Here is a 56856-nt window from a genome sequence, read left to right on the forward strand (position 1 = left end):
GTCCGGCCGCACCAAAATCGTCTCGAAGTGAAACCGGAGAACCCATGGCAAACCTCCATCCGTTTGCCATCTTGAATCAGAAAAACACCGTTCCGGAAAGCCCCTATATGAGTCCCACTCACAGAGACTTGGTATTAGTGAGTAACTCGGTGCAAGTGGTTTTATTTTTGGCACTTTGATACTCGTCGCAAATACTAATATCTTGCTCCTCAGTTTGCCGTGTCACATCGGCAGCAACCGCCATCGCAGACAAGCAGCACAAGCATGCGACGCTTGCAAAGACAATTCCCAGATGACGGACAATGCTTTTAGCTGATATTCCCCAGATGGGGGGGCGATAGCGGTATGGGTTTTTATTTCTTGGCGACAATGCAACCTTCGGCTGGTCGAAATTCCGTCCCATCTTCACTCCCTCACGGTGCTTTGCTAGGGCGCGCTTGCTCTGCCTCGCGCCTATGGAAGAGGGCAAGGACGAATACTTGTGAGATGGGGAAATCCTAATCGGTCTGTCCATGTCCTTCTTGTCCTAGTGTCACACCCTCAGGGTGGGGCAAAGAGCCAGTTTCTTATGGTCTCTTTTTGTCCTTCTTTATATTCTTGTCCCTCTTAGGGGTGAGTAAGCACGACAAGAATGTCAGGATGCCACCCTGCAACGCTGATTGGCGGTCGTCTCGGGGCGCTCAGATAACCGACAATATCAAATTGAAGCGCGTTCACAAGCATGTACTCGCCGGGATCTCGAAACAAAAGCACCCGGACCTCCCGACGGGGAAGCTGTGCCTTGCGAGTGTCGAAGTGCGCTCCCCCAGCGTAAGACTTAGGGCGCACCGGCTGTTCAATGGCCAAATCGGTCCGAAAAACCAGCAGATCACCGTGCAATGTCCCGACTAAATCTGGAATCGTCGCCGACCGCCTCTCGTGCTACCGTTTCCGGTTAGTGAGAGGCGGTATTCGGGAAATCCCGCCTAATCGGAGAGATTGAGCGGGTATATTCAAATGCATGGGAAAAGATCCTTTCTTCGAATATGCGTCTTCTTCTCGATTGCTGTAGTCATCTGCATCCAGACTGGATCATCTGATGCCGCGGTGCTCTGCCCTTCAAATGCAAAGGGCCTTGCCGGGAACGGTGAACCGTTCACCTGTCAATGTAGCGATGGCCTGAAGCCGAGTACGGTTTGGGGAACTGATCTTTATACCGATGACTCGGACATTTGCGGAGCGGCAATCCATGCTGGCCTCATAGACCGTAGCGGCGGCGTCGTAACGTTTGAAGTCGCCACGGGAGCAGACGAATATTCGGGGTCGGAAAGAAACGGACTCTCGTCCGACGATTGGGGGAACTGGAATAGAAGCTTTCGGTTCGTGGCATCTTCCGACTCGCAGGCTCCCGAAACCGGATCAAATGAAGCGCCGACAACCGCCTCAACACAAAGCGTGGTATCGACGGCATCCCTCGAACAATCGCCTGTCGATCGAGGCGTTCAGGGTATTTGGAAGGGAACATATGTCTGCGGGCAAGGCCTGACCGGCCTCACCTTAACGATCGAAGGCGTGGACCTTTCCCAACTGACGGCCAGTTTCAAGTTCTATCCCGTGCCTGAGAACCCCGGTGTTCCGAATGGCGAACTGGGAATGATCGGCGAATTCGATCCAAATATGGGTCAGCTCGAGATGCGTCCGGGCGAATGGGTCCGCCGCCCATCCGGCTACGCCACAGTTGGAGTGACCGCCGCTCTCGATACAACAGCGCAGACGCTGACCGGCCGTCTGTTGGTCGGTGGCTGCAAGCCCTTTGAGTTGACCCGCGCCTCACCACCCAGCGCCTCCTCCTCAGATTACGCATCCGAAGAAGAGGAGAAGCCTGCGATTGACGCGGCTACTGGCAATCAGGATTCTCCGGTAGTGGCAAAGCCAACGGGCTCACAAATGCATTCCTCGGCTGGAACGTTGGGCGATGACAAGGCACCCGAGCAAGACGCAGACTCGGAGGACAAAAACACAGATCCGCTTCAGCAGCTCGCCGATGATATTATGAACTATGATCCCTTGGCCGAAGACGATGAGGCAACGCTAGAAAACGAACTAGCGGTGATTGAAGACGAACTAGACACATTATCGGTTCTAGTTAGAGCGGGCACGGATATGACAGCAGAATGCCACGCGCTGGCGGGCCACCCCTCCGAGTCGGGAAATAGCGATGTCGGAAAACCTTTTGACCAGATTGATACTCTATTGGCGATCCCTGCATGTCAACGTGCTGTTGCCGAAGACGCTAGCGATGAGAATTTTTATCGACTGGGCCGTGCGCTGGACAAGGCTGAAGAGTATGGCAAGGCTATCGGCTGGTATCGAAAGGCTGCTGGCCAGGGGTACGCCGACGCTCAACGTAATCTTGGTGTGTTGTACTACCTCGGCCAGGGAGTTGATCAAGACTATGCTGAAGCCGCGCGGTGGTTTCGCCTGGCTGCCGACCAAGGGGACGTCGACAGCCAATTCAATCTCGGGTTGATGTATCGCAACGAATTGGGAGTAGCTCAAGACTATGCTGAAGCCGCTCGGTTGTATCGGCTGGCTGCTGACCAAGGGGACGCCGACAGCCAATTCAATCTTGGTACGCTGTACGAAACTGGACAGGGTACCAACCAAGACATTGTGGAGGCCGCTCGGTTGTATCGGTTGGCCGCTGACCAGGGGAACGTCGACGCTCAATACAATCTTGGCGTTCTATACGAAGAGGGCCGCGGGGTTGATCAAGACTACGCCGAAGCCGCTCGGTGGTACCGCAAGGCAGCCGACCAAGGATACGCCGAAGCTCAAGACAATCTCGGCCTGATGTATTATGAGGGAAGAGGTGTTGACCAAGATGTCAGCGCGGCCTTTATGTGGATTAGTAAAGCAGCTGAACAGGGCCTTTCCAACGCGCAACGGAATCTTGTCGCGTTGGGGTTAGAGGCAATTCTGGGCGTCGATAGCGGAGCTTCGACATCTTCCGGCGGCGGTCCTGACGGAGAATGGCAGGCTGAGTACTGGTGCGAGGTAGGTTACAACTACTCGTTTACAGACGGCGGGGCCGGTCCGGAGCAGTGGACTGTCTGCGAAAACAGTAATGGTCAAAGTTGGTCCCAGCATTGGTCTGATCCCTGCTACGGAGTGGAAGGCTGGTGCAATCCTTAGAAGGCGGCAAGTGCCCGTTGCACGTCGCCTCATTGGCATTGATAGAAATAGGAAGAATGACCTGAGCCCCTGAACTCCCTCCAAATTTGAGCAGATTCTTTCGAGCACGAGGAGAGAGACGATGAGCATATAATTGAGCTTCTGAAGGAACATGAGCTTGAGCGTCGTGCCTTGGCGTACCCGCGACGTGGTCTCAGGAATAGGCGATGACCGAACCTGTCTCGATCGGCGCGGTCGGTCGGTCACGCAGGCATCAAAGCCCAGGAAAATTCGCGGACAATGCATTCCGGCATCATTCCGGCTTCCGGCACCAGACGTGGTACATGCCGGCGAAGGCCTTCGGGTTGCGTTCCTCGAAGACGTCCCAGCCGGCGAGATCGGTCTGCGTCGCGTCGTCGGGAAAGTTGGCGCGATAGCGCGACGCGACCGTCGGGTCGGCATGCTGCAGGCCGATGAAGTCGAGGCCCAGCCGGTCGAGCATGGCGCCGATCTCGGGCAGCGAGAAGCTGTGTTCCTGGACATGGAAGACGAGGTCGCGGCAGCCGCTGAGGCTGTAAAAATCCGTCGAATCGAGAAGCCCGCGATAGGCGGCGTAATCGGGATCGAAGATCACCTTTTGGCGGAAGTCGCGCAGGGCGGTCGCGTCGGCGGGCGCGGTTCCGGTATCGTGGGCGTCGCGGGCGGCGGCGATGTGGTGCCGCGAGCGCCGGCTGTAGAGCGCCACCATCATCACGCCGCCGGGCCGTACCAGACCGGCGAGCACGCGCCAGCCGGCTTCGGGATCCTCGAGATGATGCAGCACGCCGGCCGCCTCGACGATGTCGAAGCGGCGCTCGAGCGCGCCCAGTTCGAGGATATCGGCGACTGCGAACTCGACATTGTCGACGCCGAGATCCTGGGCCCGGCGCGCGGCATAGCCGAGGCTCGCGCGGCTGAGGTCGACCGCCAGCACGCGGCTGTCGCGATAGACCAACGCCGCCTCGGCGATCGGATGCTGGCCGGTACCGGCGCCGGCGACCAGCACCTCGACCGGGCCGCGCAGCAAGGCCGGCGGGTCGAAATGGGGGAACAGGTCGCGGAGGATGGCGGCCGGGCTCTCGGGCGATTGGCGGGTCAGCGACGACCAGCGCGGGTAGGGGTTGGCCTCGTATTGCGCCGCCACCGCCTGCGACGTCGCGTCGTCGATCGGCGTCAGGGCGGGAAGCGCGGCCGCCAGCGCCCCGTCGCGGGCGCGATCGTGGAACTCCTCGCGGAGCCAGGGCCGGAGCGGCGCCAGCCAGGATTCGTTCGGCACCGCGGCCAGCGCCTCGCGATTGGCGAGCGATGACGGCGGCGCATAGAGCCCATACTTGACCAACGCCACCTGGGTCGCGGGCGCCCCCCAATCCGCGGCCGCTTCCAGTTTGCGGCGCCAGGCGCCGACCCGCTCCGCCTCGCCGTCGTCGAAAGCGAAGGCATATTCATTGGCCGCGCATTGCCGCGCGATGGCCGCGGCGAGTCGCAAATCCGGCCCGTCGGCGGCGAAATCCCATGCCGCGAGACGCCGCCGAAGAGCGGTCAGGAACACTTCCAACGCCGGGTCGGCATTGACTGCCGCCGCCAGGTACGCGGCGAGCAAACGGTCGCCCATCAGGCGCTCCAACAGGGCGTCGTCAATGTCGATGTCGCGCATCTCCGCCGGGGTCGCCGGCAGGCCGTATTTGAGCCGCAGGTGGCGGGCGGTCAACGGGCCGACGGCGGCCAACCCGATATCGGGCCAGCCGTAGGCGGTGGTCAGCAGCCGGTCGATGGCCGGTTGGTAGCGCTGGAGGTCACCCCGGGACAGGGTCGTGACCAAGCCGAGACGCGCCGCCGAATCGTCGGGGACGAGCGCCAGCGCCCGGGAGAACAGGTCTTGGGCGGTCTGCAGCTCGCCGATCTCGGCCAGCGCCTCGCCGAGGTTGATCAGCAACGGGGCGTCGTCCGGCGCCAAATCGACGGCGCGATGAAAGACCTCGAGCGCGGCCGAGAACTTGCCCTGGCGGCTCAGCAGATTGCCCAGGTTGTTGAGCGCATCGACCGATTCCGGCATCAGCTCGAGGGCGCGGCGGTAGTGGCGCTCGGCGTCCGCGGCGAGACCCTGTCGGGCCAGCGCGATACCCAGATTGTTGTGGATATTCGGGTCCTCGGGGGCGAAGTCGAGCGCCTTGCGGAAGGCGTTCGCCGCCTCGGCCAGCCGGCTGCGGGCCTCGAACACGTTGCCGAGCGTGGTCCAGGCGGGAGCGAAATCGGGACGGTGCTCGAGCGCCAGCCGGGCCTGAGCCTCCGCGCCGTCATAGTCTTTCTGCTGACCCCTGACGGTCGCCAGCCGGTTGATGATACCGACATTGGCGGGCTCGACCTGCAAGGCTTGGGTGTAGATATCCGCCGCCCCGTCGAGGTCGCCGCGATGTTCGTGCAGCAGGCCCATATATTGCAGCGCCCGCGCGTGCCGTGGCGCGGCCTCCAGTACCTGCCGATAGAGATCCTCCGCCCGGGCGAGGTCGCCCTCCTGGTGCGCCCGCAGGGCGGACGCCAGCACGGCGTCGGCGGGCGCGGCGTCGGACAGGCTCATGTGTCGTCGCTGTCGAGATCGAGCGCGACCGAGTTCATGCAATAGCGCAAGCCCGTCGGCTGCGGGCCGTCCGGAAAGACATGGCCGAGATGGGCGTCGCAATGGGAGCACAAAACCTCGGTCCGGCGCATGAACAAGGCTCGATCCTCTTCCTCGCGCACTGCCTGGTCATGAATCGCTTCGTAGAAGCTCGGCCACCCGGTGCCGGAGTCGAACTTGGTGTCGGCATGGAACAATGGGTTGCCGCAGCAAACGCAGACATAAATGCCGGGTTCCTTGGAATCATGGTGCTTGCCGGTGAACGGACGCTCGGTGCCCCTGCGCCGGCAGACATGGTACTGCTCGGGCGACAGCTGCGCCCGCCATTCGGAATCGGACTTTTCGGTTTTATCGGACTTTTCCATCTTGTCGGACATTGGGACTTTCCTTCCTTTTCCCGCCATCTCCGCGGTTGGCGGGGAGGCGCGATATCGCGCGCTATATGTAGGGAATCCAGGGGCGAAAAACCATCCCCCGAGCGCGGTCGGCCCGGGCCTGCCGTTCATCGCCGGTTCAGTGAGACCCGCCTATCGTCCGGCCATGTCGAAGGTTCACCATGAACCAGGAGAACGCGGATGACCCGATTGAAAGCCTTGATGTGCGCCACCGCTTTGGCCGGCGGCATGGCCTGCGCCGCGGCCCCACCGGCGACCGCCCAGGACCTCCAGATCGGCCTGGAGGAGCTGGCGATCACCGGACTCGCCATTGCCGGCGGGCTGTTGATCTATCAGGCGGTGGAAGACGCCGACGACGACCAGTACCAATACAACGGCCGCTATGACGACCGCTACGATTTCTACCGGGACAACGGCTATTGGCCGCGGCCGCCGCGTTGCGGCGACGGCTTCGCGCCGCCCGGCCTGCGCAAACACGGCTGCCGCCCGCCGGGCCACGCCCACGGCCATTACAAGCGGAGGAACTGGAACTAAGTAAGCATCGTCGCGGGCCACGGAACTCCACGTTCTCATGCGCCGCCCGGCGCTGTCGGGCGGCGCCGATGGATCGAGGACGCAGGACAGCGATCGACCGGCGCACGGGACCTGTCTCCGCGTTCCTGCTATCCTGGTGAGCCAACCGACAGGGGACCGCCATGGCTCTGGAAATGCGCGCTCAATGCGAGAAATGCGAAACCGCCCTGCCGCAAGACGGCGCCGCCACCATCTGCAGCTACGAGTGCACCTTTTGCCCCGGCTGCGCGGCGGCGATGGATCAGACCTGCCCCAATTGCGGCGGCGAGCTGGTGGCAAGGCCGAAACGCAAATAAGTCCACGACCGGTCGGCAACCGGTTGGTTCGATGATCGAAGGTTTCGCCCCCCGGCCGGCGCGAGGTCTCTGGTAGTTCCCCGATTTAATCGATACTGTAAATACACTTTTTGGCGAATCGCTCCGGTATCCCGGCTTTGTTGTCGGGGCCGCCGGATCGAGCGCGACAGTGAGGAGAGGGACATGACGAAATTGGCGACCATGATGGTGATTGCCGTTGGCCTGGCATTCCTGTTGGTCGGTCCACGTGGGGCGAACGCCGAGGACCGCGTCCTAACCGCGGTGGAAATTGAGGCTGTTCTCGACGGTGCCACCGCCCATGGCACGGGTAGCCGGGGGGCGCCCTATCAGGTCCGGTACGGAGACGGCGGGGCCATGTCACTAACCACGAACAGCGGTTTCACCGACAGCGGCGAATGGAGCCTCGATGGCGATCTCTATTGCGCGCAGTGGCAGAAGGTCCGTGACGGTGACAAGGGCTGCTGGAAGGTCGTCCAGAAAGACGACCGTAATTTTAGGTTCGAGGGCGTCGACGGCATGGACGATCACGAATTGCTGATCGAATAGGAACGCGACCTTGAAGCGGTCCTAAGCGATGATGCCGTGGGGGCCGTAGCTGACGTCGATCAGGAACGCGTAGCGGCCGGCACAGTTGAATTTGATCTCGCCCGTGCCTTCGGCGTCGGCGCTCGCCATTTCCGCCTCGTGGAATTCGAAGCCGTCGTTCAGCGTGATCTTGGCGTAGTGGGGCTTGCCGGTGACCGGATTGCGGATCGGCTCGAAGTTCCCCTTGGCCACACCCGGAATGTCGATATGGCCAGACCGCGCCGCCATGTCCCACGCCATGTCGATCGGCAGATAAAGGGTATCTTCCTCGGCTGCAATCGTCCCGCCGATAATGTTGAACATGGTCGTCGGCTCCTGTTCTTCCCCGGACAGGATCTTGATGATCGCCTCGCGCTGCGCCTGGTCGGCGCGTTCGTCGATGATTCCCTGCGCCGTGCCGCCGCCTTCATGAAGCGGGCCGGGCCAGCGGAAGGTCGCCCCGAAACGGAGCCTGTCCAGGCGCATGTCGCCGAAATGACCTTCGATGATCTCCGAAGCCTCGAAGCCCTCGCAGGGCCTCCGTGTCGGCGGCGCGTTGAACTCGCACGGGCAGCCGTAATCGCAGCTGCAGGTCGCCAGTTTGACGGTACGAATCTTCCAATCCAGATGGACCATTATCCTGTCCCCCGGTAAATCCGTTTCGCCTCGCCCGATGATTGCGAAATGTCGCGCGCTCGGCAACCGATTGCCGTCGGCGCCGGCTCGCCGGCCGGCACTCTTTTCGGTCAGGCCGTCGTTTCCGGGTCGGTATCGTAGGCGCGCAGTGCGAGCCACACCCGGCGGCCGCCTTCCAGGATCGACAGCGCGCTCGCGGCGTAGAGCGCGAGATAGATGATCGTGCCGAGCCGCGCCTCGTCCATGAACGGACCCCATAGCAGGCGATTGTCGAGCAACAGCAGGATGGCGGTGACGAAAACCAGCACCGGGACGGCCAGGATGGCGGCCCGGTAGACCCGGTGGCGGGCGGGTCGCAACGGGTCGATCCATACCGGCGCGATCAGGGCGAGGCGGTCGTTGTCGAAGAGTTCGCCGTCGGGGTCGCGGGCGCGGCACAGCCGGTGGTAGACCCGGCGCAGCTGCAGGGTTTCGCCGAGCAGCGAGGCGGTCAGCAGGAAGCCGGCGGCGACAAGCACCGGGAACAGCAGCACGAGTTCGTTGAGCCCGACCGGCAGTTGGCCGAAAGGCGTCTGTATTTCGCGCAGATTCTTCATCTCCTCGAGCCGGGCCACGACTTTCTTCAGCTCGCGGTCGACCGCCTTGCGCTGTCGCTGCGCATCGCTGAGCGCGTTGTTCGTGTCCCAGCCCTGTTCATGGATGACGCGCTCGTGGCCTTCGATGAGCCCAACGTAGGTGTTCTCGAAATCGCTGTATTCATCACGCAAGCGGCCATCGGCGCTGGCGCCGTCAGGCGCCCAGCCCGGCGATTCGCCAAACAGCCAGGCGCTGAAGCGGCCCTGCAGCGTCGACAATTCCTCTTGCAGCGGCACATACAGGTCGTTGCGCAGGTGGGAAATGCGCTTGTAGCCGAACAAGTCTTGTATCTGGCGGTCCAGCCGCGTCAGTTGCGTCGCCAGCGCACAGCGCGTCCACGGTTCGCCGGTCAGCAAAAAGCAGGGATCGTCCTTGGCCGGCGCCAGCACCGGGTAGCGGCGGCGCAGTCCGTCCGGCAGCTCCGCCGCGGCGCCGTCGCCACTCAGCCAGGGCCGCAGATCGGGGTCGTCACCAATATCCGTCCTGATGCCGGCCAGCCGCCGCCGTTGTTGCGTTTGGCCGGCTTCCAGCTTGCGCAGCTGAATTTCGCCGAGCGCGCCGAAAACCGTCTCGAGGTGAGTCCGGAAAGTCTCTTCGAGCTGCCGGTGTTCGGTCAAACGGGCATCCAGGTCGCGCACCTCCCGTTCGATCGACGCCAGCTCCGCTTCGTGGACATAGCGCAGGCCGCGGAACGTGACATAAGGATAGAAGACCAACACGAAGACGATGGTGACCAACCCGGTGACACTGATCAGCGCGGTGCGAAAGTTCTTCGCCTTGCGTTCGTAGAGACCATAGAAGCGCTGGCTCTGCTCCTCGATGATCTTCGGATCGGGTCCAGGCATGGGGGCGCCCACGGTTCGTTCAGGCGAATTTGCTCCGCCGCGCTCGGCGCGGGACCCCACGATCAAAAGGCCGATTCATTTCCCCAAGTCTACCATGCCCGACCGCCCCGCCAATGGCCGATCGGGACCGTTGGCCGACGCGATGCGACCCGGCTGGGCCGTTAGGGAAGCCCGCGCCGCAGGTCTTCCGCGGTCAACACCGGCATGATCTCGATCGCCGCGTCGAGCTTGGCGAACAACGGCTCGTTGATGTGCGCCAGTTCGGCGGGGTCGGCGATATCGATAAATACCATTCCAGCGCGCTTGCCCTGGTCGACCAGGAAATAGGCTGCTTCCGGTTTGTGTTCGGCAAGCAGCGCTTCGATCGCCTCCGCCAGCGAGCCATCGGAAATCGCGGCGTTGCCCTTTTCCACCGGTATCGTAAATCGAAACATCATGCGCATGGCATTCTCCTTGATATGCCGAAAACAGGGCCTCGGCCCAGCCCACCAGTACTCATTCACCGATCACCAGGCGGCGATGTTTTGCGCCCGATCAATATCCGCGATCGAAATCAACGACATAAAGCGGCGATTCGCCGTTCTCGATGCGGGCGATGTTTTGCGCCACCGATTCGATCGCGGTTTCCGGGATCGAGAACGCCGCGATATGTGGGGTGACGATGATTCTCGGATGGACCCAAAACGGATGATTCTCGGGCAGCGGTTCCTCGTTGAACACGTCGAGGGCGGCGGCCGAGAGCTGGCCGCTGTCGAGCGCGTCGAGCAGGTCGGCTTCGACGGCATGGCCGCCGCGCGCGCAATTGACGATCGTGGCACCACGCGGCAGACCCGCGAAGAGTTGCTTGTTCAGAATACCGCCGGTCTCGTCAGTGAGCGGCAGCAGGCATACCAGGATGTTGGTGCGGGCCAGGAGTTCGGCCAAGCCATCCTCGCCATGGAAGCATTGGATGCCTTCGATCTGTTTCGGGGTCCGCGACCAGCCGGCGACATCGAACCGCAGACCGACCAGCTTCTCGGCGGCATCCTGGGCCAGGGTGCCCAGTCCGAGGAAACCGACGCGACGGTCCCAGGGTGCCGTCGGGTCGAGCATCTTCCAGCGCCGCTCGGCCTGGTACTGGCGATAGTCGATGGCCCGGGTGTGCAGGTTGAGCACTTGCTGCACCACATGGACGGTCATACTCGCCGTCATGCCGAGTTCGACCATGCGGATGACCGGGACCGGCGGCAATTGGGAATCGCCGGCGAGATGGTCGACCCCGGCCCAGAGCGAGAAGATCGCCTTCAGATTGGGCAGCGACGCCAGCATTCCGGGCGGCGGGTCATAGACCAGGGCATATTCGATGTCGCCGCGCGGTTCGAGGTCCGGGAACACCCGGATCTCGCATTCGGGGATCTGACGGGACAGGGCAGCCAGCCACGGCTCCGGGTCGGTCATGTCTCGCTTGAATAGGAGTGTCATGTCTCTCTCCAGGTTTGTGCTCGTACCGGCTGGACGTTGCCCGCCCATGATTTGTGGCGCATTCTAAGTCATGCAGGCAAGAGGCACGAGACGGCGTATGACCGGCGATTTGATGAAGCTGTTCGAACGCGCCGGCCCGACCGGCCGGACGCTTCTCAAAGGGGCCGCCGCGGCGCTCGTCGTGGTTATTTTGGCCGGCTTGGTCAGCCTGTTCCGAGGGGAAACCAAGATCGCGGCGCTCGATGACGAAATCGAGTGCTTGGCGCTAAATGTTTATTTCGAGGCGCGCTCGGAGGACCAACGTGGCCAGAGCGCGATCGCCCATCTGACGCTCAACCGGGTCGATTCGCCGGCCTTCCCCGACACCGTGTGCGGCGTTGTCACGCAGGGTCAGGGCGGTCGACACCGATGCCAGTTCAGCTGGTATTGCGACGGCCTCCACGATAGCCCGGCGAACCCGGCGGCGTGGGAGAACGCAATGCGGATCGCGCGGGCGGCCCGAAGCGCGCGCGGCAATGACCCGACCCGAGGCGCGGTATATTTTCACTTACGGAGGGTCGAGCCGTTGTGGGCCGAGAAATTGACCCGGACGGTCGAGATCGGTGATCATCTCTTCTATAAATAGTGTCGTAATCGCGGCCTGGTCAGCGTGGCCAAATTAGCCGCTGCCGGCAATTGCGACGCCGCCATCCCGACACGGGATCGGCGTCGGGTTCGGCCTTTTCATCCGCCGCATCGATCGGAGTTCCCATGGCCACCATCACCTATTTGACCAAAATCCAGTTCGATTTCGGCGCCCTCGGGCTGCTGACGGACGAGCTCGCCGGGCTGGGCGCGACGCGGCCGCTGATCGTCACCGACGCCGGCCTTGTCGCCACCGGTCTTGTCGACAGGGTACGGGACGCGCTGCCCCCTGGGAGCGACCCGCCGGTCTTCGATGGCACGCCGCAGAACCCGACCGAGGCAGCGGTCCGCGAGGGCCTGTCGCGCTACCGTAAGGCCGGCTGTGACAGCATCGTCGGCGTCGGCGGCGGTTCGTCGCTCGACCTCGCCAAGGGTGTGCGCCTGCTCGCCACCCATGACGGCCCGCTCGCCCAATACGCCTTAGTCGAGGGTGGGCTGGCCCGAATCCGGCCCGACCTGCCGCCGCTGATAGCGATCCCGACCACCGCCGGTACCGGCAGCGAGGTCGGTCGCAGCGCCGTCGTCATCATGGACGACGGCCGCAAGCTCGGCGTGGTCAGTCCGCATATGCTGCCCAGCGTGGCGCTCTGCGACCCCGAACTGACCCTCGCTCTGCCGCCCGGCCTGACGGCGGCGACCGGCCTCGACGCCATCGCCCACTGTATCGAAACCTTCCTGTCCCCGGCGGTCAACCCGCCGGCCGATGCCATCGCGCTCGACGGATTGCACCGCGCCGCCAGGCATATCGAAACCGCGGTCGCCGACGGCGCCAATCGCGACGCGCGGTGGAACATGATGATGGCCGCGCTCGAGGGTGCGATGGCGTTCCAGAAGGGTCTCGGGGCGGTCCACGCCATGTCCCATCCGCTCGGCGCCTTGCCCGGCCTGACGCTGCACCACGGCACCTTGAACGCGGTCGTCATGCCGGCCGTGCTGCGCTTCAACGCCGGCCATGTCGGCGACAAGTACGACCGCCTCGCCGAGGCGCTCGGACTCGCCGCCGGCAGCGACGTCGCCGATGCGATCGCCGACCTCAACCGGCGGCTCGGCATCCCGACCGGGCTCGGCGAGATGGGCGTCCGCGCGGAGCAGCTGCCGCCGCTTGCCGAGCAGGCGATGGGCGACCATTGCAACCCGACCAATCCGCGTCCGGCGACCGGCGATGACTACCGCGTTTTATTCGAGGCGTGCCTATAGGAATCAGTCGGTTCCGTGCTGGCAATCGGCGATGCCGCAATGCGTTCGATCGACCGGCCGTCGCGGCGAACGGTGTCGGCGCTCTGACCGCCAGCCCGCCACGGATTGCGCTATAATTCCGTGAATGCCGCGGCAATCGCAGGGACCCGAGCCGATGACGATCTCGATCAAGAACCTCGACCACGTCGTGCTGCGCGTGGCCGACATCGATCGTGCCGTCCGCTTCTATTGCGACGTGCTGGGATGCAGCGAGGAGCGCCGCCTCGAATCGATCGGCCTGGTCCAGCTCCGCGCCGGCGATTCACTGATCGATTTGGTACCCAGGGAACCGGGCGAGGCGGCGGGTCCGGGCAACATGGACCACTTCGCGCTGCGCATCGATCCCTTCGAGGCGGTGGCGATCGGTCGCCATCTTGAGCGTCACGGCGTTAAATTCGGCGACGTCGAGACGCGCTACGGCGCCGATGGCGACGGCCCGTCGATCTATCTCGACGATCTGGACGGCAATGTCGTCGAACTCAAGGGGCCTGCCGCCGATCGAGCGTGATGATCCGGCGCCGGCGGTTCGGCTACGATTTTCGGTTCGAGTTCAAATAGGCGCGAAAGGCGGCCAGGCCTTCGTCGATTCCGGCACGGCCGAATCCGATGCGGAACCGGTCCTGGGGCGTATCGATGAGCTCCGAGCGGTAGACCTTGGGCGGCAGCAACAGGATGCCGGCGCGGTCGACCAGGTCCTCGCAGAATTCGTCGGCGCTGCCGGCACCGAGATAACGGGGGTAGCCGACGCAGCCGCCGTCGGACCGGCGCCATTCGAAGAGGTCGGGGTACTCGCCGAAGAAGGCGTCGAGCTTCGCCGCATTGGCGTCGACGAGCGCCCGGTTGCGGGCGAGGATCCGGTCGCGCGCCTTGAGCGCGATCAGTGCCAGCCACTCGCTCGGCCCCGAGTTGCAGATCGATAGATAGTGCTTGTAGCGCTCCATCCGTTGCCGCACACCGGAATCCTTGGTCATGATCCAGCCGATGCGCAGGCCCGGCAGGCCGTAGACCTTGGACATGACGTGGAGCGACAGGCCGCGCTCATAGACGTCCGCCGCTTGTGGCAGGCGCAGGGCCGGGTCGCGCTCGACCAGCCGGTAGACTTCATCGCTGAACAGATAGAGGCCGTGGGTCCGGCACAGCTCGACGAGCGCATCGAAGCGCTCGCGGTCGAGGATGGCGCCGGTCGGGTTGTTGGGGAAGTTGATCGAAACGACCTTGGTGTTGGGGCGGATCGCCTGGGCCACCCGGTCGATGTCGAGCGACCAGCCGTCGTCGGCGTCGAGCGGCACCCCGGTGACGGCGCAGATATCGAGCGGCACGGTCTCCGCCGCTTGATAGTTGGGCACCGCGACGATGGCGTGGCTGTCGGCGTCGAGCAGCACGCGCATCGCGGTATAGACGCCTTCTTCGGCGCCGGCGAAGCACAATATGTCGTCCGCCGTCGCGGTGTCGTAGGTGGCGGCGATCGTGGCTCGCAGTTCGGCCAGCCCAAAGGTCTCCGAATAGCCGAGCCACTGGGTCTCGAACGCCTCGCGATCCTCCGGCGACGCCATCGCCAGCAGGTCGGGGAGGCTCAGGCTCTCCATGTCCGAGGCGGTCATGTGGTAGCGCGCGGCGAACTCCCAGGTCGAGAAATAACGCTCGAGAGCAAAATCGCGCATATCGGGAACCACCCACCGTAACCAATCGGAAAGGAATGACTGGCATAGCTTGCACCGTTGGCGAGTTCAAGCTCGCGCTGCATTGACAACGGCGGTGGAGTAGTCGCGCCAGCCGGTTCCGCCGAACCTTTCCTTGACTGCCGCGGCTGTGCGGGGGATCAGATATCGGGACGTCTCCACTTCCCGATCGCGCCGAGCCATGGAACGGATTACGCCGGTCGACTATCTGCTGCTGCTCAGTCTCGGCCTCATCTGGGGCGCGCAATTCCTGTTCATCGAGATCGCCATCGCCGCCGTGCCGCCGGCCTTGGTCGCGGCCGCGCGCATCGTCGTCGGCGCAGCGGTGATAACTCTGCTGGCGCGGATCCTTGCCGGCCGGCTGCACGGGATCGACGCCGCTGCGTTACCGCCCGGCCTCCGTCCTTGGGTCCACTTTTCTCTGATTGGGTTGTTCGAGGCGACGATCCCGTTCTTCCTCATGGCCTGGGGCCAGCAGCACATCCACAGCAGCATCGCTGCCATCCTGCTCGGCACGGTGCCGCTTTTCACTCTCGCCCTGTCGGCGCTTTTCGTGCCCGGCGAAGGCCTGCGGCTGGCCAGCGTGATCGGCGTGTTGCTGGGCTTCGCCGGTGTCGCCATCCTGATCGGTCCGGAAGCATTCAGCGGGTTCGTCGCGGACATTGCGGGGGAGCTTGCGCTCCTCGGTGCCTCGCTCAGTTTCGCCATCGCCTACGTGCTGATCAAGCTGTTGCCGCCGATGCCATTGATGACCAAGGCGCGCAATTTGCTGTGGTGCGCCTCGATCCAGATCGTCATCGTGGCCCTGATCGTCGACGATCGCTGGGACTTCACCCTGACCGCGGACGCGCTGCTCGCCATCCTCGCCCTCGGCGCGCTGTGCTCGGGGATCGTGTTCATCCCCTTCGTCGCGCTGATCAATCGCGCCGGGCCGACCTTCGCCTCGCTCAACAACGCCTTGATCCCGCCGATCGGTTTGCTGCTGGGCGTGGTCTTTCTCGGCGAGCCCTTGACTTGGCAGGCCCTCCTGGCGATGGCGGTGATCGTCCTTGGCCTCGCCGCGATGGCCGTACCGCGTCGTCAAATCGACGCATAGGGACGCCCGGCGACCGAGTCCCGCAGCCCAGATCGTAGAGCCGGACAGCCGCCACTTAGGGCTGGGAATCGGTCGTCTATTTGCCCATTCTGCGGGCCCGTCCCGCAACCGGGGAGCCGCGCCATGGCCGCCGTTACCGTCGCCGTTCCGGATCTTGAAGCGCTGGTCGGCGCGATCCTCGCCGGCGCCGGCTTCGCCGACGATACCGCCGCCGTGATCGCGGCCCATCTGGTCGGTGCCGAGGCGCGGGGCGTGGCCTCCCACGGCGTGGCCCGGCTCGTTCCGTACCTGGCCGCCGTCCGTGAAGGCGAGCTCGATCCCCGGGCGCGGCCGCGATTGGTCAGGAGCGAGGGTGCCGTCATCGAGGTCGACGGCGGTCTCGGTCTCGGCATCGCGGCCATGGAATTCGCGCTCGACGCCCTAATGCCGGTGGCCAGAAATCACGGCGTCGCGGCTGCCGGAATCATCGAATGCGGCCACACCGGCCGGGTCGGCGCCTATGCCGAGCGGGGCGCACGGGAGGGCTTCTTTGTTCAATGCTTCGGCGGTGGCGGCCGGCGCAAGTTTCCCCGCGTCGTGCCCCACGGCGGCGTCGGCCCGATCATGAACACCAATCCGTATGCCCTGGCAGCGCCGGCCGGCGACGGCGACCCCGTGGTCGCAGATTTCGCGACCTCGGCGATTGCCATGGGCAAGGTTCACGTCGCCAATGCACGAGGCTGCGCGCTTCCGGATGGCGTTGCCGTCGACCGTGACGGTGGTCCGACGACCTCGGCAAGTCTGGTCGGTGCCGGCAATGGCTACTTGCTGCCGGCCGCCGGGCCCAAGGGCAGCGGCCTCGGCGTCGTCGCCGAGCTTGTCGCCGAGGCCATGATGGGGCGCGCCTACGAACACAATTGGATCATGATCGCTTTGCGCGCCGACGCCTTTCGGCCGATCGAAGACTACCGCCGCGACGCCTTGGCCTTCGTCGACGAGCTCCACGCCGTGCCGCCGGCACCCGGATTCGAGAAGGTGCTGGCGCCCGGCGAGCCGGAACACATTAAGGCGCTTGGCGCCGCCCGCGACGGGATCGTCCTCGACGACGAGGTCCGGTCACGGGTCGCGGACGCGGCTCGCTCGGTCGGTGTCGCGGTCGATTTTCCCGCCAAATGATCGGAGACTGATCTCAATGCCAAGCCTGATTCGTGCAGGATGCGTCGCATACTCTTGCTACCGGTTTCGATTTGCCGCGGGCTCGTCGCCTGGGTATGGATGGCCTTTATGCCGGTAAATATTCTCGGGGAATCGGCAAGGCCGCGGCCATGAATGTTCCCGCCGGCCATTCCGGGGGAATCCTCGACATCGCCTTTGTCGGAACCTTGCCACCCTGCCAGACCGGGGCGTCCATCGTTTGCCTACAATTGCTTGACGGGTTCGCCCGGTGCGGCCATCGGGTGCGGGCACTGGCACCGATCACGCCCGAGTTCGAAACCGCCGGGGCCGCCATCCAGGACACCCATACGGCGATCAATCTGCGCTGGTTTCCAATGCCGAGCTATGAGCCGTTCCCCAATCGTCCGCCGCCATTGCCGTTCCGCCTTGAGGAGAGGCGTCAGATCGAATCCCACTTCGGTCAACTTCTGCGCGACGAGCGACCCGATGTGGTCATAATTGGCCGCGAGACCTATGCCTGGATCGCCACCGAACATGTCCGTACGGCAGGCGTGCCGTCGGTGCTTTACGTCCATGGCGGTGCGAGCACGGCGATGGCCCGAGGCAGCTACCCCAAGTCCCCACAAGCGGAATTGCTGAGCCAATACCGCGCCGCAGACCGCATCGTCACCATGGCCAGCCATTGGGCGAAGACGCTGCACTGGCTCGGCCTCGCCAACGTCATATCTGTCCGCAACCCCGTGGCGCTTGATCGCTTCGCCCCCGGTCCCTGCGACCTGTCACTGAGGCATGCTTTGGCACTGCAGGACAATGCCATCGTCGTGCTTCACGCCTCCCATCTCGGCCCCGTCAAACGCTGCCACGATATTATACGTTCGGCGGCGCAGGCCTGCCCCGCCGACGACCGGCTGGTCTACGTGTTCGTCGGAGACGGTCAAGGATTGGCCGACCTCAAGCAGTTCTCCGAGGAACAAGGCGTGAGCGAACGCTGCCGCTTTGTCGGCTGGGTCTCGCATGGCCGTATGCCGGCCTATCTGAATTTGGCGGATCTGGTCGTAATGCCATCGGAAGCGGAGGTCCAGTCGCTGGTTTATCTTGAGGCCATGGCTTGTGAACGGGTGCTGGTTGCTAGTGATATTCCCGCGGCACGGGAAATCTTGGACGATGGCGAGTCCGGCCTGCTATTCCCTGGCGGCGCCGTCGATAGGTTGACCAACCTTACCTTGGCGCTGGCGAGTTCCGCCGACCGCCGTGCCGAGATCGGAAGGAATGCGCGCCGCCGGGTTGCCGCTCATGGCTTGGAGTCAGTCGTTGCCGACCACGAGCGGATACTCTTGGGAATTGTCCACGCCCGGGACGTGGCGAGCGACGCCTGGGGCGCCTGACTTGGTTTCGTTGTCGCAGAATGGGTCCGGATCCGCTGTGCCAGGCGATATCCTTGCACTCGCTGCGGCGCATGCGGTCGAACGCATCGAGATTGAGTACGACACAGCCACGGATGCTTGGATTTTTGTCGTTCTCGATGATACCCGCCGCGGGCCGGCTGCTGGTGGAACCCGGATGAAACTGTACCGCCGCCCGGTTGATGGCCTCGCCGATGCGCTCAGACTCGCCTCTGCAATGTCGGCGAAGTGGGCAATTGTCGATATCCCACGCGGCGGTGGAAAGGGCGTATTGGCCTTGTCGCGACCACTTTTGGGCAATGAACGCGCCGGGCTGCTGCACCGTTATGGACAATTGGTCGGCCGCCTCCAAGGTGAATTCACCACCGGCATCGACCTCGGCACAACTGCGGGCGACCTTCGTGTCGTCGCCGAAGAGACCGACCATGTCCATTCGTTCTTTCGCGACTACCCCTATCGCGAAGAACTCGGCATGTATACGGCATGCGGAGTTGTCTCCGCGCTGGATGCCGTGCTCCGCCATTGGGCGGGCTCGCCACAGTTCGCCGGACTGACGGCGATGATCCAAGGTCTCGGTGGCGTCGGCGCGCCGCTTGCGCGAATGCTGGCTACGGCCGGCGTCCGACTTCGGGTAACCGACAGTGACGACGCCCGCGCCCGCCACCTGGCGTCGTCGGTAAACGCATGTGTTCTTGATCCGGAGGCCGTTTTCGACAGTGAAGCCGAGGTATTCATGCCGTGCGCCGACGGCGGTATCCTCAATGATCAGACAATTGGCCGCTTGCGTGTCAAGGCGGTGGTTGGCGCCGCCAACAATCAGCTGTTCGACGCACCTGCGGTTCGACGACTGCATCGACGGGGTATATTGTTTGCCCCCGATTTTCTGGCCAATGCCGGTGCTGCAATCGCCGTCGACTCGGCCGACAGGGGGCTGCCGGAAGCACGGGTGGGTGAGCGTATCGACGTGATCGGCCGCAAATTGACTGGCATCCTGGCGGAGGCGTCGGAGCGCGACGAGCCACCGATCTTCGCGGCCCGGCGACAGGTCGCCGCCGCCTTTGGCCGCTAGCCGAACCGATTCTTCGGACGCTCAAACGGCGACCGGCGCTTAGACTGCCTCGGCATCACCGAAGGCGAAGGCGGTCATCGCCAGGATGCCGTAGGTGTAGCTTTGGTGGAGCAATCGGCCGGGCCCGCCGCCGGCGCCCGCGGCGACGAACAGGGGCAGGAAATGCTCTTCACTGGGGTGGTTCCAGACCGCCTCCGGTGCCCGCGAACGGTAGTCGAGCAGGAGCGGGATATCGCCGGCGGTCACCGTGTCGACCAGCCAGGCGTCGAAGGCCAAAGCCTGCGGCAGGGTCGCTGCACTCACGCCCTGGCCATGGAATTGCCTCAGATTGTGGGTCGCACTGCCGCTCGCCACGATCAGCACGTTTTCCTCGCGCAGCGGGGCCAGCGCGGCGCCAAGCGTCAAATGGTGGCCGGGCCCGGCGGCGGTCTGCACCGACAGTTGGGCGACCGGAATATCGGCCTCGGGATACATCAGGAAGAGCGGCGTCCAGGCGCCGTGATCGAGGCCGCGTGCCGGATCCTCGCCGCATGTCAGTCCCGCCGCCCGCACCAGGTTCGCCGCCCGCGCGGCCATTTCCGGCGCCCCGGGGGCGGGGTAGGACAGGGCGTAGAGATCCGGCCGAAAGCCGTAGAAATCGTGGATGGTCTCGGGCCGCGCGGTGGTCGTCACCGCCGGCTCGGCCTGTTCCCAGTGGGCGGAAACGCAGAGGATGGCCGCCGGCCGCCCGACCTCGGTTCCCAGTTGGCGGAGGAAATCCCGTGCCGGGGCGTCGTCGAGGACCAGGGTTGGTGCGCCGTGAGTGACGAATAGCGCGGGAAGGGGCGTCACGACGGTATTATGCCGCGGCCCGCAGGCGGTTCCGGTCGTGGTCCGCGGACAGGTCTATCTCGGGTCCCGCCGGAACGATGCCGGTCGGATTGATCGAGCGGTGGCTGCCGTAATAGTGCGCCTTGATATGGTCCATATCGACGGTCTCGGCGATCCCCGGGACTTGATAGAGCTCGCGTAGATAGTTGGACAGGTTGGGGTAGTCGGCGATCCGGCGCAGGTTGCACTTGAAATGGCCGTGATAGACCGGATCGAACCGGACCAGGGTCGTGAACAGGCGCCAATCGGCCTCGGTGATCCGGTCGCCGGCGAGATAGCGGCGCTCGCCGAGCAATTGCTCGAGATCGTCTAGCGTGGCGAACAGCGCGTCGACGGCGCGGTCGTAGGCCGCCTGAGTGCCGGCGAACCCCGCCTTGTAGACCCCGTTGTTGATGTCGTTGAAGACGCGGTCGTTGATGCGGTCGATCTCTTCGCGCAGCCCCTCGGGATAGAAATCGATCGCCGGGTCGCCCCAGGCATCGAATGCCGAATTGAGCATGCGGATGATCTCCGCCGATTCGTTGTTGACGATGGTCTCCGTCTCCTTGTCCCACAACACCGGCACCGTCACCCGGCCGGTATATTTGGCATCGGCCTTGGCATAGATCTCACGCAGCAGCCGCACGCCGTAGAGGTCGTCGGCGTTGGCGCCGGGCACCGGCGAGAACGACCAGCCGTCCTCGCCCATGCGCGCCTCGACCGTCGACACTCCGATCTCGTCTTCGAGCCCCTTGAGGGCGCGGAAGATCAGCGTCCGGTGGGCCCACGGGCAGGCGAGCGAGACATAGAGATGATAGCGCCCGGTCGCCGCGGGATAGGCACTCGACCCGTCGGCCGTGACGCGGTCGTGAAAGACGGATTCCGTTCGTTGAAATGTGCCGTCCGCGGACCGTGGCCGGTCCTTTTCGTGGACCCAGGCGCCGTCGACCATCATGCCCATGGTGGTCTCCCTTGCTGACTCGGCCGGCCGGTGGCCGCTTGAAACCCAGTCCGCCTAAGGTAATTGGCGGCCCGCAGATGGCAAGGGCCGCGCCCGTTGAGTTTGAATCTAGTCGGTTGCCGCGAACTCGCCGAGGGTCTCGATCATCGGGCCGATTTGCTTTTCGTAGCGCTTCCAGCCCTTGACCGAGGACGCATAGATCGGCTGCCGTGCCTGCCAAATGCTGGCGGTGCGGATCGGCCGGTCCGATTTCTGCGGCTCGAGGCAGCGGTCGTCCCAATCGAGTCCGGTATGCGCGATCATGCGGCGGCTGACGGTCTCCGGATCGGCGATCAGATCCTCGTATTGCACGTCGAGGATTTCAAGCGGCCGCACTGCCTGCCAATGGTCCATGTAGCGGCGATAGGCGCGATAGAAATTGGCGATGTTGCGCTGATCCCACATATAGACCTGGGTCTCCTGGAAGAATTGCAGGAAACACGACAGACAGGTGTCGATCGGGTCGCGCTGGACGTGAATGACCTTGGCGTTGGGGAACAGCAGGGCGATCAGCCCGATGCGCGCGAAATTATCCGGCATCTTGTCGACAATCCGTGCGGCGTTGGGGTCGATTTCGTCGAGGCGGCCGAGATAGGTGCGGGCCTGTTTGTGGGCGTTGGCGATGTCGAGTTGCGGAACGCATTTCGGATAATCTTGCGCGGTTCCGAGATCGAGGTTCATGAAGAGCTCGATCTGCCGCATTTGCTCGAGTTCGCCGGCGCCGGTGATATCCGGGTGACGGTCGAGGATGCGCTCGACCAGGGTCGTGCCCGAACGGGGCATGCCGACGACGAAGACCGGCCGTTCGTCCCCTTCGCCATGGGCCCACCGGTCCTCGAAAAAACCTTCGGCGAAAATCTCGGCGACACCGGCTAGCCGCTCCTCGATCTGGGACGCGTCCTGGCCGACTTTTTCGTGCATCAGGGCGTTGCCGGCGGCGAAGTCGCGGAAGGCGTCGTCATCATGGCCCTGGTTGCTCGCGGCGCGGCCCAGGGCAAAGTACGCGGCGGCCCGATTGCTCGGCTCGATAGCGGAATCTGCGGCCAGCGCGGTAAGTGCATCGACTTCGGGTTCGGAGAGCCGAACGTTCTTGTCCGCGGTGAGGCTCAGATAGGGGTCGGTCTTGTCCGGGTGCAACTCGATCGAGTGGCGGAACACCTCGGCCGCCTCCTCGAACCGTCCCGTCATCTGCAGGGCGATACCTTTCAGATTCGGCAAATTGGGGTCGCCATGCTTTTCGGCCTCCAAGGAATCGAATATCTCGAGCGCTTCTTCCGGTCGCTGAATGTCGAGGAGCGACGCGCCGATATCCAGGCGGATGTCCGCGCGGTTGGGCTCGAGCGCGAGCGCCGCGCGGTAGGAATCGGTCGCCAGTCTTTTCATCCCGGCTTTGTTCAACGCGCTCGCCAGCCGCAATTGAATGTCCGATCGGTTGGGCGCCAGCGCCAATCCCAGTCGGTAGGAGACAATCGCCGCCTTGTAAATACCAGCCGCGGCGAAGGCGTCGCCGGCCGATAGGCGCAAATCGGGGTCTTCCGGCGACAGCGCGAGCGCCTGGTCCATATGCGCCAAACCTTCCAGGCGATCACCCTCTTGCAGCAACAGATTCGCCAAATTGTAGCGGGCGGCCGCGTCTTTGGGATCGATCTCGACGGCCTGCCGATAGAGCGCGAGCGCCTCCTCCTTCTGATCCGTTTCGACCAAGGCGTTGCCGAGATTGATGAAACCCTCGACGAAACGGGGATTGACGCGGACCGCGAAACGGAGCAGCTCGATCCCCTTCTCGATATCGCGATCGGGGTCGCCCTCGGGAAGGCGAATCAGTGCGGTACCCAGTTTGGCCTTGGCCTCGGCGAAATCGGACTTGATTCGCAACGCGTCGTTAAAGGCCTCCATGGCCTCGCGAATCTTGCCCTGTGCCATCAACGCGGTGCCCATGTTGCAGGGTGCGCCAGGCGCGTCGGGTTCGAGGGCGCGAGCGCGCCGGTAATGGTTGATCGCCTCGTCGTAGCGGCCGAGGGTGCGATAGGCCTCGCCGATATTGTTGTGAAAGTCGGAGATATCTCCCTGCAGGGCGATGGCTTGGCTGATCAGTTGGATCGCCGGTTCCGGATGACCGGTCTGGTAGGCGATGAGGCCGAGGAGGTGGAGCGCGTGCGGCTGTTCAGGGTCCTGCTGCAGGATACGGCGATAGCCGAGTTCGGCGTCCTCCAGCTTGCCGTCCTCATGCGCCTCGAAGGCCGCCTTGAACATCTTGTCCAGGTCGGCGTCCGACAATATCTGTTGCTTCCAGAACTGGTTTTGCGGCGTCGCCATGGCCACGCTCCAATCTTCGATTTGTTGGCGCGATCAGGTATACGGTGATCGCCGGGCCGATGTCGACAAAGGAGACGTTCGTCGCGCGGACATTACATCACATCGCGATTCGGCCACGGCGAAGCCCGATGGCATATCAGGGATCGGCTCGACCTTTCAAGGGCGAAACCCTGGTTCCGGTCAAGGGCGAAACCCTGGTTCCGGTCGACCTTATGGTGTCCGCGATGCGATCACCGGTCGATGAGATCGCCGAACGCCGTTCTAAGCGGATCGATATGGGCAGTGTAATGCCGCCAGCGCCCGACCGAGCGCGCATAGATCGGCTGCCGCGCCTGCCAGAAGCTGGCGGTCCGTATCTCGCGTTCCTGTTTGTAATAGTCGAGGCATCGCGGATCCCAGTCGAGGCCGCAGAATTCGATGAGGCGCCGGCTTACCCCCTCCTGATCGGCGATCAGGTCTTCGTAGACCAGATCGTGGATCGGCACCGGCAAGACCTCGCGCCAATGGGCCATCAGGTCATGGTAGGCGCGATAATAGACGCCGAGCGCGGCGAGATCGTAGGCGTAGGCGTGCTCGCGCTTGAACAGCTGGAAATAACACGACAACGCATTGTCCAGCGGATGGCGGCGGCAATGGACGATTCGCGCGTGCGGGAAAAGCAGCGCGATGAGGCCGAGCCAGCGGAAATTGTCCGGCATCTTGTCGGTCACGCGCTTGGCGCCATCGAGGTCGCCGAGGTGATCGAGATAGGCGCCGGCGAGCTCAGCCACATCCTTCGAGCCGAGGCCGGCGACACCCTCGGGATAGGCGGCATCGGTCTTGGCGAGCTCCGGTAGACGATCGGCGATATGGCTGACGATGCTGAGTTCGCCGGCGCCGCGCACGTCGGCGTGACTGGCGATGATTTGCTCGACCAGGGTGGTCCCGGACCGCGGCATGCCAACGATGAAGACCGGCACTGTGCTGGGGTCACCCAGGGCGCGACGCTGGGCGAAGAAATCGGCGGTGAAAACCACGCGGCTTCGAGCCACTAGATCCTCGATTTCCGCGAGGTCGTAAGGTGTTTCGCTGTATTTCAATTGGTTCCCGCTTTCGAAATGGGTAAACGCCCGGTCGAAATCGTCGCGATCGTCATAAGCCTTGCCGAGGGCGAAATGAATGGCGATGCGGTCCTTGGGTGAAAGTTCGGTGTGGTCGAGCAGCCGCTGAAGGCTGAGGGCGAATGGATCGTCGGCGCCGATTCGGCCCATCGACAGCAAGTAATGCAGGGCTTCGACCGTATCCGGTGCGATCTCCAGCGCGCGTCGAAAGCATGCCTCGGCGGCATCGAAGTCGCCCTGTACCTGCCGGCACTCGCCGAGGCCGATCTGCGCCGCGGCCAGTCCGCCGTCGAGGTCGATTGCGCGGACAAAGGCCACCGCCGCGTCTTGGGATTTGCCGATTTCCAATAGCGCGCGGCCGAGATTGACATGGGCGGCGGCAAAATTGGGGTCGGCCGCAATCGCTTGCCGAAAGGTGTCGATGGCGTCGGCCACCCGTTCGCTATCGAACAGGGCGTTGCCGAGGTTGTTGTGGATCACCGCATTGTCGGGCGTCAGCGCCGCCGCCTTCCGGTAGGCTTCGATGGCCTCGTCGAGGCGATCGGTATCGACCAGGATGTTGCCCAGATTGAAATGGAAGCCGGCGAATTCGGGCCGGATTTCGATTGCCCGCCGGATGGCGGCGATTGCTTCCTCCGCGTCGCCCTGTTCGAAGCGCAGCAAGCCGAGGAAATGCAAGGCGTCGGGATGGTCCGGCACCGCCGCCAAGACATCCCGGCAGAGATTTTCCGCCTCCCCATGCCGCCCCGATTGGTGCAACGCGACCGCATCCTGGAGGCGCGTGCGTGCGTCCTCCTGATCCCGCTCCGAGAAAGCCGGCCGCGGCTCTTGTGGCTGTGTCACGCCACGCTGCCGGTGGGTGTCGCGGCCGGGCGATCGGGCGTGCCGCCATCGTCGAGCGCGTGCCGCAACTGTGCCAGATGCTTTTCATAGTTGCGCCAGCGCCCGATCGACGAACGATAGACCGGTTGACGGACCTGCCACAGGCTGGCCGTCTTGACCGGCCGTCCGCCGCTGTGGAAATCGAGGCAGGCATCGTCCCAGGGCAATCCGACAAACTCGATCAGCCGCCGCGACTGGGCTTCCGGATCGGCAACCAAATCCTCGTACTGCAGGTCGAGGACCGGAAGCGGCAGCACTTTGCGCCAATGAGCCATGACGCGCTCATAGTGCCGATAGTAGGTGGCGATCTTTTCAAGATCGTAGGAGAACCGGACGCCGACACCGAAATTGTGTAGGTAGCAGCTGAGCGCCGTGTCCATCGGGTCGCGGCGGCAGTGGACGACCCGCGCCCGAGGCAGCATCAGGGCGATCAAACCGAGATGGGTGAAATTGTTCGGCATCTTGTCGACGACGCGCCGCTTGCCCGGAGCCGCGCTGCCAAGGACGTCGAGGTAACGCGCGCCGGCGGAAGCCAACGTTTCACCGTCGAGATCGGCGACGGAAAGCGGATAGGGCTTGGCGCCTTCGAACCCGCCGGCGATTTCGCCGATTGTCGAAAGCTCGCCGGCGCCGGCCGCGTCGGCATGGGCGGCCACGATTTGTTCGACCAGGGTGGTGCCGGAACGGGGCATGCCGACGACGAAGACCGGCAACTCGCTGTCGATACCGGAACTCGGGGCGGCATCGAATAGCGCCGAAGTGAAGACGTCGCAGGTGGCATCGATGAAGCGCCCGAAAAGCGCGATATCGAACGGAACGTCCCGGTCTCGTATGGCATTGCCGGCGCGGAAGTGCGCGAACGCGGCATCGTAGTCTCCTGCGCCATCATGAATGTGGCCGAGGGCGAAATGCAGTTCCGCGCGGTCGTCGCGCCGCAAGTCTTCCTCGCCGACGAGGGCTTGCATACGTTCGCGCACCTCGTCCGATACCGGCCTGCCCCGGTCCGCCGCCAGCGCGCTATAGGGTCCGGTTTGCCGGGGGTCGATCTCGATGGCGCGGCCGAGGTAGGGCACCGCCGCCGCGAACTCCCCCGACCGCTGCAGCATGACGCCCATTTGACAATGTGCCTCGGCGTTGTCCGGCTCGCGGCGGAGCGCCTCCTCGAGGTGCGCCTTGGCTTCCGGCAGGCGGTCGCACTCGCGCAGCGCGGCGCCGAGGCGAACCCGGGCGATGATCGATTCCGGATCCAGGCGGTGCGCATCCTCGAATCGCCGGCGCGCTTCGTCGAAATGGCCGAGGCGGAGACCGACCTCGCCGAGATCGAGCAGCAGCGGCATCACCGCAGGCCGTTGTGCATGGGCGGCCGCGAGGAATTGCTTGGCCTCTTCGAACTTGCCACTTCGCAATGCCGCACGGCCGCGGCCCAACAGCGCCTCGAACAGATCGGGATGTCGGGCCAGGATGGCGTCGTAGGCCTCGATCGCAATCGGATGGGCGCCGGATCCGAGATGGTGTGCCGCCAGCGCGACCTGGGCGGCGAGGAAATCCGGTTGCAGCGTCAGGGCGGTCTCGATGTGGTGCAGCGCGGCCTCGCCTTGATCCATTTCGGACAACAAATCGGCCAGGTTCAGGTGTGCTTCCGCGTCGCGCGGGGCCAGGGCGACGGCCTGCCGGAAGGACTCGATAGCGTCATCGCGACGGCCGAGCTCGGCCAGCGCGTTGCCGCGGCTGAACAAGCTGTCTGGCAGATTGGCGTCGCGGGTCAAGGCGCGGTCGAAGGACGCGACCGCGGCCGCCGGGTTGCCGTCGGCGGCTTCGATTTCGCCCATGATGTGATGGAGGAAGGGATTGCCGTTGTCGACGTCCAGCGCCACGGACAAGTGGCCGCGAGCCTCGGCGGATCGTCCCCGCTGATGAGCCAGGATGGCGCAATTCATCAGCGCGTCGACATTGCGCGGTGCGGCCGAAAGGGCGCGCCGCAACACCGTTTCGGCATCATCGAGTCGGCCCGACTGCAAGTGGTGTTGCGCCTGGATCAGCATCGACGACACCGAGTCGGGGGCTGCGGGCCCGCTTTCCCCGTTTCGATCCGGCGTTTTGCGGCGATTCGCCATGCATTTCCTCTAAGTCGCTGTTATGCGTAGAATTTCAGGCCACATCCTGCCAACATTTCGCCGCCCTGCCAACACCGTACCGGCGGCGGCCGCCCGCGACTGTTGCACAAATGTCACGAAAGAAAAAAGATTACGGATACAATGAACTACGGTGCTTGACCGTACTCACCCCATGAAGCAAAAGAGATCGTCTCGGTCTGCCTCCCGGAACCGGGATGAGTTTTATAACCTGAGCGTTTGGAGAGGAGGTTCCATGTCTAACGCGCGTTTTAGGACCGCACTGCTAGGGTCTGGCGCAGCTGTCGCATTGATGGCCGCATCGGTTCCGGCATCGGCCGACGAAATAGACGAACTGCGGGGCCAGATCGAGGCCATGCAGTCGAAGCTCGTGACCTTGGAGGAAAGCCAGGAAGCGGCGAAACAAGAGCAGCAGTACGTTGCCGCGCCCGCGAATGCGGTCGTCGGCGGCGACAAGCCCGGCTCGTTCCGTCTTCCCGGTTCGAACACCTCGGTCGCGATCGGCGGTTACGCCAAACTCGACTTGATCTACGACATCAACAACTACCAGGGCAATTCGTTCAGCTTTGGTGGCATTCCGTTGAATGCGCCGCCGAACAGCGCCCGGACGGAAGCGGACGGCAATTTCCGTTTGCACGCCCGTCAGTCGAGGTTGTGGGTCAAGACGTGGACTCCCACCGATTGGGGCGAGTTCGCAACCCATATCGAAGGCGACTTCGAGGGTGCCGGCGGGAACGAGGTGTTCTCGAACTCTTCGAGCTTCCGTCTGCGTCATGCCTATGGTCAATTGGGGAATGTCCTGGCCGGTCAGACCTGGACGAACTTCAGCACGCCGTTCGAGTGGCCGGGCACCATCGACTTCTTCGGCACCATCGGCACCAGCTTCGTGCGTCAGGCCCAGTTGCGCTACACCGCGCCGCTCGGCAACGGCATGAGCTTGGCGGTCGCCATCGAGAACCCGGAGAACGACGGCCTGCTGTGTAACGCCGGCCTCGGCGGGTGTACGGCAGCAGTCCGCACCGGTACCGCGGGGACCAACGCCACCGCGACGGCCGCCGGTGTTTCCGGCAGCCGTTCGACGGATGCAGCACCCGATCTCACGGCCCGCTTCCAGTGGGGCGCGAATTGGGGCACGGTCGCCGTTGCGGCGGTCGGTCGCTACTTCCGCGTCCTCGAAGGCAGCGCGATCGCTGCAATGACGCCCACGTCGACCTCCTATTCGGGTGCCGACGACACCGCGTTCGGTTGGGGTGCCAACGTCGCCGCCGTGTTCAATCTGCCTTGGGGCAATGACAGCGTCGGCGTCCAGGGCATCTACGGTGACGGTCTTGGCCGTTACGGCATCTGGGGCGGCCCGGCTTATATCGCTAGCAACGCCGGTCCCAATGCCGCCGCGCCCAATATCCAGACAGTCGAGACCTGGGGCGCCAATGCTTGGATCGAGCATTGGTGGACCAGCAGCTTGTTCTCGGTTCTGGCAGGCGGTTATGCCAGCTTCAACTACCCGACCGGGTTTGCTCAAGGCTTCACCGACCACATCGTCTCGGGTCACGTGAACTTGCAGTGGAAACCGGTTAGCCGGGCGACGATTGGCATCGAAGGGTCCTACGGTCATCGCGAGACGACCGCGGGTCTCCAGGGTGATGCCACCCGCGTCCAGGTCGGCTTCCAGTGGGGCTTCTCGACCTAAATCAACGAACTATCAGCCGGCATCGCCGGCACCGATACTGGGCCGGTCCCCGCGGGGACCGGCCTTTTTCTTGGCCGCGGCAAGGGCCACGATGATCCTTGCGGCGCCCGTCCGAATGGGTAAAGTCGAGCCCGCGCCGGCGCAGTCGTTGGCACCACGCGCTGCCTGTTGACCCCTGCCAGGTTCGGAGATGATTTTCTTGCACCACGGCGACGACGCGGCCGATCGCGTCGACCGCATCGTCAAGGCCGCCGGCGGCGATGCCTATGTCGGCGATCCGAGCCGCGATCTGCCCGCCTATATCGACGAGGTGGCCGACTGGCTGGCGACCGCCGGGCGGCCGCGTATCATCGTCGTCAATCCGGCGCGCGCGACCACCAACGACCACCGTCAGGCGCTGCGCGCCCTGCGCAGAATGGCGAAATTCAAGGGCGTCGACGTCCATCTCGTCGGCGGCGAGGAGGTCACCCCGATCGCCGATCATGTCATCGCCGGCGACGATGACAGCCCCGATATCTCACCGGCCGCCGATGCCGCCCGGCTGCTTCACGACGAGGTGCTGGAGCCGTTCCGGCGCACGGTGATGGACATCCCCGATTGGCGGGAGGTCGCCGCCGCTTCCGGCTGCAGCGAAGACGAGGCGCGCGCCAAGGTGCGCTGGATGGAAGGTTTGGAGGTGTGGGTCAACAACCTTTATCAGGTCAACGTCGAAGAAATGGGCGATGGCCGGGTCACGCATCTCATCATCCGCCGCCTCGACCGCCAGCCGATCCACAGCTGGCCCCATTTCCAGGCCATCAAGAACGAGATCCTGGGGCCGGAATGCGAGGCGGTCGAACTCTATCCGCCGGAAAGCCATCTGGTCGACGAAAAGGACCACTATCATCTGTGGGGATTCCGTCGCGCCGAGGACAGCTTCGGGGTCGGATTCCGCACCGGGCGCCAGGTCCGCGAGGGGGATTGACGCGTCTCGCCGACGGGCGCTATGCCCCTTCGCGCCGCCACGCCAGCATCAGCCCGCCGATGGCGAGGATCAACACGAGGATCCCCGGCAGCAGGGACGTCAGGGTCAAACCGGTGACGATGAAATCGCCGTTGCGGCGCAACCCGATCCATGACCGGCCGGTTATCGCGGCCTGACCGACATAGTCCTGGCCGCCGCGCACCTGGCGCAATTCCGGCAGGCCGCTCTCGGCCAGCCACAGCACCCCGCCGCCGCTCTGCTCCGCCAGCGGGCGCAGAATCTCGTCGCTGGCGCGCACGTCCTTGTGCTCGGTCATTTCGATATCGCCGGCGGCGGCGATGGCCGTCAGTTCACCGTCGCTGAGGCGGTAGATGCCCGCCTGATCGACCTCGAGCGTGCCGAGTTGCAGGCCGCCGTCCGGGGTCTCCGCGAGGTCCACGATCTCGGTATCGCCATTCGGCAACGTCACCGTGACCGGTCGGTCGGTGGGAACCAGTCGAAGGCGTGCGATTTCGAGGGTGCCGCCGCGGAGCGTCGCGGTCAGCCGGTTCTCCTCGAGTTCGGGCTCGCCCATCAGCCAATGTGCCAGCCGCCGCACCAGTTCGGCTTGCGGCCCGCCGCCGTCATAGCCGCGCGCCCATAACCAGATATGGTCGCTCAGCAACAGCGCCAGGCGCCCTTCTTCGACGCGGTCGAGGATCAGCAACGGCTTGTCGTCGGGGCCGGTCATGAGCGTGCTGCCGCCGATCTGATCGGCATCGACATAGCGGTACCAATGCCCCCACGGGTCCTGTTCCGCCGGCACCAGGCCCGCCGTGACCGGATGCCGTCGGCCGGTTTCGGTGATCGCCGGCCGGTACGGATCGGTGCGCACCGACCCCGAAGCCAACGCCGGCAGGATATCGCCGAGCGGGGTATTGCCGAGGCTGAGCGGGCCGGCGAAAGTCGGCCCGACCGCGGCCAGCAAGGCGCCGCCGTTGCGGACATATTCGACGATATTGTCGACATAGCGTTGCGGCATCACGCCGCGCCGCCGGTAGCGGTCGAAGATCACCAGGTCGAACTCTTCGAGCTTGATCTCGAACAGCTCGCGAACCGGAAAGCTGATCAGCGATAGTTCGCGGACCGGCGTGCCGTCCTGCTTTTCGGGCGGCCGGAGGATGGTGAAATGTACCAGGTCGACCGCCGGGTCCGCCTTTAGAAGGTTGCGCCAGGCGCGCTCGCCGGCGTGTGGCTCGCCCGATACAAGCAGCACCCGCAGCCGGTCGCGGACGCCATTGACGACGATCCCGGCGCGGTTGTTAGCGAGCGTCAACTCGGCCGGACCCGGTTCGACCTCGACCTCGATCACCGAAGGCCCGGCGCGCTCGAGGGTGAAATCGACGTCGACGCTTTGCCCCACCGGCACCACGAAGGAGCCGCCCGGTTCGCCGTCCTGCGAAACGTCGAGTCTGACCATGCCGGCGTCGGCGCCGTTGAGATCGTCGATTCGGACCCGCAACGCCAGCTTGCGGTCGATCAGCCCGTAGCTCGGCGCCTGCTCGACGATGATCTGGCGATCGCTCTCGCCGCGTACGCCGGTCAACAGGACATGGACCGGTCCGGGGATGCGATCCCAGGCGTCATCGGGTGGCATATCGTGAATTTGGCCGTCGGTGATCAGGACCACGGCCGCGGCCCGTGCCTTCGGAATTTCCGCCAGCCCGCTTCGCATCGCCTCGAACAGCCGGGTGCCGACGTCGGTTGCCGATACGCCGGCGAGGTTGGGCTTGGTATGGACGACGTGGAGGTCGATATCGGTAAGACCGGCCACCGAATCGCGGACATGGCGCAACGCGTCGTCGCGCTGGCGTTGGCGATCGCCGATGTCCTGGCTTGGCGACTGATCGGCAACCACCAAGAGAGCGTCGGGCTGCAGGTCGCGCTGCTCGACGGTCAGCGTCGGATCGGCCAATGCCGCCCACAGCACCGCGGCGGCGAGGGCCCAAGCGGTGGCGCCGCGCGCGCGCCGGAACAGCGCGAAACCGACCAGAACCAGCGCCGCCACGCCAAGCCCGGCCAAAACCGGCCATGGGATCATCGGCGTGAATACGATGTCGGCGCCGCCGATCACAATCCCAGCCTTTCCATGATCGCCGGGACGTGAACTTGATCCGCTTTGTAGTTACCGGTTAAGGCGTACATCACCAGATTGACGCCGAAGCGAAAGGCGATTTCGCGCTGGCGCTCGCCGTCCGGGACGACGGCGAAACGCGGCCGGCCGGTTTCGTCTATGGCCCATGCGCTGGCCCAGTCGTGGCCGCCGACGATGACCGACGAAACGCCGTCGTTGACTTTGGGCTCTTCCTCGACCCACAGCGTCCCCCCGCGCCAACGGCCGGGAAACTCCGACAGCAGGTAGAACGCGCGGGTGAGGACGTGCTCTTCCGGCACCGGGACCAGGGGTGGGATATCGAGGCCGCGCACCAGTTGCCGCAATTGTCGCGTCACGCTGCGGTCGTTGCGTCCGCCAGGTGCCCGGTCGCGGGTGTCGAACAGGATCATGCCGCCATTACGGATATAGGTGTTGAGGCCGGCTACCGCTTCGTCGGAGGGCGTCTTCTGCCCGCCGACAATCGGCCAATACAACATCGGGTAGACCGACAGGTCGTCGGTCTCGATATCGACCGCGATCGGCTCCTCGGGCTCGACCGAGGTGCGGCGGCTCAGGATCGCGTTCAACCCGCGCAAGCCGTCGCGGCTGATGTCATCGACCTGCGGTATGCCGGTCAGCACATAGCCGAGGTGGATGCCGAGGCTGGCCCGCTTGGCGGTGTTCGCGGGCGAAAACGGGTCATCGAAATCCTGCGCCGATGCCGGCGGCGGAACCAGCATGAGGAGGCCGGCCAAACCCGCCGCAACGGCAGCCCCGCGCCGCGCTACCAGTCCGCGGAGGGCGAGGCTGATACAGAGATCGATGAGCAGCAGGACCAACGCCGCGGTGAGCAGCCAGGGCCGGGTGTCGGCTTCGCTGGTTTCGCCGTAGCTGTCGTGGACCGCGCCCGGCGGCGGCGATGAAAGCAACTGGAAATCATCGATGCCCGGCGACAGATTGAGCGCCCGGCGCAATCCCTCGCCGCCATAGAAGCCGGGCGGCGTCGCCGCGGTGGCCGCCGCCTCGGGCCAGTCGGCGCCGGCGATCGGCCTCGCGGTACCCGGCGCCGAACCGAGCCTGCCGAACCCGTCGAGGGTTTCAATCGGCGACATCGTGGTTGTTGGCTCGCGATCGGTCATGCCGTCGCTGAGCTCGGTCAAGCGACGCAGCATGTCGACGAACAGTCCCGACAACGCCAGGTTGGACCAATCGGAGTTGGCCGTCGTGTGGACCAGCACCAGCCATCCCTCGCCACGCCGGTCGGCGGTGATCAAGGGGGTGCCGTCGGTCAGCCGCACCCAGGTCTTGTCGATCAGATCGACCGAGGGCTCGGCCAGTATCTGGCGATGGACCTCGACATCGTCGGGAATGGCGAGATTCGAGAATGGACCGAATTCGTCGAACGGCGCCAATGTTGCCGGTTTCTCCCATGACATGGCGCCGCCGAGCGAGCGGTCGCCGCGGCGCAATCGTACCGGCACCAACTCGTCCGATCCTTCGCTCAGACGCGGGCCGGAAAAGCGGACCAAGACACCGCCACGGGCGATCCAGGATTCGAGCGCATCGACTTCCGGCGAGGTCAGGGTGCCGACATCGGCCAGCGCGAGAACCGCCAGTTCGTCTTCGATGAGGTCACCGATTTGTCCGCGCCGGATATCGCTGAAGGGTTCGAGGGCGCGTTCGAGGTAGTAGAGGTCGCTGAGCAAGGGCTGAGCCTGCTCGAGCGCGCGGCCCGAGACCAGGCCAACGGGCCGCCGCCGCCATCTATCGTCGAGCAGAACGACGGCGCCGGCGCTCGGCGCGTTTTCGACCGTCAGGCGGGTGATCCGATTTCGCCTCTCGGCGGGCAACGGAAGATCGATCTCGGCACTCACTGCATCGGTCGCGAAGTGGCCTTGGTGGCGGGTCACCACGTCCCCGTTTTCATCGCTGGCGCGGATCCAGAACGGGCGTTCGGCGCTGGCCGCGGGACGCCGAACCAATGCGGTCAATCGGGCGCCGGTCATGGTCGGTGGCCGCAGCAGGAGAGGTTGATTCCGCGCCGGATCGGTGACCATCCGCAGGCTTCCCAACCGCTGCAATTGAACGGCCAACTCTTCACTCGCCGGAGACGCGAGGCCATCGGCAAGCCACACCACATTGACCGCGCCCTCGATTTCCGCGTCCGCGATGGCCGACAGGGCGGCGCGCCGATCGACGGGCCACGGCGACGGCGCCAATGCATGCGCCCGCTCCACGGCTTCCACCGGCGGCATTGGGCGCAACGCGGGGATCTCGTCGCCGGTGGCCGAAGGCGCGGTGGGAACCAAAATGACGCTGCGCGCTTCGCGCTCGGCGCGGGCGATCAGGTCGTCCATCATTTCCAGCCGGGCACCCCAATGGGGCGCCGCCGCCCAGCCGTTATCGACCACCAGCATGAGCGGTCCGCTGCCGGTGAAGCCGCGATCGGGATTTATCACCGGTCGTGCCAAGGCGATCACCACAAGGGCGACCAGAAACATGCGCAGCAGGAGCAGCCAAAGCGGCGTTCGCGCCGGGGTCTCTTCGGTCTCGCGAAGTCCGAACAGGAAGCGAACGGCGGGGAAGGCAATTCGACGCGGCGCGGGCGGCGTCGTTCGCAGCAGCCACCAGATCACCGGCAGCACCAGCAGCGCGGTCAAATAGAGCGGGGCGGCAAAGCCGATGGCGCCGAGTTCCAGCACGGTGCCTACCCGCCGGGTCGCACGGACAGGGCCGCATAGAGCGTCAGCAATGCGGCCTCCGGGCTGTGGTCGGTGAAATGGCGCGACAGTGTCCAGCCCATGGACTGAACGATTCGCGTCAAACCGTTGACGTGTTGCTCGAGCGCGCCACGGTAGTCCTGGCGCAGGGCCTGGCTGCGGCGGATGAGAATGTCGCCTTCTTCCTCGAATCCCTCGAACCGAATGCGGCCGGAAAACGGGAAGTCGCGCTCCGCCGGATCGAGAACCTGGACAACGTGCCCGTTGACGCCGGTTTCACCGAATTGGCGCAGCGTGTCTTCTATTTTCGGTAACGGGGTCAGGAAATCGCCGATAAGGACGATCTGGCCGTACCGCGGCAAGGGACGAAACGGCGGCAGGCTCGGCGTCGCCGACGGCGGGCGGGAGAGCAGCGCGGCGAGGCGATGGAGCGCGATCGTTCCGGTCGTCGGCGCCATGGTGCTGTCGACCAGGGCGATCCGCTCGCCGCCGCGAATCAGCAGCGCCGCCAGTGCCAGTGCAAGCAACGCCGCGCGCTCCGCCTTGGTTGACGATATATCGCGCGAGCCGAAATCCATCGACCGCGATCGATCGGCCCACAACCACACCGTTTGAGCGGCCTCCCATTCGGTTTCGCGAATATAGACGGGATCGGATTTTCCGGATTGGCGCCAGTCGATGCGTTGCGCCGAATCGCCGAATTCGTAGCGCCGAAACTGCCAAAAGGTCTCGCCCTGGCCGACGCGGCGGCGGCCATGGACCCCTTGCGCCACGGTGGTGGCGACACGCTCCGCCGCGACCAATAGGGGCGGTAACGTCGCCGCCAGCTGTTCGGCGCGGTGTTGCAGGCCTGATGCGGTCGCGGTCATGGCGGAACGGGGTTGACGTTCAAGCGATGCCGGAGACGAGACGCTGGATCACGTCTTCGACGGTATGGCCGTCGGCACGGGCGACGAAAGACAGCGCCATGCGGTGGCGCAAGACCGGTCCCGCCAATGCGGCGACATCATCGATCGATGGCGCCAACCGTCCATGAAGGAGGGCGCGCGCGCGAACCGCGAGCATCAACGCCTGGCTGGCGCGCGGTCCCGGTCCCCAGGCGATATGGTCGCGGACGTCTTCGATATCCGTCGATTCGACGCGGCCGCGCCGCACCAGGTCGACGATTGCATCGACGACGCTGTCGCCGACCGGTATGCGCCGGATCAGCTCTTGCGCGGCCTTGATGTCATCGGCATCCATGACCTGCGTCAGTTCCTCGCTCGCCGTGCCGGTGGTGACGATGAGCATGTGCCGCTCGGCGTCGCGGTCCGGATAGCCGACGTCGATTTGCATTAGAAACCGGTCGAGCTGGGCTTCGGGCAGCGGATAGGTTCCTTCGTGCTCGAGTGGATTGAGCGTGGCCAGGACGTGGAAGGGCGACGGCAATTCGTGGGTGTGGCCGGCGACCGTAACGCGGTGCTCCTGCATCGCCTGCAGCAGCGCGGATTGGGTGCGCGGGCTGGCGCGATTGATTTCGTCAGCCATAAGCAGTTGGCAGAACACCGGTCCCTTGATGAAGCGGAACGAGCGGCGGCCGGTCTCGGACTCCTCCAAGACCTCGGAGCCGAGGATATCGGCCGGCATCAGGTCCGGCGTGCATTGCACGCGGCGGTCGTCGAGTCCGAGCACGGTGCCAAGGGTCTCGACCAACCGGGTCTTGGCCAGTCCGGGGACGCCGATCACCAGCGCGTGGCCCCCCGAGAGCAAGGAGATGAGGGTGTGCTCGATAACATCGTCCTGACCGAATATCACCCGGCCGATACGCTCCTTGACCATGGCCAGACGGTCGCCGAGCGTCTCGACCTCGGCGACGAGGCGGTCCGGGTTCTCGGTTTCGCTTGCGACTTCGCTGATACTCAAGACTGTTTCTCCCCGGCAAATGGCCTAAAATCAATTCTATGGGCGCCACGACTAATAGACGCAAGAGGCTCGCAGATCGGGGAACCGCGGGCAAGAACGAAGGCTGGCCGACCGCACCCGATGCGGCGGGCGGTGATTTCGACATTCACATCGCGCGCGACGGCACCTGGTTCCATCAGGGAACGCGAATCCGTCGGCAGCGTTTGGTGAAGTTGTTCGCGACCGTGCTGCATCTCGATGAAAATGGACAATATTGGCTAAAAACTCCGGTCGAGCAGGGCCGTATCTTGGTCGACGACGCGCCGTTCACCGCCGTTGAACTGACGGTCGAGGGAGACGGGGCGTCGCAGGTGCTGAGTTTCCGAACCAATGTTGACGACATTGTGACCGCGGGACCGGCGAATCCGATCCGCGTCGCCGAAGATGTCGAAACCGGCGAGCCGTCACCCTACGTCTTGGTGCGCGGCAGCCTCGAGGCGCTGATTACCCGTCCCGTCTTCTATCAGATGGTCGAGTTGGCGGTGGAAGTCGAGCGCGGCGGTCGCAGCGTTCTCGGCGTGTGGAGCCAGGGCGCATTTTTCGAACTTGGCACGACGGAGCCGTCGGCGTGAATGTGGCCGAGATTAGGGCACGTTTCGGCAATCTCAACATGGGCCAAACGCCGGTCATACGGCAGGGCACCCAAACGCGCTTGCGGGGCGACCACGACCTCAATCCGGGCATGGACGTCAGGCCTCCGTTCAAGAATGCCGCGGTCCTGGTTCCGGTCGTCGACCGCCCGACCGGGCCGACCATATTGCTGACCCAGCGGACCGATAATTTGCCCGACCATCCCGGACAGATCAGCTTCCCCGGCGGAAGTATCGAGGCACGGGATGCGGATGCCGCGGCCGCCGCCTTGCGGGAAACCGACGAGGAGATCGGCGTGCCGGGCGAGCGGGTCGAGCTGATTGGCCGCCTCGACGATTACGCAGTCCGCACCGGGTTTCTGGTCAGTCCATTCGTCGGCATCGTCAAGCCGCCGTTGAGCCTGCGGCCGGATCCGGTCGAGGTTGCCGAGGTATTTGAAGTGCCGCTCGAATTTGTGCTTGATAGCGCCAACCACACGCGCGCGAAGCGCATGTTCCAGGGCGCGGAACGGCATTTTTATGTGCTTCCCTTCGAGCGCCGCTATATCTGGGGTGCGACGGCGGGCATGTTGGTCAATCTGTACGAGGTTCTGGTGGCGCCACGATGAGAATTTTCCTGCAAACCGCAATCCCGCTGCTTTTGCCGTTCGCGCTCTATTTCGGCTATCTCTATCTCGCGCGATTGGGCCGCGGACGATCCGGTGAGGGCCTTGTGCCGTCCTCTATCCCGTGGACCTGGCTGCTCGTCATTGGCGTCGTTCTGGCCGCCGTGTCGTTGGGCGCGATGGCCCTCGTCGGCAGCGGCGCGCCCGGCGACCCCTACGTGGCTCCGCGTATGGAAGACGGCAAGATCGTGCCCGGCAGGTTTGAGTGATCCGAAAATACCGCAGACCGTCACCGTGCCGAAACTGACGCCGCAACCGTGGATGACGGCACCCGAGACCGTAACCGTCGTCGACGCTCTGACCCAAGACGGTGCGACGGTGCGTTTCGTCGGCGGCTGTGTCCGCGACGCGGTGGCGGGGCGGCCGGTCGGCGATATCGACATCGCCACGCCGGACCCGCCGGAAACCGTTGTCGCGCTGCTCGAGGCCGCCGGTCTTCGCGCCCTCCCGACCGGCCTCGCCCATGGCACCGTCACGGCGCTCAGTGGCGACCGCCACTACGAGATCACCACCCTTAGAATCGACCTCGAGACCGACGGCCGGCGCGCCGTCGTCGCCTTTACCGATGACTGGACCGCCGACGCGGCACGGCGCGATTTGACCATAAACGCGATCTCGGCGGATCGCGATGGTAGGCTGCACGATCCATTCGACGGCATCGCCGATCTCAAGGCTGGCCGCGTTCGCTTTGTCGGCGCGGCGGAGGAAAGAATCCGTGAGGACGTGCTGCGCCTGCTGCGTTTCTTCCGATTCTACGCCCATTACGGCGTTCCGCCGCCCGACCCCGACGGCCTCGCGGCCTGCCGCGCCCTGGCGCCGCTGGTGCCGAATTTATCGGGCGAACGGGTGCAGGCCGAGCTGTTCAAGCTGCTCGCCGCGGATTCCGCCGCCGAGGTGATGGCGCTCATCGCCGAGGAGGGTGTCTTGACCCATGTCCTGCCCGAGGCGGTCGACGTCGCGCGGCTACGTGGCCTGATTGCGGTGGAAGCCGCGTTGGCGATCGACGGCAGGCAAATACGCCGCCTTGCCGCTGTGCTGACGACCAGCCCGGCGGGTATCGATGACGTCGCCGAGCGGTTGCGCCTGTCCGGCGCGGACCGCGCCTATTTACATGAGGTGGCGGCGGCGTCGGATGGCTTTGCGCCGGTCGCCGAGGAGCGCGCGCGCCGGCACTGGTTCTATTGGCACGGCGCGCAACTCTATCGGGAGTTGCTGCTGCTCGATGCGGCGCGGCAGGGCGGCATATGGCCCGGGCTCACCGAGCAACTGGCGGAGGCCGCGGCATGGTCGCGGCCGTCATTCCCGCTGAACGGGGACGATGTGCTGGCGCTAGGCGTTGTCGCCGGCCCCGAGGTCGGCGTCCTGCTGCGGACGATCGAATCGTGGTGGGTCGGGGAAGATTTTGGCCCCGACCGCGCGGCCTGTCTGGCGCGTCTGTTGGCCGAATATCGGGCCGGCGGCGGGAGTGTCTTGCATCGGCCGGTCAACCGGGGCACAACCTAAAGACGACCTCGAGGGAGCCTGGGGAACCGTGACCGCACTCCGCATATGTTTCGTCGGCGACAGCATCATCAACGGCACCGCCGACATCGACTATCTCGGCTGGGCGGGACGCGCCTGCGCGGCGGAACGGGCGCGCAAGCATGACGTGACCCTGTACAATCTCGGCATCCGCGCCGAGACGACGGCCCAGATCCTCCCTCGGTGGCGGCAGGAATGTGCGCCCCGGCTTCCCGACCATAGCCGCGGCGCACTCGTTTTTTCCTTTGGTGTCAATGATATGGCCGAGCAAGACGGGTCGATTCGTTGCCCGCTGCGGGAGTCCGTCGCCAACGCTCGGGAGATGATCGCCGCCGCGCGACAGTGGAAGCCGGTGCTGTGGGTCGGCCCGACACCGGTCGACGAGGCGCAGCAGCCGTTCCGCCCGGCCCCCGACATAAGCTACAGCTTTCACAATGGCCGTACGGCGGAACTGACCGAGGTGTATGCGGATGTGGCGCGGGAACTCGAGGTGCCGTTCCTCGACCTGTTCACCGCGTTGGTTGGCGAACCTCTCTATCTTGGCTCGCTCAAGGCCGGGGACGGTGTCCATCCCACGGCGGCGGGATATTCCGTGATCGCCGAACGGGTCGACCAGTGGCCGGCGTGGCGGGCCTGGTTCGACGCCGAGGCCAATTCCTAAGTCCCGTCCCCGTCTATCGTCACGCGGCGGGTTTTGAGATCGATCCGACCGCTGACCGCTTGATCTTCCTGGGTTTCGACAACGATCTCGGGTTTGACATCCGGGGTCGCCGGCGTCGGTTCCAGTACGGTGCCAACGATCGGCGCCGTCACCGCTACAACCTTAGGTTCCACGTCGTCCGCAGCGGCGGCGTGGACCGGTTCGACGTTGGTCTTTTTCTTCTTGCGCCAAAACATAGCGGTCGCCCGAATTGCCGTTGAGTCAGTTTCCCTGCTTGATCAGCTTGGCTTTCACGCTTCTCACCGGCTGGCCGTCCCGGATCGACGTAAACACGAGGTCCATGCCGCCCGCGCTAACCGTCCGCGCATAACTGGCTAGGCTATAGACGCCGTCGTCTTCGATCACGAAAGTATAGGTCGACAACGTCTGACCCTCGATGCGCGCCCATGACAGCGGTGTGCCGTCGAACGGTGTGACACTCCTCTTTTCGACAAAGATATTCGGCTTGTCGGTGGGCTGGAAGCTGATCTCCGTCGTACGCTTGACGATTTCGGGATTGTTGGGATCCCCGCCCTTGCGCAGAACGGTCGTCCAGGCGACGCGAAAACCGCTGCTCGCGGGCTCGATGACGACGTCGAGATCGCGCGCCGTGACGTCGAAGAACAGGCTGTCGGGGCTTTCCGCGACGCCACCGCCGCTGTAATGGCCGTAGAAGGCTTTGATCGACAGATTCTGTGCCCCCGCACCAGTCGTCCAGGCGGTCAACGACGCAGCAAGGATTATCGCGGTTGCCAAAATTCGCATGTCAATCTCCCCTTTCCGACCACACGGCGACGGCCGACGGCAACTGGGCGTCCGGCCGCCCTTGAATAAGCGGGACTGGCGCTCCGAGGTCAAGACTCTACGGCCATTTGGCCAGCGGCGGCAGCGACATCAAAATGGCCTCGACATTGCCGCCGGTCATCAGGCCGAAGCGGGTGCCGCGATCGTAGATCAGGTTGAACTCGACATAGCGGCCGCGGCGAGCGAGTTGGTGTTCGCGCTCGTCTTCGGTCCAGCTTTCGTTCATATGGCGGGCGACGATTTTCGGATAGACCTCGAGGAAGGCGCGGCCGACGGCTTGGGTGAAGGCGAAATCGGCCCCCCAATCGCCGCTGTCCAGATAATCGTAGAAAATGCCGCCGACGCCTCGCGGCTCGCCGCGGTGTTCGAGGAAGAAGTACTCGTCGCACCACTTCTTGTAGCGCGCGTAGTAGTCATCGCCGTGGGCGTCGCAGGCGGTTCGCAACGCGGCATGGAACGCCGCGGTATCGGCGTCATCGGGGACCATCGGCGTCAGATCGGCGCCGCCGCCGAACCACGACTTCGAGGTGACGACGTGGCGGGTGTTCATATGGACCGCGGGGACACGGGGTGACTGCATGTGGGCGACCAGTGAAATGCCGCTCGCCCAGAACCGGGGGTCACTGTCGGCGCCGGGGATTTCCTTGCGGAATTTTTCCGAAAACTCGCCATACACGGTCGACACATTGACGCCGACCTTTTCGAATACCCGCCCGTGCATGACCGACATCACCCCACCCCCGCCTTCCGGGCGCTGCCACGGCGTGCGCGTAAAGCGGCCCGGCGGGCGGTCCGCGTGGACCCTGACCAGGGCGTCCTCGAGGTCCTCGAACGCGACGCAGATGCGGTCGCGCAATTCCTCGAACCAGGCGGTGGCGCGGCCCTGACGGGCTCTTTCCGCGGAGGCCTCGCTCATCTCTCGCCCGCCCGGGTCCAGCGGGTCTGCCGCAATCCTTCCCCGAGGACCATGGCCGCCGCGGTGACGACATTGAGCGATCGCACGCCGTCCGCCATCGGGATGGCGAGGCGGGCGTCGGCGCGATCGTGAACCTCATCGGGAAGGCCGGCCGATTCCCGACCGACCAGAATCACGTCGTCGGGCCGGTAGGCGAAGTCGGCGTAACTTTGCTCGGCCCTGGTCGACAAGACCACCAACCGGGGCGCCGCCGCGGTCGCCAGCCACTCGGCGAAAGTCGTCCACGAATCGTGCCGGCGCAGATCAAGCTGGTGGCGGTAGTCCATGCTGGTCCGCCGCAGCCGCTTGTCGTCGAGTACGAAGCCGCAGGGCTCGATGATGTCGAGCCCGATACCGAGGCACGCGGACAACCGCATCATGGCGCCGGTGTTCTGCGGGATGTCGGGTTGATAGAGCGCGAGACGCAAATTCTTGCGCCCATCCGGAAAAGTGCGGATTTTCATCGAGCCGGACTTTGCAAGGGACGGAATTTGCATTATACCACCACGCCACAAGGGGATACGTGGCATCGCGCTGCACAATTGGCTGTGCAGTCGGGCCCGCTCCACGCTAAACTTGTATCGCAAGTCGCTTCAGGCGGAAACAAAGGACGAGGACGATCATGGCGGAATCGGCAGGGAACGCGACCGCCGCCGGCCACGGCGAAGGGGAGAGCAGACGCGATTTTCTGTTGTTGGCGACCGCGGGATTCGGTGTCGTCGGGACGGCGATCGCGATTTGGCCGTTCATCGACAGCATGAACCCGGCCGCCGATACCTTGGCGTTGTCGACCACCGAGGTCGACCTTTCGCCGATCGAAGTCGGCCAGTCGATTACCGTCAAATGGCGCGGCAAGCCGGTTTTCGTTCGCCACCGCACCGAAGAGGAGATTGCGGAGGCGGAAAATACGCCGATGGTCGAATTGATCGACCCGCAGGAAGACAGCGCCCGCGTCGAGCAGCCGCCTTGGCTGATCATGGTCGGCGTCTGCACCCACCTCGGCTGTATTCCGCTCGGGCAGCGCGCCGGCGATCCGAAGGGTGAGTTCGGCGGCTGGTTCTGCCCCTGCCACGGTTCGCATTACGACACCTCGGGCCGCATTCGCAAGGGCCCTGCGCCGAGCAATCTGGAAGTGCCGACCTATGAATTCGTCAACGAAACGACGGTCAAGATCGGCTGAGGGGAGGGCCGGGAATGAGTGCGTCCTATCTAAACAACCGCTTCGTCAAATGGTTCGATGACCGGCTTCCGCTGATCAGCTTCATGGATCATGAGCTGAACCAATACCCGACGCCGAAGAACTTGAACTATTGGTGGAATTTCGGATCGCTGGCCGGAATCGTGCTGGTCATCCTGATCGTCAGCGGCATTTTCCTGGCGATGTACTACACGCCGGATTCGGAGCAGGCGTTCGACAGCGTCGAACGCATCATGCGCGACATCAATTACGGCTGGCTGATCCGCTACATCCACATGAACGGCGGGACGATGTTCTTCATCGTCGTCTATATCCACATCTTCCGCGGAATGTATTACGGCTCCTACAAATCGCCACGCGAGGTGCTGTGGTGGCTGGGTATCGTCATCCTGTTGTTGATGATGGCGACCGCGTTCATGGGCTATGTGCTGCCGTGGGGCCAGATGAGCTTCTGGGGTGCCACCGTCATCACCAACCTGTTCTCGGCCATACCTTGGGTCGGCGACAGCATCGTGACCTGGCTGTGGGGTGGGTTCTCGGTCGACAACGCGACCCTCAAGCGCTTCTTCAGCCTGCATTACCTGCTGCCGTTCGTGATTGTCGGAGCCGTGTTCCTGCATTTGGTGGCGCTGCATACGACGCGCTCCAACAACCCGCTGGGGATCGATCCCAAGGGTCCGCAAGACACCATTCCATTCAATCCCTACTACACGATCAAGGACCTGTTCGGGCTCGGTGTTTTCCTCATCTTTTATGCCTATTTCGTCTTTTTCGCGCCCGACTTCTTCGGCGAACCGGACAACTATATCGAGGCTAATCCGCTGTTGACACCGCCGCATATCGTACCGGAATGGTATTTCCTGCCGTTCTACGCCATCCTGCGCGCGCTGCCCGCCAATTTCGTCGGCGAGTGGATCGCCTTCGGCTATATCATCATTGACGCCAAGCTGGCTGGCGTCATCGGCATGTTCGCCTCGATCCTGATCCTGTTCGCTCTGCCCTGGCTCGACACATCGAAGGTGCGAAGCGCCAGGTTCCGCCCGCTCTACAAGCTGTTCTTCTGGCTGTTGTTGGTCGATTGTTTCGTCCTCGGCTGGGTCGGGGCGAATCCGCCCGAGGGCCACTTTGTTGCCATCGGACGAATCTCGACCTACTGGTATTTCTTCCACTTCATCATTCTGATGCCGCTCTTGGGCATGATCGAGCGACCTAGACCGCTGCCGACCAGTATCAGCGAACCGGTGTTAGGCGGCGGCGGGGCGGCCGCCGGCGCCACGGCGGAGAAAGCCTGATGCGTAGGATAATGGCGAGCGCAGTTGTGGGGCTGGCCCTGGCCATGGGCGGGGCGGGTCCGGCGATCGCGGCCGAAGGGGTCGAGATCCCAAGCCAGAGCTGGTCGTTCGACGGGCCTTTCGGCACCTTCGACCGCGCCGAGGCGCAGCGCGGACTCCAGGTCTATCAGGAGAACTGCTCGAGCTGCCATTCGCTGCGCCTGGTGTCCTACCGCAATCTGACCGCGCTCGGATACTCGGACGCCCAGATTCAGGCCATCGCCTCCGAGAAGGATGTCACCGACGGTCCCGATGACGAAGGCGAGATGTTCGAGCGCCCGGCGCGGCCGTCCGACCGCTTCGTGTCGCCGTTCCCCAACGATAACGCGGCCATAGCCGCCAATGGCGGCGCAATGCCGCCCGACCTGTCGCTGATCACGAAATCGCGCATTGGCGGCCCGGATTATCTCTATGCCTTGCTGACCGGTTATGAGGAAGAGCCGCCGGCGGATTTCGACCTGCCCGACGGCGCCTACTACAACGAGTATTTCCCCGGGCACCAGATCGCCATGCCGCCGCCCTTGTTCGACGACCTGGTCGAGTATGCCGACGGCACGCCGGCGACGGTCGACCAGATGGCCCGCGACGTGACCACGTTCCTGAGCTGGGCCGCGTCGCCGGAGATGGAGGAACGCAAGACCACCGGCATCAAGGTCATCCTGTTCCTGCTCATCCTGACCGGCCTGCTCTACGCCTATAAGCGCAAGATCTGGGCTGATCTTCATTAAGGCTCGGCGGATTTCGCTAGATTGGGGCTGCCTTCGGGCAGCCCTTTTCAAGTCGGCACGGCCGCGCCGTGCTATCGCCGCGAGACGAGCTGGTCGATGACCCTCTGGGTGATCATGAACGAGTCGCCGCGCGCCTTTGGATAGGCCGATTTCGGCTGCACCCATCCCTGCGCGCTGTCGACATCGGGGAGCGGGATGTGGATGCCGGGATGCTTGGCGAGATCGGCTTCCCGGGTGACGCCTTCGACCTTGCCCTGCTGGATCGCCAGCCGCCTGCCGCGGATACCGGTCAAACAGAACCGCAGCAAAGCGTCCGGGCGTTCGATCACGTCGTGGGTGGAATCCCATTTCAGCGCCCATTTGCCGGCGGCGGCGCCTTCGGCGGGGTTGTCCTGGACGAAGGCGACGATGGTCGCGAGCACGGAATCGACCTCGGCGACGCGCTCGAACACGGAGGTGTCGCGGCAACGCAGCGCATCGTACAGCAGACGCGTCCGACCGGCGAAAAACCATCGCGCCGCCTGGACCTGGTCGACCGGATAGATGCGGTCGGCATAGGTAAACAAGTAAATCGGCGGCATGCGGTGGGCGTTCTCGCCAAACCATTGATCAAAGGCGGGTAGAACTTCGTCGGGCACGCCGCGGATCGCATCGAGCGCCAGGTCGGGCGGCTGCTCGCCCGTGAGCGTGCTGTCGATCGCGTCGATGAAGGGCGCCGCGAAGCGCTCCGCTTGCGCGCTCGCCAGGGCAACCGGCAGGGTGGCGGCGAGGAACACCGCCAAAACCAGGATTCGCACCGGCGATGAAAGCATTGTGGGTCTCCTTGATCGCGTGACCGCCTGTTTAAACATGCCGCGCGGCGGACCTCAATCGACATGCTTGCACCGCCGATCGCGAATTGACAGAGTGCGGCCACGGCGGGCAGCGGAACGGGAACTCGAGCTATGGCAGAACCTGGTACACCGCCGGTGATCGGCGTCATCGGCGGCAGCGGCATCTACGATATTGATGGCCTGAGCGAAGCGGAATGGATCGCCGTCGATTCCCCGTTCGGCACGCCGTCGGACCAGTTGCTGCGCGGCAAATTGGGCGGGCAGGATGTCGTATTCCTGCCGCGCCATGGACGCGGTCATCGCATCCCGCCGTCGCAACTCAACTATCGCGCCAATATCGATGCGCTCAAACGCGTCGGCGTCACCGAGATCCTGTCCTTGAGCGCCTGCGGCTCGCTGCGCGAGGGCCTCGCGCCCGGCACGTTTGTGCTGGTCGATCAATTCATCGACTGCACGTTCGCCCGCGCCAAGTCGTTCTTCGACACCGGCCTGGTCGCCCATGTGTCGATGGCCGACCCGGTTTGTTCACGGCTCGGCGACCGACTCGCGGCGACGGCCACGGAGATCGGCCTCGATGTCGTCCGCGGCGGCGTCTATTTGGCGATGGAAGGCCCGCAATTCTCCTCGCGTGCCGAATCCGAGCTGTATCGCAGCTGGAAATGCGACGTCATCGGCATGACCAACATGCCGGAGGCCAAACTCGCGCGCGAGGGGGAGATGTGTTACGCGACCGTCGCCATGGTCACCGACTACGATTGCTGGGCGCCGGAGGAGGCGCATGTGACCGTTGAGACCATTATCCAGGTCCTGCTCGACAACGCCGACAAGGCGCGCGGTTTGGTCGGCCGGGTGGTGCCGCGGCTCAGCGGCCGTACCGGCGCTTGTCAGGCCGGCTGCCACACCGCCCTCGACAATGCGATCATCACCGCGCCCGAGGCACGCGACCCCGCCATGGTCGCGAAACTCGACGCCGTCGCCGGGCGTGTATTGGGCAGCGACGCGGAATGACCGAGGCCGCCCTGCGCGCGGAGATGACGGTCGTCATGGAGCGGCTCGACGCGCTCGGCCTCAACCGTGGGTGCAGCGGAAATTTGAGCGTCCGGTTCGGCGACGGTTTCTTGATAACGCCCTCGGGCGTACCGCCTGCCCAAATCGACGGCGCTTCGATCGTGGCGGTCGGCGGTGACGGCGAGTGGGACGGGGCAGGGCGCCCGTCGAGCGAATGGCCGCTGCATCGCGATGTCTACGCGGCGCGGCGCGACGTCGGCGCCATCGTCCACGTCCATTCCCCGTTCGCGGTGGCGCTCGCCTGCGTCGGTCGGGACATTCCGGCGTTCCACTACATGATTGCGATCGCCGGCGGCGACACCATCCGCTGTGCGCCCTATGCGACCTTCGGCAGCGCCGAGCTCGGCCGCCTCGCCGTCGCCGCGCTCGAGGGCCGTCGAGCGTGCCTGTTGGCCAATCACGGCATGGTCACGGTCGAGACGGACCTCGAAGGGGCGTTCGGCATGGCCATCGAAGTCGAGGCCCTGGCCGAGCAATACTGGCGAGCGCTGCAGATCGGCGAACCGGTCCTGCTCGACAGCGCGGAGATGAAACGGGTGGTCGACAAGTTCACCGATTACAAACGCGGGACCTAAAGCGTTTTCCGTTTAATCTGAAGCATAACCGGCAGCCTTGAAGAAATTCCAACACTCTGCGGAGTGGAAGAGGGTGCAAACGTCACCGATGGCGGCAATGAGGTCGTCGTAGGTTCTGGCGCCGATACCTCGGAGGTGGGCCTTGAGTTTTGAGAGGGCCTGCTCGATGGGATTGAAATCGGGGCTGTAGGGCGGCGCCGCCGCCTGGCGGTAAATTCGGTAGTGCCGCTCCGAAACGCAAGAGGGTGGGCTCGATGTGACGCTGGCCTTGGCGCGGCCCTATTGTGCAGGGCGGAGGTTGGCCGATCGGAGGGACGATCACTCTGATGGCGCGCCCGGCGGCGGAACCGAGCACAGTTCGAGGGGCTCATCGAAGAAGCCGTCGGCCTTGCAGTCGAGCGCAAGGAACTCGGGCTCCTGCTGGCGGATCGTTTGCGGCAGGTAAGGGTACTCGGACAACAACTGCTCGGCATATCGCTCGGTTCGTCCGATCGGGTCGACGTAGACGTCCACGAAGACGAACGTTGGACGGCTGAATCTCAGGTTGCCGATATAGGTGACCTCGCCGGGGCGCACGGTGAAGGCGAATGTATTCTCCTCCATCGCGAACTTGACGTCACCGGCTCCGGCCTTGGCCAGGGCGTAAGTGCCCGCGGGAATGGGCTGGAGCAGAAGCTCGGTGTGACCATAGACCGTGCGCCCGTCGAACCAGTTTCCGCGGCTCATGCTCTGCACCACGCTCCCCTTCGCGGGACGCCTCCACAGCCGCTTCTCGGAATCGAACTCCCAGAACTCCATCGTACGGACACCTTCGCGCGGCGCAAAAAAGCTATCGTCGTACTCGAACCCGACGATCAGCACGCCGTCATCCTCGGCCAGGCGAAGATCCCGTTCAGCGCTGCTGGCATGATGCTCGGTCTTGTAGGAGGCACAGGCCGCCGTCATGCCCAGCATGAGAATCGTCAAGACGAGGCCGTAGGGTTTCATCCGGCACTCCCTCTCCACTGCTTCCGTTCGACACATCCCGGACCGGGCCCGGATCGCCTCGGCGAAGGTCCCGTCGCCCCGCTGGACAATCCTAGATTGGCCCGGACGGACCGATGCGGCAAGTGTTTCGGCTCGCACTGTCGCCATGGCCATCGAAGTCGAATCTTTGGCCGAGCAGTATTGGCGCGCGCTGCAGATCGGCGAACCGGTCCTGCTCGACAGCGCGGAGATGAAACGGGTGGTCGACAAGTTCACCGATTACAAGCGCGGGTCCGGCACGACCTAGGCCGACGGGGCCCGGCCGGCGCCGAGCCCATTCACTACGTTTCGCCGTCGCCGCTTTTCTGCTCCAGCTTCTTGACCCGGTCGGCCAGCTCGCGCAGGCGTTTGGCCGCGCCCGACAGCTTGACGATATGGGTCTGCTTGATCCGGGCGAAGAAGTCGGCCGCCGGCACCGCCGGATAGCCCATGGTGACGGTGCGCGGGGGCACGTCGCGCATGATCGTCGACCGCGCGCCCAGGTTCGCATCATCGCCGATCGTAACGTGGTCGACGATGCCGACCTTGCCGGCCATGATCACGCGGTCGCCGACGGTGACACTGCCCGAGATGCCGACATGACCGGCGAGCAGGCAATTCTCGCCGATGACCGTGTTGTGGCCGATCATGACCTGGTTATCGATCTTAGTGTTGTTGCCGATGCGGGTCTCGCCCACCGTGGCGCGGTCGATGGTCGAACAGGCCCCGACCTCGACGTCGTCGCCCATCACCACGGTACCCAGTGAGTGGACGCGCCGGATATCGAACAGGAACGGCTCGACCTCGCGCGCGTGAATGTAGGAACTCGTCTGCGGCGCGCCGGGCAGGGCGAAACCGAAACCGTCGGCGCCGATCACCGCGTTGGAATGCAGAATGGCCCGGTCGCCGATGTGCACGTCATGACCGATGCGCACCCCTGGATGGATCAGGCAGCCGGCGCCGAGCCTCGCGCCGGAGCCGATCGCGACCTGCGACAGGATGCGGGTGCCGGCGCCGATCTCGACATCGGGGCCGATCACCGTGTGGGGACCCACGGCTACATCCGCCGCCAACCGCGCGCTGTCGTCGATCACGGCACTCGGATGAATTCCCGGCTCGATCGCGGGCTCGGGTGCGAACAGCGCGGTCAGCGCGGCCAGGGCGGTGCGGGTGTCGTCGACTTCGACGATGCCCCGAAACCGTTCCGGCGACACCGTCACCGACGATGAGACCATGACGGCGATCACCGGCGACGCCAGCACTCGGTCGAGGGCGGCCTCGGAGAAGACGAGCGCGAGGTCGCTCGCATCGGCAGCCTGATCCGGGTGGGCCGGGCGCGCGATATCTATCTCACCGTCACCAATGAGATTGCCGTCGAGCGCGCGCGCGATATCGACCAATTTCATCGCTTGTTCGCGTCCTTAAATTTCCTCGTCAAACACCGGCAAGATAGCATGCACGCCCGCCGCCGCGACACCGGCGAGACCCCGGGCCAGAGCGTCATGCGCCCTAGACATTGAAGCGGACGAGTAGAACATCGCCGTCGCGCACGACGTAGTCACGCCCTTCCTGGCGCATCTTGCCGGCCTCTCTGGCGCCTTGCTCGCCGCCGCAGGCGATGTAGTCGGCACAGGAAATCGTCTCGGCACAGATGAAGCCGCGCTGGAAATCGGTATGAATGCGACCCGCCGCCGCCGCCGCCTTGGTCCCGTCGACCACGGTCCAGGCGTGGCTCTCTTTGGGACCGGCGGTGAAAAAGGTTATCAGATGGAGTAGCGCGTAGCCGGCACGGATGACGCGATGCAGCCCGGGTTCCGCCAGGCCGAGTTCTTCGAGAAATTCGGTCTTCTCGGCGGGCGATTCGAGCTGCGCCACCTCGGCCTCGATGGCAGCCGAAACGACGACGCTGGCGGCACCCTCCCGTGCCGCGCGCTCGGCCACGATGCGCGAATAGTCGTTGCCGTTGGCGGCCGATCTCTCGTCGACGTTGCAGACATAGAGGACCGGTTTGGCGGTCAGCAATTGCAGTCCGCGGAAGGCAGGGCGCAGGTCAAGCGCCAATTCGACCGAGCGTGCGGGCATGCCGGCGCGAAGCGCGGTCAGCGCCGGTTCGATTGCGGCGAGCGCGCGCCGGGCTTCCTTATCTCCGCCGCGCGCCCGCTTGATGACCACCTCGTGCCGGCGTTCGAGGCTGTCGAGGTCGGCCAGCATGAGCTCGGTTTCGACGGTCTCGATGTCGCGTTCCGGGTCGATCGAGCCCTCGACGTGGTGGACGCCGCCGCCGTCGAAGCAGCGCACGACGTGGGCGATGGCCTCGACGCCGCGAATATTGGCGAGGAACTGATTGCCGAGCCCCTCGCCCTTGCTGGCGCCGCGGACGAGGCCCGCGATATCGACGAATTCCAATGCCGTCGGGACGACGCGCGCCGATTTGGCCAGCCTGGCGATGGCGTCGAGCCGGTCGTCGGGGACCGCGACCCGGCCGACATTCGGTTCGATGGTGCAGAACGGATAGTTGGCGGCGTCCGCGATGGCGGTCGCCGTGAGCGCGTTGAACAGGGTCGACTTGCCGACATTGGGCAGGCCGACGATGCCGCAATTGAAGCCCATGTCAGACCGCCGTGTCGGTTCCGGGTCCGACCGTGTTGGGTGGAGTCTTGAGTGTCTCGTCGGGTTTGGCGAAAGGCCTGGTCGCGATGGAGACGCGGTTCATGAATTCTCCGTCGTCGCCCATCGCAAGCAACGGTGCCGCCTCGCCGACGGCAGCCAGCAGGGCGTCCAGCCAGCCCTGATCGGCCTTGGCGAAATCGTGCAGCACATAGCTGTGTACGCGATTTCGATCGCCGGGATGACCGATGCCGAGACGGACCCGCCGATAGTCGGCGTCGATATGCTGGTCGAGGCTGCGCAGGCCGTTGTGCCCGGCCGCGCCGCCGCCTCGCTTGACGCGGACCTTCGCCGCTGCGAGGTCGAGCTCGTCGTGGAACACCACGATGTCGGCGGGCGCGATCTTGTAGAACCGGGCGGCGGCCGCAACCGATTGACCGGACCGGTTCATGAACGTCAGAGGCTCGAGCGCGAGAACCTTCTTGCCGTCGAGTTTGCCCTCGGCGATCAGCCCCTGAAAACGCGATCGGAACGGGCCGAACCTGTGGCGGCGCGCGATCTCGTCGACCGCCATGAAGCCAATATTGTGCCGGTTCCGGGCATGTTTCGTACCGGGATTGCCCAGGCCCACGAAAAGCAGCATGACGACGCGGATCAGTCCTCTTTGGACTCTTCGGCGGCTTCCCCTTCGGCGCCCTCTTCGCCTTCGCCCTCTTCGCCTTCGCCCTCTTCGCCTTCCTCGCCTTCCTCGCCTCCTTCGTCTTCCTCTTCCTCCTCGACCATGAGGGTCGGTGCGGCGATGGTCGCGATGGTGAAGTCGCGGTCGGTGATCGTCGGTTCCACACCGTCAGGTAGATTGATATCGCTGATGTGGACACTGTCGCCGATATCGAGACCGGCCAGGCTGATGACGATAACCGAGGGGATGTTGCCGGCGGAACAGTTGAGCTCGATGTCGTGGCGCACCACGTTGATCACGCCGCCTCGCTTCAGTCCATCGCTTTCCTCTTCGTCGACGAATTCCACCGCCACGTCGACATTGATTCGGGTACGTGCGCTCACGCGCAGGAAATCGACATGGAGCGGCCGGTCCGAGACCGGGTGGAATTGAACATCGCGCGGCAACACCTGGTGTTTGGCCTTGTCGACCTCGATGTTGAACAACGTGCTGAAAAACCCGGCCCGCTGCAGGTAGCGGTCGAGCTCGCGCGGCTCGAGGCTGATCATCACCGGATCCTTCTTGTCGCCATAGATCACCGCCGGCACCCGGCCGGTACGTCTGATCGCCCGGGCGGCCCCCTTTCCGGCCCGGTCCCGCAGCTCCGCTGCGATTTGTTGTGTGTCTGCCATTATCGACTCCTCTAGAAAACGATCGGCGACAGTGGCCGCCCTCTCATCGACGCCGGCCTCCAGGGGTGTCGGCGTCAGCCAAATCCATGTCCCCAAAATCCCTAATGAAACAGACTGGAGACCGATGTTTCTTCGCTGATACGGCGCATCGCCTCACCCAATAGCGGGGCAATCGTCAGCTGCCGCACGTTATCCGACACCCGCACCGCCTCCGTCGCGGTGATGCTGTCGGTGGTTACCATATACGCGAGCGGCGATGAGGCGATACGGCCGACGGCGCCCCCGGATAGGACGCCGTGGGTGACATAGGCGCCGACGCTCTCCGCGCCGTCCGCGATCAGCGCCGTCGCCGCGTTGCACAGCGTACCCGCCGAATCGACGATGTCATCGACCAAGATGCAGCGCCGTCCGCGGATCTCGCCGATAACATTCATCACCTCGGAATCGCCCGCGCGTTCGCGGCGCTTATCGATGATCGCGAGTTCCGCGTCAAGTCGTTTCGCGATGGTGCGAGCCCGGATCACGCCGCCGACATCCGGCGAAACTATAACAATATTGTCGTGTCCGAACTGCTCTTCGATGTCATTGGTGAAAACCGGCTCGGCGGTCAGGTTGTCGAGAGGGATGTCGAAGAAGCCCTGGATCTGTCCGGCATGCAGATCGAGGGTCAGGACCCGGTTGGCGCCCGCCGTGGTTATCAGGTTGGCGACCAGTTTGGCCGATATCGGCGTTCTGGGTCCGGTCTTGCGGTCCTGGCGGGCATAGCCGAAATAGGGCAGGACGGTCGTGATGCGGCGGGCCGAAGCGCGCCGCAGCGCGTCGACCAGAACCAGCAATTCCATCAGGTTGTCGTTGGCCGGGAAGGACGTCGATTGGATGACGAAAACATCCTCGCCGCGAATGTTCTCCAAAATCTCGACGAAGATTTCCATGTCGGAAAATCGCCGGATGGTCGCCTCGGTCAGTGGCAGGTTCAAATAGGCGGAAATTGCCTCGGCGAGAGGCCGATTGCTATTGCCTGCGATCAATTTCATGGCTTTCCCCCGAGCGCCAGTCCGCCGGCAATCGAATTCTGCGAACCCCCTGAGCGGGCGCAAAATCTATCAGCCTCGTCACGGACTGTAAACTTCGAACCCGGCCGCCCCGGCGGCCATTGGATCGGCTATTCGGCGGCCCCGTCCGCGGCGTCGGCGTTGGCCAGGAGCAGCGCGTGGACGCCCTGTACGGCACCCTCGGCGATAAAGAACGCGGCATCCCCCCACGCACCGTCGAGCGTGCCCTTGGGGATGACGTTTTCTTGCGTGATGACGCCGATCTCTTGGCCGCCCGGATCCACGACCTGCCAATTGAGGGCGATCCGCTCCATGTTTTCCGGCTCCGGCGCGGCGATATAGTGGCCCGTCACCGTGAAACCACCCTCGGTGGTCTTGGTGACCTCGTAGCCGTTCTTGGTGAACAAATACGTCACCAACGGCGGCAGAACCTTGGCCCCGTCGCCGGGCGCGTTCGTGAGGCCCGCGAAATGGACCTTGGTTCGTTCGCCCAGCAGCGCTTGCTCGCCCATATCGACCTGGATCAATCCGGCCACCTCGGGGACAATGCGATTGGCTAGACCGTTCATGGCCGAAGGCTCCGCCGTCGCCCACGACCCCGGCGGCACGACCCCGGCGGCGACGCCGCTCCCGATCAGCGTTCCGCCATGCTCATAGAGGTCCCAGGTGATCTCGACATCGACGCCGTCGGCGTCGGCCGCCGTGGCGTGGCCGCGGGTCTCCAGAATCTGGCTGTCCTGATTGCCCGCCCCTTCGCCGCTGCCGGCCGGCACGTTGGCCGCTTGAAGGGCGGCGACCAGCGCTTCGGTCAGTGCCGCCGACTGCGAGGAGTCGATACCTTCGACCCGACCGACGACGATGCCGGCGCGGTCGGGCAGATAGAGCATCGCCGCGTCCTTCTCCGGCTCCGGCCGCAACACCCAAAATGGATTCTGCTTCTTGTCGCAGGCGCTCAACAGTGCCGCCGTCATAGATATCGCGACCAGCACGAGGATTAGAGCGCGCATGTCGCCAGGACCCCGAGCAGGCAGAACAGCAGAAAGAACAACAGGTGAGGCATGACCGGCTCAGTTGACGACGAAATCGAGCGCGGACCGAGACAGGCGCTCGTTGCCCGCCGCCGTGACCTCGACCGTTTCGCCAATGCTCATCGCCAATCCCGCCGGACTATCGAAAATGATGATGTGAATGAAAAACACCATCCCCGGCTCGGCGACCACCGGGTTGCCGTGATAGAACATCGGCCAGTCCATCCAGTTGGGGGCGAAGGTCGTACCCATGCTGTAGCCGCAGGCGTTCATCCGGTGTTCTTGCATGCCGGCGCCGTCGATGATTGCGGCATGGGCGTCGAAGACCTCGCCAATCGGTCGCCCCGGTCTCAGGGCGGCGCGGGCCGCGGCCAGGGATCCGGCGGCGACCTCGTACATCTCGCGCTGGCGCGCCGGTGGCTCGCCGATCCGCACGGTGCGCATGAGACAGGCATGGTAGTGCCGATAAACGCCGGCGAATTCCAACGTCAACTGGTCCTCGGAATCGAGGTGCCTGCGGCCGCTGAAATAGCGGCAGAGCAGGGAATCGTTGCCCGAGCCGATGATGAATTCGTTGCCGGGTTCATCACCGCCGCCGCGATAGATGGCGCCGTGCATGGCGGCCAGGATGTCGCCCTCGAAGGCGCCGGCGACCGCCAGTCGGTTGGCTTCGTCGAGCGCATCGTCGGCCAGCGCCGCTGCCCGGCGGACGTATTCGATCTCGCTCTCGCTTTTGACCAGGCGTAGCCGGCTGACCAGGTCGGAGCCGTCGACGAGTGTGCAGAAACCATCGAGCGCCGCGTTCAGCCGCAGCGCGTTGCGCCCGGTCAGGCCATAGGCTTCGTACTCGACGCCGAGCCGTTCACCGGCGCAGCCATGAGAATCGAGCATCGCCCGCAGGTCGTCGGCCGGTGTCGCGCCCTCGCGATCGACCCAGATCCGGATATCCTCGATGACCGACGTATGTTGGGCTTGGCGCAAATCCGGGGCGCGGGTCAGCAACGTCATGGTCCCGTCGGCACCGAGATAGAGGCACTGAAAATAGACGTATCCGAAGGTGTCGTAGCCGGTCAGGTAGTACATGCTTTCCTGACGGAACATGAGCAATCCGTCGAGCCCGGCCTCGGCCATGGCCGCGCAGGCGCGGCGCTGACGCTCGGCGAATTCCGCCGCTGTGAAATGTAGAGCCATCAATCCCTCAACATTATGAGTGACAAATTGCGGCCGTAATCACCACCGCCGTCGTGGCAGGTTCGCCGATAACTGAAAAATTCACCCGCTTCGGCACAGGTGTCGCGCGCTACCACCGATACCCGGGCGAGGTCGAGACGTTGCAATCGATACTCCACATAGCCCGGAAGGTCGAACAGGTAATGGCCGGCGCGCGCCGCCGGTCGGAAGAACCGGCTATTGGCGGCGTCTTGATCGAGGAACGGCCTTGGGAACTCCGAGCCGACCTCATAGGATTGGGGGCCGATACAGGGTCCGACCGCGGCACCGATGCGCTCCCGCCGGGCGCCACGGGCAATCATCGCGTCGATTGTCGCCTCGACGATGCCGTCG

The 56856-nt window shown here is 64.4% G+C and carries 54 protein-coding genes and 2 pseudogenes (1 of these 56 only partly in view); 24 read left to right on the forward strand and 32 right to left on the reverse strand.

Annotated elements, in window-relative coordinates:
- Positions 1 to 118: 118 nt before the first annotated feature.
- The gene (locus tag GY791_21075; GenBank protein MCP4330888.1) at positions 119 to 403 is read right to left on the reverse strand and encodes a hypothetical protein; all 285 of its coding nucleotides are present in this window, start codon (positions 401 to 403) and stop codon (positions 119 to 121) included.
- 593 nt (positions 404 to 996) lie between these two features.
- On the opposite strand from GY791_21075, the gene GY791_21080 reads away from it, so the two are divergent.
- Positions 997 to 3174, forward strand: a complete 2178-nt coding sequence (locus GY791_21080) for a hypothetical protein (protein ID MCP4330889.1) — start codon at positions 997 to 999, stop codon at positions 3172 to 3174.
- Between the two features lie 292 nt (positions 3175 to 3466).
- Here GY791_21080 and GY791_21085 read toward each other — a convergent pair whose 3' ends face one another.
- Complete coding sequence (locus tag GY791_21085; protein ID MCP4330890.1) at positions 3467 to 5767, reverse strand: tetratricopeptide repeat protein; 2301 nt, start codon at positions 5765 to 5767, stop codon at positions 3467 to 3469.
- A complete protein-coding gene (msrB, locus tag GY791_21090; GenBank protein MCP4330891.1) occupies positions 5764 to 6183 on the reverse strand; it encodes a peptide-methionine (R)-S-oxide reductase MsrB in 420 nt (139 codons plus the stop codon). The genes GY791_21085 and msrB overlap by 4 nt, the downstream gene beginning before the upstream one ends.
- Before the next feature lie 198 nt (positions 6184 to 6381).
- Between msrB and GY791_21095 the strand changes: the two genes are divergently transcribed.
- The 3 genes from GY791_21095 to GY791_21105 all read left to right on the forward strand — a co-directional run bounded on the left by GY791_21095 (position 6382) and on the right by GY791_21105 (position 7637).
- Positions 6382 to 6735 carry a hypothetical protein gene (locus tag GY791_21095; GenBank protein ID MCP4330892.1) on the forward strand — a complete coding sequence of 118 codons (354 nt, stop codon included), beginning with the start codon at positions 6382 to 6384 and terminating at the stop codon, positions 6733 to 6735.
- Between the two features lie 161 nt (positions 6736 to 6896).
- Positions 6897 to 7070 carry a DUF1272 domain-containing protein gene (locus tag GY791_21100; protein ID MCP4330893.1) on the forward strand — a complete coding sequence of 58 codons (174 nt, stop codon included), beginning with the start codon at positions 6897 to 6899 and terminating at the stop codon, positions 7068 to 7070.
- Positions 7071 to 7253: 183 nt separating this feature from the next.
- Positions 7254 to 7637 carry a hypothetical protein gene (locus GY791_21105; protein ID MCP4330894.1) on the forward strand — a complete coding sequence of 128 codons (384 nt, stop codon included), beginning with the start codon at positions 7254 to 7256 and terminating at the stop codon, positions 7635 to 7637.
- A 21-nt stretch (positions 7638 to 7658) separates the two neighbouring features.
- Here the strand turns inward: GY791_21105 and GY791_21110 are convergent, their stop codons facing one another.
- The 4 genes from GY791_21110 to GY791_21125 form a co-directional block, all read right to left on the reverse strand.
- Positions 7659 to 8291, reverse strand: a complete 633-nt coding sequence (locus GY791_21110; GenBank protein ID MCP4330895.1) for a DUF1326 domain-containing protein — start codon at positions 8289 to 8291, stop codon at positions 7659 to 7661.
- A 110-nt stretch (positions 8292 to 8401) separates the two neighbouring features.
- Complete coding sequence (locus tag GY791_21115; GenBank protein MCP4330896.1) at positions 8402 to 9772, reverse strand: hypothetical protein; 1371 nt, start codon at positions 9770 to 9772, stop codon at positions 8402 to 8404.
- Positions 9773 to 9933: 161 nt separating this feature from the next.
- A complete protein-coding gene (locus GY791_21120; GenBank protein MCP4330897.1) occupies positions 9934 to 10215 on the reverse strand; it encodes a hypothetical protein in 282 nt (93 codons plus the stop codon).
- A gap of 91 nt (positions 10216 to 10306) precedes the next feature.
- Positions 10307 to 11233, reverse strand: a complete 927-nt coding sequence (locus GY791_21125) for a glyoxylate/hydroxypyruvate reductase A (protein ID MCP4330898.1) — start codon at positions 11231 to 11233, stop codon at positions 10307 to 10309.
- Positions 11234 to 11330: 97 nt separating this feature from the next.
- Between GY791_21125 and GY791_21130 the strand changes: the two genes are divergently transcribed.
- From GY791_21130 to GY791_21140, 3 genes are all read left to right on the forward strand, one after another.
- Entirely contained in the window at positions 11331 to 11858 is a 528-nt protein-coding gene (locus GY791_21130) for a cell wall hydrolase (protein ID MCP4330899.1), read from the forward strand.
- 125 nt (positions 11859 to 11983) lie between these two features.
- Positions 11984 to 13114, forward strand: a complete 1131-nt coding sequence (locus GY791_21135) for an iron-containing alcohol dehydrogenase (protein ID MCP4330900.1) — start codon at positions 11984 to 11986, stop codon at positions 13112 to 13114.
- Positions 13115 to 13268: 154 nt separating this feature from the next.
- Positions 13269 to 13661, forward strand: a complete 393-nt coding sequence (locus GY791_21140; GenBank protein ID MCP4330901.1) for a VOC family protein — start codon at positions 13269 to 13271, stop codon at positions 13659 to 13661.
- 22 nt (positions 13662 to 13683) lie between these two features.
- On the opposite strand, the gene GY791_21145 is transcribed toward GY791_21140, so the two are convergent.
- Positions 13684 to 14814, reverse strand: a complete 1131-nt coding sequence (locus tag GY791_21145) for an aminotransferase class I/II-fold pyridoxal phosphate-dependent enzyme (protein ID MCP4330902.1) — start codon at positions 14812 to 14814, stop codon at positions 13684 to 13686.
- A 199-nt stretch (positions 14815 to 15013) separates the two neighbouring features.
- Between GY791_21145 and GY791_21150 the strand changes: the two genes are divergently transcribed.
- The 4 genes from GY791_21150 (at position 15014) to GY791_21165 (ending at position 19555) form a co-directional block, all read left to right on the forward strand.
- On the forward strand, positions 15014 to 15928 hold the full coding sequence (locus tag GY791_21150) for an EamA family transporter (GenBank protein MCP4330903.1): 915 nt from the start codon (positions 15014 to 15016) through the stop codon (positions 15926 to 15928).
- Between the two features lie 123 nt (positions 15929 to 16051).
- Complete coding sequence (locus tag GY791_21155) at positions 16052 to 17083, forward strand: Ldh family oxidoreductase (protein ID MCP4330904.1); 1032 nt, start codon at positions 16052 to 16054, stop codon at positions 17081 to 17083.
- A gap of 149 nt (positions 17084 to 17232) precedes the next feature.
- Positions 17233 to 18468, forward strand: a complete 1236-nt coding sequence (locus tag GY791_21160; GenBank protein MCP4330905.1) for a glycosyltransferase family 4 protein — start codon at positions 17233 to 17235, stop codon at positions 18466 to 18468.
- A 175-nt stretch (positions 18469 to 18643) separates the two neighbouring features.
- Entirely contained in the window at positions 18644 to 19555 is a 912-nt protein-coding gene (locus GY791_21165) for an amino acid dehydrogenase (protein ID MCP4330906.1), read from the forward strand.
- 39 nt (positions 19556 to 19594) lie between these two features.
- On the opposite strand, the gene GY791_21170 is transcribed toward GY791_21165, so the two are convergent.
- The 5 genes from GY791_21170 to GY791_21190 all read right to left on the reverse strand — a co-directional run bounded on the left by GY791_21170 (position 19595) and on the right by GY791_21190 (position 27816).
- Positions 19595 to 20386: a dioxygenase gene (locus GY791_21170; protein ID MCP4330907.1), complete on the reverse strand. Its 792-nt coding sequence runs from the start codon at positions 20384 to 20386 to the stop codon at positions 19595 to 19597.
- Between the two features lie 7 nt (positions 20387 to 20393).
- On the reverse strand, positions 20394 to 21365 hold the full coding sequence (locus tag GY791_21175; GenBank protein MCP4330908.1) for a glutathione S-transferase family protein: 972 nt from the start codon (positions 21363 to 21365) through the stop codon (positions 20394 to 20396).
- Positions 21366 to 21473: 108 nt separating this feature from the next.
- Positions 21474 to 23720: a tetratricopeptide repeat protein gene (locus tag GY791_21180; protein ID MCP4330909.1), complete on the reverse strand. Its 2247-nt coding sequence runs from the start codon at positions 23718 to 23720 to the stop codon at positions 21474 to 21476.
- A gap of 230 nt (positions 23721 to 23950) precedes the next feature.
- Positions 23951 to 25663, reverse strand: a complete 1713-nt coding sequence (locus GY791_21185; GenBank protein MCP4330910.1) for a tetratricopeptide repeat protein — start codon at positions 25661 to 25663, stop codon at positions 23951 to 23953.
- Positions 25660 to 27816, reverse strand: a complete 2157-nt coding sequence (locus GY791_21190) for a tetratricopeptide repeat protein (protein ID MCP4330911.1) — start codon at positions 27814 to 27816, stop codon at positions 25660 to 25662. Before GY791_21190 ends, GY791_21185 begins: the two co-directional genes overlap by 4 nt.
- Positions 27817 to 28126: 310 nt before the next feature.
- Between GY791_21190 and GY791_21195 the strand changes: the two genes are divergently transcribed.
- Together GY791_21195 and GY791_21200 are read left to right on the forward strand one after the other, a co-directional pair.
- Positions 28127 to 29524: a hypothetical protein gene (locus GY791_21195; GenBank protein ID MCP4330912.1), complete on the forward strand. Its 1398-nt coding sequence runs from the start codon at positions 28127 to 28129 to the stop codon at positions 29522 to 29524.
- A gap of 190 nt (positions 29525 to 29714) precedes the next feature.
- Positions 29715 to 30488, forward strand: a complete 774-nt coding sequence (locus GY791_21200) for a hypothetical protein (GenBank protein MCP4330913.1) — start codon at positions 29715 to 29717, stop codon at positions 30486 to 30488.
- Positions 30489 to 30507: 19 nt separating this feature from the next.
- On the opposite strand, the gene GY791_21205 is transcribed toward GY791_21200, so the two are convergent.
- Genes GY791_21205 through GY791_21220 form a run of 4 tightly spaced genes read right to left on the reverse strand, consistent with a single transcriptional unit; the run spans position 30508 to position 37160 of the window.
- Positions 30508 to 32568: a hypothetical protein gene (locus GY791_21205; GenBank protein MCP4330914.1), complete on the reverse strand. Its 2061-nt coding sequence runs from the start codon at positions 32566 to 32568 to the stop codon at positions 30508 to 30510.
- Positions 32569 to 32597: 29 nt separating this feature from the next.
- Complete coding sequence (locus GY791_21210) at positions 32598 to 35324, reverse strand: DUF4159 domain-containing protein (GenBank protein ID MCP4330915.1); 2727 nt, start codon at positions 35322 to 35324, stop codon at positions 32598 to 32600.
- A 5-nt stretch (positions 35325 to 35329) separates the two neighbouring features.
- Complete coding sequence (locus GY791_21215) at positions 35330 to 36211, reverse strand: DUF58 domain-containing protein (GenBank protein ID MCP4330916.1); 882 nt, start codon at positions 36209 to 36211, stop codon at positions 35330 to 35332.
- A 19-nt stretch (positions 36212 to 36230) separates the two neighbouring features.
- Positions 36231 to 37160, reverse strand: coding sequence for a MoxR family ATPase (locus GY791_21220; GenBank protein ID MCP4330917.1), 930 nt, complete (start codon positions 37158 to 37160; stop codon positions 36231 to 36233).
- A 122-nt stretch (positions 37161 to 37282) separates the two neighbouring features.
- On the opposite strand from GY791_21220, the gene GY791_21225 reads away from it, so the two are divergent.
- Genes GY791_21225 through GY791_21245 form a run of 5 tightly spaced genes read left to right on the forward strand, consistent with a single transcriptional unit; the run spans position 37283 to position 40720 of the window.
- Positions 37283 to 37855 (forward strand): DUF1285 domain-containing protein, encoded by a 573-nt coding sequence (locus tag GY791_21225; GenBank protein ID MCP4330918.1) that lies wholly within the window; start codon positions 37283 to 37285, stop codon positions 37853 to 37855.
- A gap of 38 nt (positions 37856 to 37893) precedes the next feature.
- Positions 37894 to 38481 (forward strand): CoA pyrophosphatase, encoded by a 588-nt coding sequence (locus tag GY791_21230; protein MCP4330919.1) that lies wholly within the window; start codon positions 37894 to 37896, stop codon positions 38479 to 38481.
- Positions 38478 to 38747 carry a hypothetical protein gene (locus GY791_21235; protein MCP4330920.1) on the forward strand — a complete coding sequence of 90 codons (270 nt, stop codon included), beginning with the start codon at positions 38478 to 38480 and terminating at the stop codon, positions 38745 to 38747. The genes GY791_21230 and GY791_21235 overlap by 4 nt, the downstream gene beginning before the upstream one ends.
- Positions 38748 to 38799: 52 nt before the next feature.
- Entirely contained in the window at positions 38800 to 40041 is a 1242-nt protein-coding gene (locus GY791_21240; protein MCP4330921.1) for a CCA tRNA nucleotidyltransferase, read from the forward strand.
- 28 nt (positions 40042 to 40069) lie between these two features.
- Positions 40070 to 40720 carry a lipase gene (locus tag GY791_21245; GenBank protein ID MCP4330922.1) on the forward strand — a complete coding sequence of 217 codons (651 nt, stop codon included), beginning with the start codon at positions 40070 to 40072 and terminating at the stop codon, positions 40718 to 40720.
- Here the strand turns inward: GY791_21245 and GY791_21250 are convergent.
- From GY791_21250 to GY791_21265, 4 genes are all read right to left on the reverse strand, one after another.
- Positions 40717 to 40956, reverse strand: a complete 240-nt coding sequence (locus GY791_21250) for a hypothetical protein (protein ID MCP4330923.1) — start codon at positions 40954 to 40956, stop codon at positions 40717 to 40719. The genes GY791_21245 and GY791_21250 overlap by 4 nt on opposite strands.
- A gap of 25 nt (positions 40957 to 40981) precedes the next feature.
- A complete protein-coding gene (locus GY791_21255; protein MCP4330924.1) occupies positions 40982 to 41524 on the reverse strand; it encodes a hypothetical protein in 543 nt (180 codons plus the stop codon).
- A gap of 97 nt (positions 41525 to 41621) precedes the next feature.
- Positions 41622 to 42479, reverse strand: a complete 858-nt coding sequence (gene hemF / locus GY791_21260) for an oxygen-dependent coproporphyrinogen oxidase (GenBank protein MCP4330925.1) — start codon at positions 42477 to 42479, stop codon at positions 41622 to 41624.
- The gene (locus tag GY791_21265; protein MCP4330926.1) at positions 42476 to 42982 is read right to left on the reverse strand and encodes a tRNA (cytidine(34)-2'-O)-methyltransferase; all 507 of its coding nucleotides are present in this window, start codon (positions 42980 to 42982) and stop codon (positions 42476 to 42478) included. Before GY791_21265 ends, hemF begins: the two co-directional genes overlap by 4 nt.
- A gap of 158 nt (positions 42983 to 43140) precedes the next feature.
- Between GY791_21265 and petA the strand changes: the two genes are divergently transcribed.
- From petA to GY791_21280, 3 genes are read left to right on the forward strand one after another with little or no spacing between them, the layout of a single operon-like run.
- Positions 43141 to 43698, forward strand: coding sequence for a ubiquinol-cytochrome c reductase iron-sulfur subunit (petA, locus tag GY791_21270; protein ID MCP4330927.1), 558 nt, complete (start codon positions 43141 to 43143; stop codon positions 43696 to 43698).
- 14 nt (positions 43699 to 43712) lie between these two features.
- Positions 43713 to 45008 carry a cytochrome b gene (locus tag GY791_21275; protein MCP4330928.1) on the forward strand — a complete coding sequence of 432 codons (1296 nt, stop codon included), beginning with the start codon at positions 43713 to 43715 and terminating at the stop codon, positions 45006 to 45008.
- The gene (locus GY791_21280) at positions 45008 to 45775 is read left to right on the forward strand and encodes a cytochrome c1 (GenBank protein ID MCP4330929.1); all 768 of its coding nucleotides are present in this window, start codon (positions 45008 to 45010) and stop codon (positions 45773 to 45775) included. The genes GY791_21275 and GY791_21280 overlap by 1 nt, the downstream gene beginning before the upstream one ends.
- Before the next feature lie 71 nt (positions 45776 to 45846).
- Here GY791_21280 and GY791_21285 read toward each other — a convergent pair whose 3' ends face one another.
- Positions 45847 to 46587 carry a hypothetical protein gene (locus tag GY791_21285; protein MCP4330930.1) on the reverse strand — a complete coding sequence of 247 codons (741 nt, stop codon included), beginning with the start codon at positions 46585 to 46587 and terminating at the stop codon, positions 45847 to 45849.
- 132 nt (positions 46588 to 46719) lie between these two features.
- Here GY791_21285 and GY791_21290 point away from each other — a divergent pair, with 132 nt between their 5' ends.
- A complete protein-coding gene (locus tag GY791_21290; GenBank protein ID MCP4330931.1) occupies positions 46720 to 47616 on the forward strand; it encodes an S-methyl-5'-thioadenosine phosphorylase in 897 nt (298 codons plus the stop codon).
- Entirely contained in the window at positions 47613 to 48251 is a 639-nt protein-coding gene (locus GY791_21295; GenBank protein MCP4330932.1) for a class II aldolase, read from the forward strand. The genes GY791_21290 and GY791_21295 overlap by 4 nt, the downstream gene beginning before the upstream one ends.
- Before the next feature lie 87 nt (positions 48252 to 48338).
- On the opposite strand, the pseudogene GY791_21300 reads toward GY791_21295, so the two are convergent.
- A pseudogene (locus tag GY791_21300) lies at positions 48339 to 48446 on the reverse strand (IS630 family transposase).
- 123 nt (positions 48447 to 48569) lie between these two features.
- Positions 48570 to 49238: a hypothetical protein gene (locus GY791_21305; GenBank protein ID MCP4330933.1), complete on the reverse strand. Its 669-nt coding sequence runs from the start codon at positions 49236 to 49238 to the stop codon at positions 48570 to 48572.
- A 145-nt stretch (positions 49239 to 49383) separates the two neighbouring features.
- On the opposite strand from GY791_21305, the pseudogene GY791_21310 reads away from it, so the two are divergent.
- Positions 49384 to 49524 (forward strand): annotated as a pseudogene (locus GY791_21310) (class II aldolase).
- A gap of 34 nt (positions 49525 to 49558) precedes the next feature.
- Here the strand turns inward: GY791_21310 and lpxD are convergent.
- The 8 genes from lpxD to pgeF all read right to left on the reverse strand — a co-directional run.
- On the reverse strand, positions 49559 to 50662 hold the full coding sequence (gene lpxD, locus GY791_21315; protein MCP4330934.1) for a UDP-3-O-(3-hydroxymyristoyl)glucosamine N-acyltransferase: 1104 nt from the start codon (positions 50660 to 50662) through the stop codon (positions 49559 to 49561).
- 103 nt (positions 50663 to 50765) lie between these two features.
- Complete coding sequence (ychF, locus tag GY791_21320) at positions 50766 to 51866, reverse strand: redox-regulated ATPase YchF (protein MCP4330935.1); 1101 nt, start codon at positions 51864 to 51866, stop codon at positions 50766 to 50768.
- A gap of 1 nt (position 51867) precedes the next feature.
- A complete protein-coding gene (locus tag GY791_21325; GenBank protein ID MCP4330936.1) occupies positions 51868 to 52506 on the reverse strand; it encodes an aminoacyl-tRNA hydrolase in 639 nt (212 codons plus the stop codon).
- Between the two features lie 11 nt (positions 52507 to 52517).
- On the reverse strand, positions 52518 to 53213 hold the full coding sequence (locus GY791_21330; GenBank protein MCP4330937.1) for a 50S ribosomal protein L25/general stress protein Ctc: 696 nt from the start codon (positions 53211 to 53213) through the stop codon (positions 52518 to 52520).
- Positions 53214 to 53314: 101 nt separating this feature from the next.
- Positions 53315 to 54247: a ribose-phosphate pyrophosphokinase gene (locus tag GY791_21335; GenBank protein ID MCP4330938.1), complete on the reverse strand. Its 933-nt coding sequence runs from the start codon at positions 54245 to 54247 to the stop codon at positions 53315 to 53317.
- A 128-nt stretch (positions 54248 to 54375) separates the two neighbouring features.
- Positions 54376 to 55272, reverse strand: a complete 897-nt coding sequence (locus GY791_21340) for a hypothetical protein (protein ID MCP4330939.1) — start codon at positions 55270 to 55272, stop codon at positions 54376 to 54378.
- Positions 55273 to 55332: 60 nt separating this feature from the next.
- Positions 55333 to 56484 (reverse strand): aminopeptidase P family protein, encoded by a 1152-nt coding sequence (locus GY791_21345; GenBank protein MCP4330940.1) that lies wholly within the window; start codon positions 56482 to 56484, stop codon positions 55333 to 55335.
- Positions 56484 to 56856 carry the 3' portion of a peptidoglycan editing factor PgeF gene (pgeF, locus tag GY791_21350; GenBank protein ID MCP4330941.1) on the reverse strand. Its footprint extends 413 nt past the window's final position, so the window shows 373 of its 786 coding nt (coding positions 414–786); its start codon lies beyond the right edge, outside the window; the stop codon is at positions 56484 to 56486. Before pgeF ends, GY791_21345 begins: the two co-directional genes overlap by 1 nt.

This window comes from Alphaproteobacteria bacterium (genome assembly GCA_024244705.1).
Classification (GTDB): Bacteria; Pseudomonadota; Alphaproteobacteria; order JAAEOK01; family JAAEOK01; genus JAAEOK01.

Coding starts and splice junctions, on each gene's coding strand:
- GY791_21215 (MCP4330916.1), bottom strand. CDS start 36,211: ATGACCGCGACCGCATCAGGCCTGCAACACCGCGCCGAACAGCTGGCG.
- GY791_21325 (MCP4330936.1), bottom strand. CDS start 52,506: ATGCTGCTTTTCGTGGGCCTGGGCAATCCCGGTACGAAACATGCCCGG.
- GY791_21255 (MCP4330924.1), bottom strand. CDS start 41,524: ATGCGAATTTTGGCAACCGCGATAATCCTTGCTGCGTCGTTGACCGCC.
- GY791_21335 (MCP4330938.1), bottom strand. CDS start 54,247: ATGAAATTGATCGCAGGCAATAGCAATCGGCCTCTCGCCGAGGCAATT.
- GY791_21180 (MCP4330909.1), bottom strand. CDS start 23,720: ATGGCGACGCCGCAAAACCAGTTCTGGAAGCAACAGATATTGTCGGAC.
- ychF (MCP4330935.1), bottom strand. CDS start 51,866: ATGGGCTTCAATTGCGGCATCGTCGGCCTGCCCAATGTCGGCAAGTCG.
- GY791_21305 (MCP4330933.1), bottom strand. CDS start 49,238: ATGAAACCCTACGGCCTCGTCTTGACGATTCTCATGCTGGGCATGACG.
- GY791_21145 (MCP4330902.1), bottom strand. CDS start 14,814: ATGCGCGATTTTGCTCTCGAGCGTTATTTCTCGACCTGGGAGTTCGCC.
- lpxD (MCP4330934.1), bottom strand. CDS start 50,662: ATGAAATTGGTCGATATCGCGCGCGCGCTCGACGGCAATCTCATTGGT.
- GY791_21160 (MCP4330905.1), top strand. CDS start 17,233: ATGAATGTTCCCGCCGGCCATTCCGGGGGAATCCTCGACATCGCCTTT.
- msrB (MCP4330891.1), bottom strand. CDS start 6,183: ATGTCCGACAAGATGGAAAAGTCCGATAAAACCGAAAAGTCCGATTCC.
- GY791_21135 (MCP4330900.1), top strand. CDS start 11,984: ATGGCCACCATCACCTATTTGACCAAAATCCAGTTCGATTTCGGCGCC.
- GY791_21230 (MCP4330919.1), top strand. CDS start 37,894: ATGGGCCAAACGCCGGTCATACGGCAGGGCACCCAAACGCGCTTGCGG.
- GY791_21150 (MCP4330903.1), top strand. CDS start 15,014: ATGGAACGGATTACGCCGGTCGACTATCTGCTGCTGCTCAGTCTCGGC.
- GY791_21330 (MCP4330937.1), bottom strand. CDS start 53,213: ATGGCAGACACACAACAAATCGCAGCGGAGCTGCGGGACCGGGCCGGA.
- GY791_21250 (MCP4330923.1), bottom strand. CDS start 40,956: ATGTTTTGGCGCAAGAAGAAAAAGACCAACGTCGAACCGGTCCACGCC.
- GY791_21165 (MCP4330906.1), top strand. CDS start 18,644: ATGAAACTGTACCGCCGCCCGGTTGATGGCCTCGCCGATGCGCTCAGA.
- GY791_21175 (MCP4330908.1), bottom strand. CDS start 21,365: ATGGGCATGATGGTCGACGGCGCCTGGGTCCACGAAAAGGACCGGCCA.
- GY791_21075 (MCP4330888.1), bottom strand. CDS start 403: ATGGGACGGAATTTCGACCAGCCGAAGGTTGCATTGTCGCCAAGAAAT.
- GY791_21290 (MCP4330931.1), top strand. CDS start 46,720: ATGGCAGAACCTGGTACACCGCCGGTGATCGGCGTCATCGGCGGCAGC.
- GY791_21095 (MCP4330892.1), top strand. CDS start 6,382: ATGACCCGATTGAAAGCCTTGATGTGCGCCACCGCTTTGGCCGGCGGC.
- GY791_21265 (MCP4330926.1), bottom strand. CDS start 42,982: ATGAAAATCCGCACTTTTCCGGATGGGCGCAAGAATTTGCGTCTCGCG.
- GY791_21130 (MCP4330899.1), top strand. CDS start 11,331: ATGACCGGCGATTTGATGAAGCTGTTCGAACGCGCCGGCCCGACCGGC.
- GY791_21205 (MCP4330914.1), bottom strand. CDS start 32,568: ATGATCCCATGGCCGGTTTTGGCCGGGCTTGGCGTGGCGGCGCTGGTT.
- GY791_21225 (MCP4330918.1), top strand. CDS start 37,283: ATGGGCGCCACGACTAATAGACGCAAGAGGCTCGCAGATCGGGGAACC.
- GY791_21190 (MCP4330911.1), bottom strand. CDS start 27,816: ATGGCGAATCGCCGCAAAACGCCGGATCGAAACGGGGAAAGCGGGCCC.
- GY791_21345 (MCP4330940.1), bottom strand. CDS start 56,484: ATGGCTCTACATTTCACAGCGGCGGAATTCGCCGAGCGTCAGCGCCGC.
- GY791_21280 (MCP4330929.1), top strand. CDS start 45,008: ATGCGTAGGATAATGGCGAGCGCAGTTGTGGGGCTGGCCCTGGCCATG.
- GY791_21085 (MCP4330890.1), bottom strand. CDS start 5,767: ATGAGCCTGTCCGACGCCGCGCCCGCCGACGCCGTGCTGGCGTCCGCC.
- GY791_21235 (MCP4330920.1), top strand. CDS start 38,478: ATGAGAATTTTCCTGCAAACCGCAATCCCGCTGCTTTTGCCGTTCGCG.
- GY791_21220 (MCP4330917.1), bottom strand. CDS start 37,160: ATGGTCAAGGAGCGTATCGGCCGGGTGATATTCGGTCAGGACGATGTT.
- GY791_21125 (MCP4330898.1), bottom strand. CDS start 11,233: ATGACACTCCTATTCAAGCGAGACATGACCGACCCGGAGCCGTGGCTG.
- GY791_21120 (MCP4330897.1), bottom strand. CDS start 10,215: ATGCGCATGATGTTTCGATTTACGATACCGGTGGAAAAGGGCAACGCC.
- GY791_21240 (MCP4330921.1), top strand. CDS start 38,800: ATGACGGCACCCGAGACCGTAACCGTCGTCGACGCTCTGACCCAAGAC.
- GY791_21105 (MCP4330894.1), top strand. CDS start 7,254: ATGACGAAATTGGCGACCATGATGGTGATTGCCGTTGGCCTGGCATTC.
- GY791_21115 (MCP4330896.1), bottom strand. CDS start 9,772: ATGCCTGGACCCGATCCGAAGATCATCGAGGAGCAGAGCCAGCGCTTC.
- GY791_21340 (MCP4330939.1), bottom strand. CDS start 55,272: ATGCGCGCTCTAATCCTCGTGCTGGTCGCGATATCTATGACGGCGGCA.
- GY791_21275 (MCP4330928.1), top strand. CDS start 43,713: ATGAGTGCGTCCTATCTAAACAACCGCTTCGTCAAATGGTTCGATGAC.
- GY791_21080 (MCP4330889.1), top strand. CDS start 997: ATGCATGGGAAAAGATCCTTTCTTCGAATATGCGTCTTCTTCTCGATT.
- GY791_21195 (MCP4330912.1), top strand. CDS start 28,127: ATGGCCGCATCGGTTCCGGCATCGGCCGACGAAATAGACGAACTGCGG.
- GY791_21100 (MCP4330893.1), top strand. CDS start 6,897: ATGGCTCTGGAAATGCGCGCTCAATGCGAGAAATGCGAAACCGCCCTG.
- GY791_21140 (MCP4330901.1), top strand. CDS start 13,269: ATGACGATCTCGATCAAGAACCTCGACCACGTCGTGCTGCGCGTGGCC.
- hemF (MCP4330925.1), bottom strand. CDS start 42,479: ATGAGCGAGGCCTCCGCGGAAAGAGCCCGTCAGGGCCGCGCCACCGCC.
- GY791_21200 (MCP4330913.1), top strand. CDS start 29,715: ATGATTTTCTTGCACCACGGCGACGACGCGGCCGATCGCGTCGACCGC.
- GY791_21295 (MCP4330932.1), top strand. CDS start 47,613: ATGACCGAGGCCGCCCTGCGCGCGGAGATGACGGTCGTCATGGAGCGG.
- GY791_21155 (MCP4330904.1), top strand. CDS start 16,052: ATGGCCGCCGTTACCGTCGCCGTTCCGGATCTTGAAGCGCTGGTCGGC.
- GY791_21285 (MCP4330930.1), bottom strand. CDS start 46,587: ATGCTTTCATCGCCGGTGCGAATCCTGGTTTTGGCGGTGTTCCTCGCC.
- GY791_21110 (MCP4330895.1), bottom strand. CDS start 8,291: ATGGTCCATCTGGATTGGAAGATTCGTACCGTCAAACTGGCGACCTGC.
- petA (MCP4330927.1), top strand. CDS start 43,141: ATGGCGGAATCGGCAGGGAACGCGACCGCCGCCGGCCACGGCGAAGGG.